This window comes from Cryobacterium sinapicolor, assembly GCF_004403465.1.
Lineage (GTDB): Bacteria > Actinomycetota > Actinomycetes > Actinomycetales > Microbacteriaceae > Cryobacterium > Cryobacterium sinapicolor.
The window spans coordinates 1-55,324 of the sequence record NZ_SOGQ01000054.1 but is presented as its reverse complement, the minus strand read 5'-3'; the positions used below and the strand labels follow the sequence as shown (position 1 = coordinate 55,324).

Below are 55,324 nucleotides of genomic sequence, written 5' to 3'. Positions count from 1 at the left end.
CACGATGCCAGGTCCACGTCCCGGTTCAGTGTTTCGTCGTGGATCCATTCGCGCACGATAGGTGCCGGGTCCGTGGGGGCAACACTGTACGAGGGCTGCCAGTCAGCCGCGTTGGCGTGGGAAGCGTCGAACAGGCTCAGCAGCTCGTCCGTCGTATTGGGAACCACGTATCTGCCGCACATGCAGGTGAAGCTAGCTCTCCCGCAGCCTCGTCAGCAATGGTCCGTCACCTTGTGAGCAGCATCACTGATGGGGACGTCAAGCCAGCCGAACGATACGGCACTCGGAGCAGCACCAGAACGGGCCTTCATCGGTACCCTCGATCGCCAGGGCACCAAGCAGCGTTCGCAGTTCGGCACACCCAGGTCGTCGTCCATGTCCGACACACTACGCGCGCACAGGTGGTTGGCCTCGAGATCCGCCAGCAGGACACTGCACGCGGCCGCCACCGCGTCCGCGCCCAGCGTGACGGGACTCCAATTTCGTTATCTACTTTACGTATATCGTTTACGTATTGCGTTATTAGCGATACGTTATTGGGTATGAGCACCCCTGAAGTCACCGATGTGCGCACCTGTCGTTTCCCAGGCTGCGGCGAGCCCGTGGATGCCGCGCCTGGCGTTGGTCGGCCCCCCGGCTATTGCACCGATCCAGCTCATAACCGGGCCGCCGCATGGCGGGCACGCCGCACCGAGGCCGGCCAAGGCCAGAGCGCGGCTGAAGACGAGAAGTTCCCCGTCGATGCCGCCCGTCAGCGCGCCAGCATGCTGAATGCACAGGTCGCCGGCATGGCCGAGCTCTTTCAGCAGCAGTTCGCAAGCCTCGTCGCGGAGTTGCGCACTGTCGCGGATCCCGACGCGACCGAAGCACAGCTCGAGAATGTCACCGCTGAGGCGGCCGAGCAGGTCGCGTCCGCAGCCGCTCGCGCCAACAGGGCCGAGACCGCCATGCGTGAGGCCGAAGTCGATCGCGCCGAGGCCGACGCGGCCGCTGAGGAATCCGCCGCCCAGGTCGACGACCTCCGCGCCGCCCTCGAGGCACTCGAACAACGCGCTGCCAGCTTGGAGAAGGGTCTGGTCATCGCGAGTGAGGACGCAGCGCGGGCCTCCGCAGAGATCGCCGATCTGACCGAGCGGGTAGCCGCGCTGGGCGCCGAAAACACAGCCACGACGGCACAGCTCGTCGAGGTCAAGGAGACCGTCAGAACGACCACAGCGGCCAAGGACGAGGCCCTGGCGGCCGCGCGGGACGCTGCCGTGCGTGCGGACGCCGCCACGGCGCGCGCCGAGCGTGCCGAGGCAGAGACTGTGACCACCCGCGGCCAGCTTGACCAGGTCCGGGTCGAGCGCGAGAGCGCACGGGCGGAAGCGCTCGTGCTCACTGGACAGCTGGCCACGGCAGTAAGCGAACGTGAAAGCGCCACGGCCGAGACCGCGAGGGAGCGTACCTACGCGGAGCAGCGCGTCACCGACCTCCGGGCCGCTTACGAGCAGCAAATCGCACTGCTGCGCGCCGAACTGGAGGAGTCGCGGACGAACGGGCGCGAATAGCGGCTCAGTGCGGTAGAACAGGCGTCGCCGCGAGGACCGCGAACGCGATCCCGCTTCTCCGGGCGTTTGGTGCATCGTTACTGCCCGAATTTGTCGCCCTCTCCGCTTGGAGAACGAGAAGCATGGCTCATCTTGGGCACCTGACATACGGCTAAATTTGCAGGTGTGAGTGGAAAAAAATCGAAGGAAGCACGACGCGCAGAGCGGCAACGTCCCGCATATCTCGTGAATGCGAGGTTCGCGAACGAATCGGCGGACCGGGTGCTTGCCGTCGACCCTTCCGGAGTGCCACTCAGCCGAACCAACCAGTTCATAGTCGGGTGGCTACGTGCGTCCTTCGAGCAGAGCAGAGTCATCGCCACGCTGACAGCAGCGAACATGGCTCCGGCAGCCGCTCCCAACCGACGAATGTTTGCGGAGATAGCGCTCCGATTGCATTGGCTTCACGACCTAGCACCGGAGGACCGCGCGGGGGCAGTGGACGCAATGCTCGAACACGAACGCGAGCAGACCGTGAAAACTCTCGAACATATGCGGGTCATGGGCTGGGACAGCGCTGTTGACCTGACTGACATGAACGCGTTTGTTTTGGATGAGACCAAGAACGGTCGCATCAAAGACCAGGCACGGAAAATTGCCGCGGCAGCCCACTCCACAGACGTGAAGAACGCAGGCCTCTTTCGAGCATGGCGCGAGGAGTCCTCGTATGCGCACGCCTCAGGGTATCTAGCCGGTGCATACGCACCGGCTAGTAACAACACGCTAGGAGAGGGAGCTCCCCCGGTCAGTGATTCTGACTTGGAGGCCCACCGCCTGGTGACTCTTTTCGTAGTAACACTCGCGCACCGACTTCTCATCGAGAATCAGACAGCCGAATCAGTCGCGATGTCGTTCGTCAATGCCTTTTTTGGGGTGTCCTCAACTGAAGCTCGTCTGCCTAGCTCGACCTCGTAGGTAGCTCATCCAGCCAGACTGCTGGAATCGAACCAAGTGAGGGCGCGATGTCCGGCCAAATGGGGAAATCGCGCTCCTCGTCAGCAATCGCACTCGCCCAGGTGTCGCCATACCCGTGCCCGTATAGGAAGAGGTTGCAGCCCTCGATGGTGGTCGCGGTCATGAATATGTCGCCAAAGTTCGGAAGCGAGTACATCCCGAAGGGCTGCCCAGTGAAGTGTTCGGCGCTTCCGTGTGTCATCCCGGAGATGAGGCCCTCGCGCTCGAGTACGTAGGCAGCGTCGAGCAGGCGGCGTATGCCGACCTGACCGAAGCCGAACTCCAGGCCGGGCAGAAGGTCGTAGTAGTTCAGCACGAGGTATTTCTGAATCCATTGCGACATCACCTCAACGTCTTTTCCAAGGACTTTGGCACGCAAAGCGGAGTAGATCGCATAGTGAAGCCGAAGGGAGTCTGACGACAATCTCCCCACTAGCGACGTCCAGACAATTCCGCGATCGTCGCGTCCGTCCTCAGACCGCGACGAAGCGAGCACGCCGCTGAGGTACTCCGCGACAAACTCATCGTCTGCCCATTGGGCCTTGTCGAACACATCGGCAGCAACGCGGGGCGGGACGGCGCCCGGCCCGTGAGTGTTCGTTTTGGCGTCAGCACGTTCGGCAACCCTATGTATGTTGCTGCGGCGATTCAGGAGTCCCCTCTTGATCCCGTCACCCATCAAGTCGAGGCTCGGACCCAAAAGGCGCTTGTATGCGTCGAGCACCACAGGCGCGGATGCGATGGCTCCAGCAATCACCAATGGTTCGGTCATGAGCATATTTTAGGGGTATCGAACGAATAGCTCAGCAACTGCTCCGTTGCCTCCGTCATGACGACGTCAGACGTCTCCGGCTGCCGAGTCGCACGCTGCCGAGTAGCGCGTGCCCGTTGGGGATCGTCCGGGGATGCAGCGTTATCGCTCGGGGTTGGCGCCAGCACCACGAGAACTGAGCGCCACAGGCACGAGAGACACACCGCCTACCGCAAGGTGAGGGAACGGGCACCGTAGCCTTCCCGCAACTCAAATCTAGAGCGGAGTTTAGAGCGGAGTCGGTCAGCTTCCGGGCAAAAGGAAGGGCCCTGAGACCGATAGAATTCCTGGTCAAAGGGCCTTTATGTGTAGCGGGAGCGGGAATTGAACCCGCGACACCACGATTATGAGCCGTGTGCTCTAACCAACTGAGCTACCCCGCCACGACCTGTCGGCTGCAAGAGCTTCCAAGCCAGAGCCCCCTGTGGGAATCGGACCCACTACCTCTTCCTTACCAAGGAAGTGCTCTACCAATGAGCTAAGGGGGCGAAGCATTCGTGTGAACGAAAACTAAGCCGCATTTCGGCAACCGGTAAATATTATCACCAACTTGGCCTGCCCGATGACCGCGGGCCCCGATCGGGCACCGCCACCCCCGGCAGCGACCACGCGGTGAAGCTCGGCCCGTTCGTTTGCAGACGGATGCGCCCGCCCACCATGCCGACGGCGGCGTCGCCCAAGAGCCGGGTCGGTGCTCCCGCCACCGCCGCGGGCGGCAGGGTCACCGTGCACGCTGCGCGGGCGGCAACCAGCAGCACCGTCTCCTCCGCACACTCACGCACGTAGGCGACCACATCCGCGCCCACGTGCACCCAGCGCATTCCACCGCCGTTCAGGGCCGGGTGGGCGGTACGCAGGTGGATCAGCGCCGCATACAGGTCGATCGTGGCTGCCACCTCCGGGTCGTCCGCCGTATCCCAGGGCATGGGCGTGCGCGAGGCCTCGCCGTCGTCTCCGACCAGGCCGAACTCGTCGCCGGCGAAGACCACCGGGATGCCCGGCATGGTGACGCTCAGCCCGAAGGCCACGGCCACTCCACCGTCGATCGCGTGGGTGCGGAACCTCGGCGTGTCGTGCGTGTCGAGCGCGTTCATGGTGGCCAGCCGGGTGCGCCAGGGGTAGCCGGCCGTGAACCGGAGGTGGGCGTCCACGAAGGCACGGCCATCGGTCAGCGGGATGGTGCCGTAGGGCAGCCCGAAGAACGACGACGGGCTCTCCGGCTTCGAGAGCCAGCTCCAGACCGGGCGGGTGAAGGTCGTGTACGTCATCGCGCCGTGCCAGCCGTCGCCCTGGAAGTCGCCCGCGGCGTCATTGGTCGACTCGCCGAGCAGGATCGTGTCCGGGTTCTCCGCGATCATGGTGCGCCGAATGGTCTGCCGCACCAGGGCGTTCAGGTCCTCCCCCTGCAGACGGCCGGTCATGTTCGCGACATCGATGCGCCAGCCGTCGAGGTGGAACGGGGCCCGCAGCCACTTCGCGACCACCGAGTCCGGTCCCTCGATGAACCGGCGCCGCAGCTCGGTCGAGGACCAGTTGAACTTCGGCAGTTCGGGCACGCCCAGCCAGGACGCATACTGCTCGTGCCGCTCGTCGAGCCAGTAGTAGAAGTCGCTCTCGGGGGCGTCCGGGCTCTGCTGCGCGGCCCGGAACCACTCGTGCCGATTGCCGGAGTGGTTCGAGGTGAGGTCGCCGATCACCTTGAAGCCACGCTCGTGGGCGGCCTCGACCAGCCGCACGAGGGCGGCGTCGCCGCCGAGGGACGGGTCGACCAGGTCGAAGCTCTGCGCGTCGTAGCGGTGGCTCGAGCCGGCCGGGAACATGGGGGTCAGGTAGAGCAGCGTGACGCCGAGCCGGTCGAGGTGGTCCAGGTGCGCCGCGATGCCGTCGAGGTCCCCGCCGTAGAACTGGTGCGAGCGGGCCGGCTGGCCCTTCGCCACTGGATCGTCCCACTCCGCGGGCACGCCCCAGGCCGGCTTCTCGCGCAGCGCGGCGGCCGGGGAGCGCCCGAACCGGTCCGTGAAAATCTGGTACATCACGGTCGATGCGGCCCACGCCGGTGGGGCAGGATGGCCGAGGAGCTTGAAGTCCTCGGCGTCGACAGTCTCGAAGGGCTGCGCCCCGGCGGCGTTCAGCCACCAGTGGCCGCCGTCCGCCCGGTTGATCAGGAACCGGTAGCCGTTGACCGGGTTCAGAATTTCGACCTCGGCCTGCCACCACCGCCAGCCATCGGCCGCGCCGAGCAGCCGGGCCTCGTGGAAGCGCGGTTCCCGGTCGGGCGTCGAGCGCACGTGCACGGATGCGACGGCGCCCCACGCCTCGGGCACCCGCACCCGCACGCCGACCGTGTCACCCGGACGGGGAGCCTGTTCGGAGACATACAGGTCCGACCCGTCGTGGTGCGGAAGCATGCGCCCCTTACTTCACCGATCCGGCGGTCAGGCCGCCGACGATGTACTTCTGCAGCCAGAGGAACAGGGCCATCACGGGCAGTGCGGCGAGCACGGCGCCGGCCGCGAAGACCGAGTAGTTAGTAGAGAATTTCTGAGATACGAACTGGTAGAGGCCCACCGCGAGGGTCTGATTCTCCGGGCTGATCAGCACGATGCTCGCGATGACGAACTCGTTCGTCGTGCCGATGAAGGAGAGAAGGCCGACGACCGCCAAAATGGGTGCGACCAGTCGCAGGATGATCGTGAAGAAGATGCGCGCGTGCCCGGCACCGTCCAACTTGGCGGCCTCATCGATCGATGCGGGAATCGTGTTGAAAAATCCGTACATCAAGTAGGTGTTCACCCCAAGAGCCCCGCCGAGGTAGACCATGATCAGGCCGACCTGCGAGTCCAGCCCGATCGCGGGGAAGATATCGGAGATGCCGTTGAGCAGGAGGAATATCGCAACGACAGCCAACAGTTGGGGAAACATCTGCAACAGTACGAGCGTGAGCAGTCCCCCCCGGCGACCGAAAAAACGCATCCGGGAGAAGGAATACGCCGCAAGGGCGCCCAAAAATACCGTGCCGATCGAAGTGATCACTCCGATGATCAGGGTATTCCCGTACCAGGCGGCGTATGGCTGTTGGGGCAGGTTGAAGAGCGTCACAAAGCTGCCGAGGCTCACCTCGCTGAAGAGCCCATTTGCCGTGATCAGAGTGCCGCCGGGTTGCAGCGCTGCCGAGAGCACGTAGACAAGGGGGAACGCCGAGAACACGGCCATGAACACGCCGATCAGGTGGCGCCATCCCGTTGCTTTGAACCAGCGCTTGAACTGGAATGACGACTTTCGCGCGACGATGCGGTCGCTTGTCTCCCGATTGTTGACCTGCATGTCAGTTCAGCTCCTCTAGTGCCTTGGTCTGCCTAAAGCTGATGATCGAAACGATCGCGACCAGCAGGAAAATGATGATGGAGAACGCACTCGCCAATCCGTAGTCGCGGTTCGCACCGACGAAGGCGACCTTGTAAACCATCGAGATGAGGATGTCGGTCGCACCCACATTCACTCCCGCGGTAACGTCTCTCGGCCCGCCATTGGTGAGCATGTAGATGAGGTTGAAATTGTTGAAGTTGAACGCGAACGACGAGATGAGCAGCGGGGCCACCGACACGAGCAGCAGCGGTAGCTTGATCAGCCGGAACACCTGCCAGGGCCGCGCCCCGTCGACCGTTGCCGCCTCCTGCAACTCGCCGGGAATCGACTGAAGAGCACCCGTGCAGACCAGGAACATGTAGGGGAAGCCGAGCCACAGGTTCACGAAGATGATGCTGAATTTTGCCAGCCATTCGTTTGTGAGCCAGGGTATTTCCGCCCCGCCGAACAGCACCTGGTTGACGAAGCCGAACTGCGGGTTGAGCAGCCCCGCCCAGACCAGCGCGGACAGGAATGCCGGGAACGCGTAGGGAAGAATCAAGACGACGCGGTAGACGTTGCGTCCGCGCATCCGCAGGTCATTGAAGACCAGCGCCAGGAAGAGCCCGAGCGCGAACGTGGTGGCGACAGAAAGGAAAGCGAAGGCGAAGGTCCACAGGGTCACGTTGATCAGCGGCCCCCGAATGGAATCCGTGCCGAACGCACGGGCAAAGTTATCGAATCCGACCTCAACCTTCCAGCCGGGGCGCAGTTCGGTACCGTCCTCCGCGGCGAACGCCCCGACTGTACGGTCCTCGGCGTAGACGACGTTCGTCGTGGTGTTCGTCATCGTTCTCGCGGCCTCGTCGTAGACCAGATCGGATAGGTAGAGATAGGCCTTTGAGCCGTCCGGGGTGCGGAGCACCCCCTCGTTCGGGTCGTCGGTGAGGGGCACCGAGAGGGCCGCGATGACCTCTTGATTGGCAGCGATGTCGCTGAACTTGAGCGAGGTGTAGCCGGGAAGTGCGGTGGCGACGCCGTCGGCATCCGTCTCGGCATCGGTGACTTCACGCAGGGGCGCGTCGGCACTGCCGACGCTGATCCGACCGTCAGGGTCGGTGACGAGGAGACTATAGGCACCCAGTTGCTCGATCACGGTGATGTCATACGCGACCGAGTCCGGCACTCGCTGCTGCGCGGAGGCGATGAGTGATGAAACCGCGTCCTCCCTGGTGCTGTTGTGCCCGGTGCCGTAGTTCGTGAAAGCGATGTAGCCGGAATAGCCCACAACAAAGATTTGAAAGATCACAAGGAAGATCAGGCCGGGGGTGAGGTACTTGGCCGGCAGGGCGTTTTTGCTGAAGTAGATCCAGTTGACGATCAGAGTAACTGCCAGAACGAGTCCGAAAACGACCCAGTCCTGCTTCAGGAAGAGCACGAAGAGGGCGTAGACGCTGATCGCGTCAACAATACCGAGGAGCAGAATTTTCACCAGGAGAGTCTTGATCCCGACGGACGCCGCCTCGGCAATTCGTCCCGCCCGCTTGGATTGCCTCAACTGGGTGACCAGCGAGTTGTCGCGCGCGGTGCGATCGCGACCTGTTCGTGGGGTGGGCATCTTCGTCCGATCTCTGGCGCCTGCCGGCAACCTTGCCTGATGTGTGGTGGTGGAGCACGCGGTGCCCGGCTCCCTGATGGAGCCGGGCACACGGTGTTACTTCGCGATGGCGCCCTGGATTTCGCCAGTCATCTTCTGCCACAGCGCAGCCGGGTCGCCCTCGCCCGCGATGATCGCGGCCTCGGTGACACCCCAGAACTGCCAGACCTTGCCCATTTGCGGGATGTTGGGCATCGGAACGGCGGTTGCGCCGACCGTACCGAAACCGGCGGTGATCGGGTCGGCGGCAGCTGCCTCGAAGGCGCTGGTCAGCGCCGGCGGGCGCCCGCCGACCTCGTAGAGTGCCGTCTGCACCTCTTCGGAGCCGATGTAGTTCACCAGGAACTCATTGGCAGCGAGAGCGTTCTTGGTCTTCGCACTCACGAAGAAGCCCTGCACGCCAACAAACGGCTGGGCAGGGTTGGCGCTGGCAGTCGGGATCGGGTCGATCGCAACGTCGATGCCGGCCTTCTGGGCATCCGGGACATTCCACGGACCGGAGAGGAAGAACGGCGATGCGCCGGCGTTGAACTTCTCTTTGGCGATGTCGTTGGTGATGTTCACGCTGAGGTGCCCTGCGGCGCCTTCGGATGCGAGCCACGCCGCGTAGGCCTCTCCACCGGCGTTGCCGATCGAGAGGTCTTCGGCGTTATAGCTGCCGTCGGAGTTGGTGCCGAACACGGGGGCACCGAACGAGGTCTGGAACGGGTACAGGTGATAGGGGTCCGATTCCGGTCCCACGGGTACGAGGAACGGGAACTCAGTGCCGGCGGCGGTGCCGGCGGCGACCATGTCCGCGTACGTCGCCGGCGCGGTCGGCGCCAGGGCCGTGTTGCGGAGGAGGGCGATGTTCTCGATCGAGTAGGGGACACCGTAGGTCTTGCCCTCGAAGGTCATCGCGGTGACGGCGACCGGCTGGAAGTCAGCGGTCGTATCACCGAGTTCGACGGGCTTGAGCACGCCGTTCGAGACGAGGTTCCCGATCCAGTCGTGGGCGCCGATCGTGATGTCGGGGCCCTTGCCGGTCGGAACCTGTGCAATGAACTCTTCCTGGATCTTGGGGAAGTCCTTCTGGATGAGCTTTACCTTGACGCCGGATTCCTTCGTGAATGCCGCCGCCGCGTCTTTGAGGACCGTGCCGCGGTCGGCATCGACCCAAACCGTTAAAGTGTTGGCGGCGGCTTTATCGCCGTCGCCATCCTGCGGGGAGGCCCCGCCGGAGCATCCGGACAATGCGAGGGACGCTGCGACCACTACGGCGCCGGCAGCGACGAGACCTTTCATGTTCACCATCATTGGTGTGCCTTTCTCAGGACATTGAATTTTATGCAAGCGTTTACATGTATAGCAACTTTCGGAACCATTGACAACTGAAATAGTCGGATCTATATCTCGGGCAGGTGATACGCGCAGCCCACAGGCCTGCAAGCGCTTCCATCATCATGAAAATGCCGTAGGGTTTCTTTTCATGACAGGCTCAGAGTGGTGGCGAACCGCAGTTATCTATCAGATCTATCCTCGGTCCTTTGCGGACGCCAACGGTGACGGGATGGGCGATCTGACCGGCATCACCAATCGTCTCCCTGCTCTCCGGGCTCTCGGGATCGACGCCATCTGGCTCTCGCCGTTCTACACGTCACCGCAGAACGACGCTGGTTACGACGTGGCCGATTATTGCGATGTCGACCCGCTCTTCGGCACGCTCGCTGACTTCGACACCCTGCAGCACACGGCACACGAGCTGGGCATCCGCGTGATCGTGGATCTCGTGCCGAACCACTCCTCAAGTGACCATCCGTGGTTCGAAGCTGCCCTCGCCGCCGCCAAGGGCAGTGAGGAGCGCGCGCATTACATCTTCCGTGACGGCCAGGGCGAAAACGGCGACCTTCCCCCGAACAACTGGGATTCCGTCTTCGGCGGCAATGCCTGGACCCGCGTCACGAACCCGGACGGCACTCCCGGCCAGTGGTACCTGCACCTCTTCGACACCACCCAACCCGACTTCGACTGGGACAACGAATGGGTGAAGACGCAATTCCGTGATGTGCTCCGGTTCTGGCTCGACCGCGGGGCAGACGGTTTTCGGGTGGACGTCGCGCACGGCATGATCAAAGCGGCCGGTCTTCCCGACTACACGCCTCCGGTCGCGGGCGGCAGCATGGGCGGCGCCTCGACGGAGGGACCAGGCATCATCACCGAGTGGCCCGAAACCGCGCCCTATTGGGCCCAGGACGGTGTGCACGAAATCTACCGCGACTGGCGGCTGATCCTCGACGAGTACCCGGGCGACCGCATCCTCGCCGCCGAGGCCTGGGTCGACCCGCTCAGCCACGTCGCCGACTGGGTGCGCCCCGACGAGATGCATCAGGCCTTCAATTTCGCCTACCTCGAGACCGCCTGGGCCGGGCCGGCCCTCCGCCGCGTCATTGACGACTCCCTGGCCGCATTCGGCGCGGTGGGCGCCCCGAGCACCTGGGTACTCTCGAACCACGACGTCGTGCGCCACGCCTCCCGCCTCGCGCTCAACCACGAAAACCTGCAGGGCCACGGCATCGGGCCGAAGACGCCCGACCTCCCCGACACCGTGATCGGCCTGCACCGCGCCCGGGCCGCCTCGGCGCTCATGCTCGCACTGCCGGGATCCAGCTACCTCTACCAGGGCGAGGAACTGGGCCTGCCCGAGGTCATCGACCTGCCCGACTCCGCCCGCGAGGACCCCACCTGGTTTCGTACCAACGGGGAACGATACGGCCGTGACGGATGCCGCGTGCCGCTTCCCTGGGAAGCCGCCGCACCCTCCTACGGCTTTGGCCCGACCTCGGCGAGCTGGCTGCCGCAGCCGGCCGAGTGGGCAGGACTCGCCCGCGACGCGCAGGCCGGCGTCACCGGCTCCACCCTCGAGCTGTACACGCTGGCCCTGCGCCTGCGCCGGGAGCACACCCTCGGACTGGGTTCGGTGGAGTGGCTGGACGCCCACGCTGACGAGATCGTGGCGTTCACGAACGGCGCGGTGACGGTCGTCGCGAACACGGGTGCGGCATCCGTGCCTTTGCCTGCCGGCGAGCTCCTGCTCGCCAGCGGCCCGCTGCCCGGAAACACCCTGCCCGGCGACACCACCGTCTGGCTGCGCGCCTAGCCAGCCTCCGCCTGAACCAATTCGACGGAGATATTGCCCGAAACGGCCGGTTTGAAGCCCAAAACCCGTTTCCAGAGCAAAATCTCCGTCGAATTCGTTCGGGACACAGGGCAGAGTGATACTCGTGGGCGACCGACGCCGCGCACCCCGGCACCGCCATCAGCGGCCCGGCAGCCCCGCCATGGGACAATCGAAGGGCGTCGCCCGATCTGTGCGCGCAGCGCACAGAAGGAGCAGCAGTGACCGGCACGGGGATGGACCACGGCACCGAACACGGATCCGGCACCGGCACCGGCACCGGCACCGGAACCGGATCCGCCACAGCAGCCGCAGCCGCAGCCGCTCAGACAACACCTTCGCACCGGGACCTCGCCGAACTGCGCGAGCTCAAGACAGAGCTGACCCGGTTCATGCTGGCGTACAAGTTCGCGACCGACGAGATGATGACGAAGATCAACATCTTGAAGGAGGAGTTCGCCTCCATCCACGACTACAGTCCGATCGAGCACGTCGCCTCGCGGTTGAAGTCGCCCGAGGGCATCCTGAAGAAGGCCGTCCGCAAGGGTTGCCCCCTGGTCCTCGACGACATCCGCGCCCAGATCCAGGACATCGCCGGCATCCGGATCACCTGCAGCTTCATCTCCGACACCTACCGCATCCTCGACATGCTCACCAGCCAGCTCGACGTCACGGTGCTCGAGGTCAAGGACTACATAGCCGCCCCCAAGCCGAACGGCTACAAGAGCCTGCACCTGATCGTCGACATCCCCGTCTTCATGTCCGACCGGGTCGACGAGGTCACGGTCGAGATCCAAATCCGCACCGTCGCGATGGACTTCTGGGCAAGCCTCGAGCACAAGATCTATTACAAGTACCGCGGGGCGGTTCCGATCGATCTGGTAGCCGACCTCAAACAGGCGGCGGATGTCGCCAACCGCCTCGACCTGAAAATGGAGGGTTTGCACGATCAGGTCCTAGCCATGGATCCCGATGGCCGCAGCGAGACCGACCTGCTCGAGATCGCGGGGCTGTCGCAGCTCGCGTTGCCCGAGGGGCTCCTCGCTGCAATCAGCCGCACCCGGGCCGCCGCGCCCTCCGGCGCGGACAGGCCGGAGGCCGAGCAAGACGACGAGGACGAGGCCGCCGGCTAGTTCCGATCGGCCCGGTTCCGATTGACCTAGTTCGTGTTGGCGTACAGCCAGACGAGCGGGTTGACCTTCGTGCCTTCCTTGCCGCCGACACGGATCTCGAAGTGCAGGTGTGGGCCGGTGGACATTCCGGTGTTGCCGACCTTGCCGATGACCTGGCCGACCGTGATGACGTCGCCGGCCTCGAAGAGCATCGAGTCGTGGATCATGTGCGCATAGACGCTGGAGACGAGTTCGCCGTCGATCATGTGGTCGATGATCATGTGCACGCCGAGGCTGCCTTCGCCGTCTTCGGCGTAGCGCACGACGCCGTCGGCGATCGACTGGATCGGTGCACCGAGGCCCGGGTTGAAGTCCTGGCCGCCGTGGTTGGAGGAGCAGCCCGCACAGTCGCGGAAGCCGAACTCGTCACCGATGTGCACGCCCACCGAGAAGGGCCACTGCACGGTGCCGTTCGGGTTGTTCGTGAAGGTCGCTTCCATCCGGATGCCGCTGGCCGCTGCGACCTCGGCGATGGTCTTCGACTCGTAACCGTCACGCTCGACCGAGATGGTGTCCGCTCCGCCGGTCATGGACAGCGTCTGGGCAGGTTCGCCCATCGCATCCAGCTGTGCGTTGTACGCGGCGGCCTGCACGTCGGCGGAGGACAGCAGTGCCTCGGCCGGTAGGGAGGTGGCCACGGCCATCAGGGCGACAAAGGCCATGGCGACCATCGTGACGCCCGTCGTGGCGAACTTGCGCACACGGTTCGCGGGGGCAGACGTGCCGGGCCGGGACGATGGCGCCGTGGCGGCTGTCGGCCGAACGGCGGGCGCCAGGCGCTCCCGGGCCGAGGCGCGGCGCGGGCGGGAGGAGCGGGCGGGGGGCTGTTCCGCACGGCGCTGGGCCCGGGTGGGGAACGGGATCTCCGTGGACGTCGTGACGGCCGAGATGGAGGTCTGCAGCCGATCTACATCGGAAACCGGCGCGTCAACGGCGGCCGGTGCGGCGATGAGGCGGTCCGAGTCCGCGATCGTCACGGTCTCGATTTCGGGAGCATCGAGGCTTGAGACGACCAAGAGCGTGGCGTCCGGCGTCAGCGTCGCGGCGTCTGCGTCTGCGTCTGCGTCTGCGTCTGCGTAAGGGTACACGGGAGCCGTCTGCTCGGCCGTGGCTGCCAGCGCAGAGGCGGCGAGGTCCAGCGGCGAGACATCCAGCGCCGACACGGACATCCGCTCGCGCTCGCGCAGCTCACGGCGTGTGAGGGGCCTCCCGGCGGGGTCACTCACACCCGGCAGCGAGGCAGCCGGGCTGGACGAGGGAGGGAGCAAAGGAGAGGTACTTTCGGCGCGTCGGAAGTGAAAAGGGTAGTCTCTTCGACCTAAGCCAAAGTAACGAATCACTACAGACTACCGTCTGCGGCCCCGGAATTGCACAGCCGGACACAGAATGACACCCGAAAGCGGGGCACCTGCCTCCGCTTCCGACACGGCCGGTGGGCCTCCCGAAACACCTCGGTTGCCCGTGTTTCCGCGGTATCCGTCTCGGTCGATGCGGTTCAGGCGCCTAGGCTTTCCCGTCGGTCATGAATTCTTCGAATAGATCGGCCAAGAGAGGCTCGAAGACCCGGTAGAGTCCGGGAGCTCCGGCAATGAGCAGGTCGCCGCTCTCCCGTTCGGCCCCGAAGCCGCCGACGCGGGCGCCGGCTTCGCGCGCCACCAGAGCCCCCGCCGCGTGGTCCCAGGGGTTCAGCCCGCGCTCGTAGTAGAGGTTCAACCGCCCGGCGGCGACTGAACACAGGTCGAGTGCGGCCGACCCGATGCGACGGATGTCCCGAACCTGGCCGATCAGGCCCCGCACCACGTCCGCCTGGCGCTCCCGCTCGGCCGCGCGATAGGAGAAACCGGTGCCCAGTAACGACAGCGACAGCGGCACGGCCGTGGGCACGTGTAGCCGGCGGCCGCCCAGCCACGCCCCCTCACCGGCGGCCGCGGTGAACAGTTCGTCGCCGGTCGGGTTGTAGACCGCGCCGGCCAGGGTGGTCCAGGTGGCCGGGTCCGGGTCTCCCTCGACGACGGCGATGCTGACCGCCCAGGCCGGGAACCCGTAGAGGTAGTTGACGGTGCCGTCGATCGGGTCGACGACCCAGGTCAGACCGGACGTGCCGCGCGTGGCCGCCGATTCTTCACCGAAGAAACCGTCATCGGGCCGGGCCTCGGCCAGCAGAGCCCGAATCAGCGATTCGGTCTCCTGGTCGGCCAGGGTCACGATGTCTTCCGGGGAGGACTTCGACGCGGCGACCTGCACCCCTCCGGCGCGCCGCCTGGCGGCCAGTTCCCCCGCGGCGAGCGCGGTGTCCTGGGCGAGGCGAAGCAAACCGGCTGAGGCAGGAGTTGTCATGCCTCAACGCTAGGTGATGCAGAAGTGTGAGTGGCAAGTGAGGGATTCGAACCCCCGAAGTCTAAGACGGCTGATTTACAGTCAGATCCCTTTGGCCACTTGGGTAACTTGCCAATACGCACCCGACCATATGCAAAACACGTGACCGGAGGCGCTCAGACAGAATACAAGGTTTTGGTGCCCAGGGAGAAATCGGCACGTCCGGTACCTATCGGACGGTGGATATGATCGGAGATGACTCAACTTCATTCCCGATAGGAACCTCATGGTAGGCATCGATGACGTCGCCCGCCACGCGGGCGTCTCTACCGCCACTGTTTCGCGCGCACTCAGCGGCAACGGCCATGTATCCCCTGCCACCCGGTTAAAGGTCGAAGCATCCGCCGGGGAACTCGGCTACGTCGTCTCCTCCACGGCATCGAGTCTCGCCTCCGGACGGATGAAGAACATCGGTGTCGTCGTTCCCTTCCTTGACCGCTGGTTCTTCTCCAGCGTTGTCGAGGGTGCTCAGAAATCCCTCTTGAAAAACGGCTATGACCTCACCCTGTTCAGCCTGACCGGCGGCGGCGGCGAGCGCCGAATCGTGTTCAACCATTTCCTGCTGCGTCAGAGAGTGGATGCTGTCATCGCGATTTCGCTCGAACTGACCACGACCGAAGTTGCCACCCTGCACGCACTCGACAAGCCGCTGGTCGGCGTCGGCGGCCCGATCGAGGGTGTTCGCACTCTCACGATCGATGATGTTGCCGTGGCCAGGCTCGCCACGGAACATCTCCTCTCCCTGGGCCACACACGGATCGCACACATCGGTGGAAATGAGGACGTCGACCGGGACTTCCATCTTCCTACCAACCGTCGGGTCGGCTATGAGTTAGCCCTGACGGCAGCTGGAATCACTCCGGCTGCCGAATTGTTCAGGCCTGCGGACTTCACGATGAAGAGCGGCTACCAAGCGGCCATACAACTTCTTGGCAACCCGCGCGGTCGGCCGAGCGCCGTATTCGCCGGCTCAGACGAGATGGCGATCGGAGTCATCCTTGCGGCACGGGACCTCGGCCTCGTCGTGCCACGGGACGTATCCGTGATCGGAATCGATGACCACGAACTCGCGGATTTCTTCGGCCTCACCACGATCGCCCAGTTCCCGCAGGGGCAGGGCGAGAAAGCCGTCGAGATCCTGCTGGACCGGCTGCGCCCCGGCCAGAACCAGCTCTCCTCTCTGAACACCCCGATGCCCTTCGAGCTCCTCGTGCGCTCCAGCACCGCCCGGCCCGGCGAATAGCCACCCACTGGGTACTATTGCAGGCATGGCAGACTCAACGTTCGACATCGTCAGCAAGGTTGACCCGATGGAGGTCGACAACGCCCTCAACCAGGCCCACAAAGAGGTCGCCCAGCGCTACGACTTCAAGAATGTCGGCGCCTCGATCGAGATGAGCGGCGAAAAGGTGCTCATGAAGGCGAACTCCGAGGAGCGCGTCAAGGCGATCCTCGAAGTCTTCGAATCGAAGCTGATCAAGCGCGGCATCTCCCTGCGCAGCCTGGATGCGGGCGATCCCTTCGCCTCGGGCAAGGAATTCCGGATCGAGGCCTCGATGAAGGCCGGAATCGACCAGGAAAACGCGAAGAAGATCAACAAGATCATTCGGGACGAGGGGCCCAAGGGCGTCAAGAGCCAGATCCAGGGCGACGAGCTGCGGGTCAGCTCGAAGAGCCGCGACGACCTGCAGGCCACCATGTCCCTGCTCAAGGGCAAGGACCTCGACGTCGCCCTGCAGTTCGTCAACTTCCGTTAGTCCCGCCCCGGCGGCCGATGCGTCGCGCCGACGGCCGGGCCGGCACGCCCCAAGTCCTCACCAATGCGACGGAGATTTTGCCGATTCGGCCGGCATTCCGGCCGAAAAGCGGGTTGTCCGGCAAAATCTCCGTCGAATTCGTCAGCAGCAGGTCAGCGCTCGGCCCGGGAGATCTCGACCATCTCGTCGCGAGGCACGACCTTGACCCGAATGCGGCCCACGTCGGAGCCGAGCGCCAGCTCGTGCTGGTCGAGCCGGTGCCAGCCGTCCAGGTTCGTGTAGTGCACCCCGCGTGCGTCGAGCAGGTCCAGGATGCTCTGCTCCGACGGGGACTCCGGGCGCCACCAGTTGCCGAGGTCGTTGATCAGGTGCCGCACGGTCTCCATGGCGTCCGACTTCGTGTGCCCGATCAGCCCGACCGGCCCACGCTTGATCCACCCTGTCGCGTAGACGCCGTACATCTGCGTGTTGGCGCCCTTCGACCCGAACGAGGGGTCACCCTTCCAGAGCACCTGTCCCTCCCGGTTGGGGATCACGCCACGCTTTTTGTCGAACGGAACGCCCGGCAGCGGTGAGCCGAAATAGCCGACCGCGCGGTAGACGGCCTGAATCGGCAGCTCGCGGATCTCACCGGTGCCGACGACGCCGCCCTGCCCGTCCGGGGTGGTGCGTTCGTAACGGATGCCGCCGACCCGGCCGGTGCCGTCGTCGACGATTTCGAGGGGCTTGGCGAAGAAGTGCAGGTGCAGGCGGCGACTGGCCGTCCCGGCCGGGCGCTCCCGCCACTTGTTCAGAACCTTGTCGATCACGAAGACCTGCTTGTTGCTGGACACCGCGTCCCGCGCGGCGGCGTCGTACTCGAAGTCCTCGTCGTAGAGGACGATGTCCACGTCGGGCAGGTCGCCGAGTTCCCGCAGCTCGAGCGGGGTGAACTTCACGGAGGTCGGCCCGCGGCGGCCGAACACGTGCACATCCGTCACCGGCGACGCCTTGAGCCCCTCGTAGACGTTCACTGGGATCTCCGTGCTCAGCAGGTCATCGGCGTGCTTGGCCAGCATCCGGGCGACATCCAACGCCACGTTGCCGTTTCCGATGACGGCCACCTTCCGCGCGTCCAGCGGCCAGGTGCGCGGCACGTCTGGGTGGCCGTCGAACCAGCTCACGAAGCGGGCCGCCCCGTAGGAGCCGTCCAGATCGATGCCCGGGATGTCTAGGTCGGCGTCGTGCACTGCTCCAGTCGCGAAGATGACGGCGTTGTAGTGCTTCTTGAGGTCGTCGAGGGTGATGTCGATGCCGAACCGCACATTGCCGAAGACGCGGATGTCGCCGCGGTCGAGCACATCACGCAGGGCCGTGATGATGCCCTTGATCCGTGGGTGGTCTGGCGCGACGCCGTAGCGCACGAGACCGTATGGTGCCGGCAGGTGGTCGAACAGGTCGATCGAAACCTCGAAATTCCGTTCCGCCTTGAGCAGGATGTCGGCGGCATAGATTCCCGCAGGTCCCGCGCCGACAATGGCCAATCGCAACTTGGTCATGGAAGCCTTTCTAGCTTGATCGTTCAACGATCGTGTCGGCGAAGCGGGTGAGGGCCTTCTTGACCGAGCCGTCCGGCAGCGGGGCGAGAGCCTCGACCGCGTCGTGCGCCCAGCCGTGCGCCTCGGCGAGGGTCTGCCCGGTCACGTCGTGCTCGCGCAGCTCGGTGATCGCCGAGTCGGCTTCCGCGGTCGCGACGCCGTTGCTGGCCATCACGTCGCGTTCGAGGCGTTCGAGCAGGGCGGAAGCGGTGGGGTCGTGCGGGGCACGCTCGCGCAGACGCAGCAGCGGCAGGGTGGCCACCCCGGCGCGCAGGTCGGTGCCGGGCACCTTGCCGGTCTCCTCCGGTTGCGGGGAGAGGTCGAGCACATCGTCGATGAGCTGGAAGGCGACGCCAATCTTCTCACCGAACGCGATCACGGGCTTCTCGAACTCGGAGGGGGCGTCGGAGAAGATGATGCCGGCCTGGGCGGCCGCGGCGATCAGCGACCCGGTCTTGTCAGCGAGCACCTGGATGTAGTGCTCCACCGGGTCCTGGCCGGGCTGAGCGCCGACCGTCTCGTGCAGCTGTCCGAGCACGAGGCGCTCGAAGGTATCGGCCTGCAAACGGATGGCCCGCTCACCCAGCCGTGCCATCAGCTGGTTGGCGCGGGCGAAGAGCAGATCCCCGGTCAGAATCGCCACCGAGTTTCCCCACACGGTCTGGGCGCTCGGCACCCCGCGACGCTTGTCCGAGTCATCCATCACATCGTCGTGGTAGAGCGAGGCCAGGTGGGTGATCTCGATCGCCGTGGCCGCGGTGATCACGTCGGACAGGTTACCGCGGCCGAGGTGGGCGGTCAGCAGCGCCAGCATGGGGCGCACGCGCTTGCCGCCGGCGTTGAGCAGGTACCTGCTGGTGACGTTCGCAATCTCATCGGCGAAAGTGACCTCGGCCAGCAGGCTGGCCTCGACCTGAACGATTCCCGCGTCGATCCCCGCGGCGAGGCCGCGGTCCTGGGCTGTGGAGAAAATGCGATCGCTGAGGCCGAGCTGGCTCGTCACGGAAGCACCGCGACGGAACAGGGGCATGCTCGGTTTCACTCTGTCAGCCTAACGATCGGATCTGGGAGGATTCAGGACGGCGCGTCGGACGCATCCGCCGGCTTGACGCCGCGATGCAGGGCCACGATGCCCAGAGTCAGGTTGCGGTAGGCGACGGCGTCGTAGCCGGCATTCCGCAGCCAGGCGCTGAGGGTCTGCTGGTTCGGCCAGGCCACGATCGACTCGCCCAGGTAGTCGTACGCCTCCGCGTTCGACGACGCCAGCTTCACGATCATCGGCATCACCCGAGTGAGGTAGGCGAAGTAGCCCAACCGGATCGGGGCGAACGGGGGCGTCGAGAACTCGCAGATCACAACGCGCCCGCCCGGCTTGGTCACCCGGTAGAACTCGGCCAGGGCCTTCTTGGGCTGGACCACGTTGCGCAGGCCGAACGAGATGGTCACGGCGTCGAACTCGTTGTCGGCGAAGGGCAGTGCGGTGGCGTCGGCCTGCACGAACTCGACCTGCGGGTTGTCCGCGTGGCGTGCACGGCCCACGTTGATCATGCCCTCGGAGAAGTCTGCGGCCACGACGTGCGCGCCCGTCTTCGTCAGCGCGACACTGGAGGTGCCCGTTCCGGCGGCGATGTCGAGGATGCGTTCTCCGCGCCGGGGGTTCACGGCGCGGGTCGCGGCCATCCGCCACAGGGCTGCGTTTCCAACCGAGAGCACGGCGTTCGTGCGGTCGTAATGGGTGGAGACCTGATCGAACATGGCTGCGACCTGCTCGGGCTGCTTATTGAGGTCTGCTCTACTCACTTACTCAGTCTAGATTGCCCACGGACACGCGGGGCTCTCCACAGCCGCTGGCATAGGCTGTGCAGGTGAATGCTCAGGCTCTAACGGTTGAAACCACCCCCATCGCCGACATCCGCCAACTGATTCTTCTGCTCGACACCCGCGAACCACTGCTGTGGATGCGCCGCAACCAGGGTCTGGCCGGCATCGGCACGGCGCTGAGGCTCGAATTCTCCGGCGCGACCCGGTTCACGGATGCCGCCACCGCCTGGCGGGAGATCGCGGCCGCCGCCACCGTGTCCGACCCGATCGCCCGCACCGGCACCGGCCTGCTCGCCTTCGGAGCCTTCGCGTTCGACGCCTCCTCGGCCCAGACCAGCGTGCTGATCGTGCCGCAGGTCATCATCGGGCGCGACAACGGCCGGTGCTGGGTGACCCGCATCTGGCCGACCGGCACCACACCGCCGGAGATCCCCCTGGCTCTGCGCCCCCTCGGCACGGAGTACCGCATCTCCCTGCTGCCGGGCGCGCTGCCTCCGGCCGGCTACCGCGATGCGGTCGGCGAGGCCGTGTCCCGCATCGCCTCCGGCGATCTCAACAAGATCGTCCTGGCCCGTGACCTGGTCGGCCGGCTGCCGGCCGAATCCGACCTGCGTCGCGCCGTCAGCGAGCTGGCGCTGGGCTACCCCGACTGCTGGACCTACGCTGTCGATGGCCTCGTCGGCTCCAGCCCGGAGACCCTTATCCGCGCCGACCGCGGCGAGGTCAACGCCCGCGTGCTGGCCGGCACCATGTCGCGGGGCGCGGACGCCGCCTCCGACCTGGAGGCCGCCCTCCAGCTGGCCACGTCCACCAAGGACGGCGACGAGCACGAGTTCGCCGTGCAGAGCGTCCTCGCCTCGCTCCGCCCGCACACCTCGCACCTCACGACCAGCGAGATCCCGTTCACCGTGAAACTGCCGAATCTCTGGCACCTGGCGACGGATGTCGAGGGCACCCTGAGCGACGGATCGAACTCCCTCGACCTGATCGCCGCGCTGCACCCGACGGCCGCGGTCGCCGGCACTCCCACCGAGACGGCTCTCGCCCTGATCCGCGAACTGGAGCCGTTCGACCGGGGCCGTTACGCGGGCCCGGTGGGCTGGGTCGGCGCCGACGGCGACGGCGAGTGGGCGATCGCCCTACGTTGCGCCCAAGTCAGCCCGGCCGGCGGCGTCACGGCCTATGCCGGCTGCGGCATCGTGCTGGACTCCGAGCCCGAGCGCGAGCTCGCCGAGACCCGCATGAAGTTCCGCCCCGTCGTCGAAGCCTTCGGCTGACCTCCGTCCCGCTTTGCCTGTCGACTGAACGGCCGTCGCACGGGTGCCCGTTCCGGTCGAGAGTGTCCGTTCCGCGGGTCACTCCCGACCGGAACGGGCACTCTCAAGTCGCGGCGAGGCGGGCCTTCTCGACCTCGACGTCGAAGGCCGCCGACGGCCAAGTCAGGTCCAGGCGCTGCAAGGCGTCGATCAGCAGGTGCTGGACGGCCAGGCGGGCGTACCACTTCTTCTCGGCCGGCACCACGAACCACGGCGCGTCGTCGGTCGAGGTGCGTTCGAGGGCGATCTGGTACGCCTCCTGGTAGGCGGGCCACAGCATCCGTTCGTCGATGTCCCCCGGGTGGTACTTCCAGTGCTTGTCCGGGCGCTCCAGCCGCTCGGCCAGGCGTTCCTTCTGGTCGTCGGAGCCGATGTGCAGCATGACCTTGACGATGGTGGTGCCCTGGTCGACGAGCCCCTGCTCGAAGTCGCGGATCACCCCGTAGCGCTCCTCGATCTCTGCAGCCGGGGCCAGCGCGCGCACCCGGCCGACCAGCACGTCCTCGTAGTGCGACCGGTCGAAGACCCCGATCAGGCCGGCGTCGGGCAGCCGCGTGCGCACCCGCCAGAGGAAGTCGTGGGCCCGTTCCTCGTCGGTGGGCGCCTTGAACGCGTGCAAACGGATGCCCTGCGGGTCGACAGCGCCGACGACGTGGCGCACGATACCGCCTTTGCCGGCCGTGTCCATGGCCTGCAGCACGAGGAGCACCCGGCGCGGGTCGCCGGACCGGCTGTTCGCGAAGAGCATCTCCTGCAGCTCCGACAGCACGCCGACACCGGCGGCGAGCGCCTCGTCCGCGTTGTCCTTCTCCACCCCGTCGAAGCCGGGCGTGGAGCCGGGATCCACGTCCGCGAGCCGGAACCCCGGCGTCACCCGCAGCAACGCCCTCGGTTCGCCGGCCCAGAATTCCTGCTCACTGTGTTCAGTCATGGTGCGCCTTTCGTTGCAGACCAGTGTCCCGCGGGTGTCCCGGCAAACCTAGCGAACCAGCGGAACCTCGAGGATGCTCGGCCCCGCGTGCGGTGCTGTCAGGCTCCGCTCGAGGTCGCTCCGCGTGGCCGCGAGACCGTAGGACCAGCCGTAGGCCGCGGCGAGATGGGCCAGGTCGGCCTGCTGCGGGGTGAAAAGAACCCGGTTGACGGCGTCGGCGCGGGCGGATGCCGCCACCTCGAGGCCATCGAAAATGGTGCCGCCGCCGTCGTTGCCGACGATGATCTGCAGCCGCGGGAGCGCCTCCCCCGGGGTGAGCAGGAGCGATCCGACATCGTGCAGCAGGGTGAGGTCGCCGACCACCAGCCGGGTGAGCCCGGTGGACTGCGGGGTCGGCCCGGTCTGGCTGGCCAGCGCGATGCCGACGCTCGTGGCGATCGTGCCGTCGATACCGGCCAGGCCCCGGTTGGAGTGCACGGAGATCTTCTTGCCGGGAACGCGGCGGTCGGCCACCCGCACCAGCCGGGAGGCACCGAAAACCAGGCGGTCGTGCGGCCAGGAGGCGCGCCAGACGGCGTCCACGAGCATGGGTCGGGTGACCGGCGCGCGCATCGCGGCCAGTTCTTCGCGGGTGATCCCGCGGTCGCTCATCGGGATCGACTCCCGGGCGGCCCCCGCGGCCAGCAGGTGGCGGCTGGACATCACCCAGCGTCCCAGCCATTCCCGCCCCTCGGAGGTGCCGGCCGCTTCGATTGCCGCCGCATCCGGGGCGGCGGCACGGGCGAAGACGCGCACCCGGTGTCCGGGGTTGAACCATTCGATGCCGGAGGGAGCCACCACGATGGTCTCCACGCCCTCGCGCAGGATCATGGCCGGCACCTCGCGGCTGAGCGTCGGGTGACCGAACACGACCACGCGCTCGACCCGGCCGCCCAGATCGGAGGCCAGCAGCAGCTCGCGGTAGGCGGACACGAGGTTCGGGCCGAACCGTGCACCGCTGCACACCTCCGCCAGCAGCGGCCAGCCGCCGGCGCGCGCGAACTCCTCGGCCTCGGCGCCGGCGCCCGCACCGGCGATGACCACGGTGCGCGGGCCGCCCGTGACCAGGAAGACCGGTTCGGTGGCGGCGGACACGACGGACGCGTCGAGCAGCGCGGCCGACTCTGCCACGACGGCCGGGCCCGAGATGGCGTCGGCGGTGAGCGCCACCGGCGCCGACAACGGCTCCCGGAACGCCAGGTTGAGCTGCACCGGGCCCGGATCGAGCGAGGTGGCGCCGGTGGCGGCATCCGTCGCTCGGCGGGCCAGAGTGATGGCGTCGGCGTGCTCGGCGGCCGCGCCCTCCGGTGCGGGCACATCGACGCACAGCCGCGTCGCCACGCCGAACAGGCCGGGTTGCAGGGTGGTCTGGTTCGAACGGATGCCACGGAGCTCGCTCGGCCGGTCGGCCGTCAGCAGGATCATGGGCACCCCGGAGTGATGCGCTTCGAGCACCGCGGGGTGGAGGTTGGCCACGGCCGTGCCCGAGGTGCAGACGACCAGCGCCGGCCGGCCGGACTCGACCGCGAGGCCCAGAGCGAGGAACCCCGCACCGCGCTCATCCAGGCGCACGTGCAGCCGGATCAGACCGATCCGCTCCAGTTCGGCCGAGGCCAGGGCGAGGGCCTGCGACCGCGCGCCCGGGCTGAGCACCACGTCGCGCACGCCGAGACGCACGAATTCACCCAGGAGAGAGACGCTGAAGTCTGTGGCCGGGCTACCGCTGGGCGTGATGTCAGGCATCCCGCCGGCCAGGCAGATCGCCTTCGCCCGGCTCGGCTTTCTTCGGCTCGACCCCGGCCGGGTCGTCCTGGCCGGACTGGTTGCCCTGGCCGGTCAGGCCGGTCGTACCGGTCGTGCCGGAGGCGCCTGTGGTACCGAGGTCCCGGGGATCCGGAGCGTCGAGGTCGGCAAGCTCCTGCTCGAGGGCACGAAGCCGTTCCTGGTCGGACTTGGCCCGGTCCAGACCCTTGAGGAAGTCGATGTCGTCGTCGGGGGCCAATGAACGCACGATCTTTCCCGTGCTGGCGCGGCCGCGACCGATCACCAGCCACAGCACCGGCCCGATCACGGGGATGAGCACGATCACGAACATCCACACCCACCGCGGAAGCCCGCGCACCCGGGGTCGTTGCAGAAGCGCGCAATCCACCAGCGTATAGACGGTGAGGACGACGACGACGACTCCAAGAGCGAACCACAGGCGGACCATCCCCATAGTGTATGGCTCCCACCCGTGAGATCGGTGAGTGATCGCACAGCCCGGCAATCTAAACTGGGCCCATGAAAGCTGTTCCCGCCTGGGTGTCCTATTCGGTCTTCCGCGTGCTCCTGTTCGCCGTTCCGCTCGCCGTGATGCTCGCTCTCCGGATCGAGTGGTGGATCGCCGCGATCGCCAGCGCGTTGATCGGCGCCTCGCTCTCCTTCATCTTCCTGCGGAAGCCTCGCGAGAAGGTCGCTCTGGGTCTGTACCAGGCACGGCACCCCGACAAGGAACCGGTGCACCCGGACGCCGAATCCGAGGACGCGGCCCTTGACCGCGCCGCCGCGCGGGCGGTCGAAACCGACCTACAGCGCGAAGGCAAGGGCGAGTAGCAGCCCGTAGGCCAGACCCGCGAAGCTGGTCAGCTTGAGGGCCAGCACCAGTTCCGCGGCGGTCTTCGCCGTCACCGTGATCAACCCGGCCGGCACCGCGAGCAGCAGCACGAAAAACGTCAGCCAGGCCAGCGGGTAGTAGATCGCGAAGAAGGCGACGATCACGAACGCCAGCAGCAGGAACAGGCAGAAGACGACCCGCGACGCCGTGTTCCCGATCAGCACCGCGAGGGTGCGCTTGCCGGAGGCGCGGTCCGGCTCCAGGTCTCGCAGGTTGTTGACCATGAGCACGGCCATGGCGATCAGGCCGATGCCGACGCCGCTCAGCCAGCTTTCGGTGTTCACGGTGCCGACCTGTACGTAGGTCGTGCCGGTGGTGGCCACGAGGCCGAAGAACACGAAGACGAAGACCTCGCCGAGCCCGAAGTAGCCGTACGGCTTGCGGCCGCCGGTGTAGAACCAGGCCGCGACGATGGCGGCGGCTCCCACCAGCAACAGCCACCACTGGCCGGTCAGCACGACCAGGGTCAGGCCGGCCAGCGCGGCGAGCGCGAAGAACGCGGCGGCGACCGTGAGCACGGCTCGGGGCCGGGCGGCCCCGCTGCCGGTCAGCCGGGCTGGGCCGATCCGGTTGGCGTCGGTGCCGCGGATACCGTCGGAGTAGTCGTTGGCGTAGTTCACGCCGATCTGCAGGCACAGGGCCACGATCAGGGCGAGTACCGCGCGCACCGGATGAAAGATGCCGGGGCCGCTCGCGACGATCGCCGCTCCGGTGCCGAGGGCCACCGGGGCGATCGCCAGCGGGAGGGTCCGCAGGCGCGCTCCGGAGATCCAGTCGCCCGCGGTGGCGGGGGCAGCCTGAGACGGGCCGCGTCCGGCGGGGCCGTTGCGCCGCGCCGGGTTGCCCGACTTTCCGTTCCGGGCCGCCGACTTCGTCGCTGCCGTGGGGTTCAATCGCTGTTGTGAGGGCCTGACCGGCCGCGCTCCGTGTGCCACGACTTCATAGTACGTGCCGGTGGCTCGGTGTCCCGGCGTCCCTGTGGCTCGGTCTCTCGGTCTCTCGGTCTCTCGGTCTCTCGGTCTCTCGGTCTCTCGGTGGCACGGTCTCTCGGTGGCACGGTCTCTCGGCGGCTCAAAGATCGGCGAGCATCCGGCTCAGCTGCCGGCGGTCGGGTTTGCCGGTGGGAAGCTGCGGAATCGACGCGACCCGCACAAGGCGCGCGGGCCTCGCCGCCTTGCCCAGCACGGATGCCACGGCTTCCCCGATCCGCTCCAGGGAGTCTTCGGGGAGGACGGCCTCTCCGGGTGCCTTTCCGGCGCCATCCGGCACAACCAGCACCGGAACCTGGCCCCACGTGGCGTCGGGCCGCCCCACCGCCACGGCCTCGCCGAGGCCCGGCAGCGACCGAACGACCCGCTCGACCGCGTCGAGCGATACCTTCTCGCCGCCGGAGATGATCACGTTGTCGACGCGGCCGAGCACGCGCACGATCCCGGTCGCGGCATCCACCTCGCCCAGGTCGCCGGTGCGGTACCAGCGTTGCCCGTGCACCTCGATGAAGCGGTCGCTGGTGCGACCGGGGTCATCCAGATACCCCTCGGCGAGCAGGGAGCCCCTGAGCTCCAGCTGCCCGTCGACGACGCGCACCGCGGTGCTGCCGATGGGCGTGCCGTTGTAGACACAGCCGCCGGAGGTTTCCGACGAGCCGTAGGTGGCGAACACGTGCAGGCCGAGGTCGAAGGCCCGTTCGGCGAGCTGCGGGGGCAGTGCCTGGCCGCCGACCAGGATGCCGTCGAAGCGGCGCAGCACGGCCAGCAGGTGACGGTCGTCCGCGGCCGCAGCGACCAGCCGGGCCAGCTGCACCGGCACTAGGGCGGTGAATCGCAGCGGCTCGGTGAGGAGCTCGGCCGAGGCGGCGAACACGCCCGGGTCGAAGTGGCCGGGCGGCAGCACGACGGGGACGGTGTCGGCCGCGATCGAACGCACGAGAACCTGCACCCCGGCGATGTAGTGCACGGGCAGCGCCAGCAGCCACTGACCGGTGCCACCGAGGCGCACGCTGGACGCGGCGGCGCTGCTCAGCAGGGCGTCGGTGCTGAGCATCACGCGCTTGGGCGCATCCGTCGATCCGGACGTCTCGATCACCACGGCCACCTGCCGGGGCACCCGGCCCAGGCCGGGCCGAGCTGCGGCCTCCTGCCCCCGCGGCACCGGCAGCACGGCGTCGCCGGTGTTGGCCAGCGCCAGGCGCAACGGGCCCATCAGGTCGAGCGGGTGACCGACCGGCACCACCCTCAGCCGCCGGGTCATGATCGCCTAGAACTGCCAGTCGTAGGGACCCCAGTCGGGGTCGCGCTTCTCCAGGAACGCGTCGCGCCCCTCGACCGCCTCGTCGGTGCCGTAGGCGAGGCGGGTGGCCTCCCCGGCGAACACCTGCTGGCCGACCAGGCCGTCGTCCACGGCGTTGAAGGCGAATTTCAGCATCCGGATGGCGGTGGGCGACTTGGTCAGGATCGTCCGGGCCCAGTCCAGCGCCTCCACCTCGAGTTCGGAGTGCGGCACGACGGCGTTCACGGCCCCCATCTCGAAGGCGCGCTGGGCGGAATACTCGCGGGCCAGGAAGAACACCTCCCTGGCGGCCTTCTGCCCCACCTGGCGAGCGAAGTAGGCGCTGCCGTAGCCGGCGTCGAAGGAGCCGACGTCGGCATCCGTCTGCTTGAACTTGCCGTGCTCGGCGCTGGCGATACTGAGGTCGCAGACCACGTGCAGGGAGTGGCCGCCGCCGGCCGCCCAGCCGGGGATGACCGCGATGACGACCTTGGGCATGAACCGGATCAGCCGCTGCACCTCGAGGATGTGCAACCGGCCGCCCCTGGCCTTGTCGATCCCCGATGCGGTCTCGCCCTCGGCGTACTTGTAACCGTCTCGGCCACGGATGCGCTGGTCCCCACCGGAGCAGAACGCCCAGCCGCCGTCCTTCGGGCTCGGTCCGTTGCCGGTCAGGAGCACCACCCCGATGCGCGGGTTGACGCGTGCGTCTTCCAGGGCGGCGTGCAGCTCGTCGACGGTGTGCGGGCGGAACGCGTTCCGCACCTCGGGCCGGTTGAACGCCACCCGGGCGATCCGCCCGGTCACGTCGTGGTGGTAGGTGACGTCGGTGAGGCGGTCGAAGCCCGCGACCTCCTGCCACTGGCTCGGGTCGAAGATTTCGGAAACCTGTTCGATCATGCACCCCAGCCTACGCGGGCCCACGGCGGCGGATTGCGGCCGGCCACGAGCCGCTCCGGAGCAGGTATACACCCCCCTTCGAGTGGCAAAGTCAAGCCCCTTGAGGCCTCCGTGTTCACCCTGTGTACTGAACTATTGAGAAATACTCGGAGGTAGTGATGGCCGGCAATGGCACACGAAAAACGATCCGCGAAGACGGGCGACAGACCCAGTTCACACGGACTCAGCGCACTCGGACTCCTCTCACACAGAATTCGACCGCCCCCGCGAGAGACATCGGAATCAGCGAACTCTCCCCCACGGAATGGCGCATCAGTGACCGGATGATCGCCGACGGCGATCCGGCGGCTCTCGTCGGATTCATCCAGCGCGTGGACGACGCATTCGAGGTGACGGACTTCGGCCGCCCTCGGGAGCGGTCGTACTTCGCCTCCTTCGACCGGGCAACGGCCAGTCTCGCCGTCCGTCCGGCACCCACCGGGGCGGCAGTGCGATGAGCACGGTCACGCAACAGACCCAGCCCTCGCCCGCTCCCGCACCCTACAGCGCGTCGACGGATGCCTTCGGCGACTACCTGCGCCGCATCGGCAAGGGCCCCCTGCTCTCCGCCGTCGACGAGGTGACCCTCGCCCAGCGCATCGAAGTCGGGCTCTTCGCCGCGGAGAAGCTGTCCCACGGAGTCGACGACCCGTCACTGGCNTACTCCGGCCGAGGCATGCCCATCATGGACCTCGTCCAAGACGGCAACATCGGCCTCGTCCGCGCCGTCGAGAAATACGACTTCATGACCGGCTACAAATTCTCCACCTACGCCACCTGGTGGATCCGCCAAGCCATCCACCGCGGCATGGCCGACAAATCCCGCATGATCCGCATCCCCGTACACACCGCGGAGAAACTCAACAAGATCAAGCGCATCCGCCGCGACCTCACCAGCACCCTCGACCGCGAACCCACGCTGCGAGAACTCGCCGACGCCTCCCAGATCCCGGCCCGGGACGTGTCCCGGCTGCTGCAGTACGACAATGAGCCCATTTCCCTGCACTCCCCGGTCGGCGACGGCATCGGCGACATCTCCGAGCTGATCATCGACGACGACCTGCCCCAGCCCGACGAGTATGCGACGGTGACTCTGCGCGCAGCCGATATCAGCTTCTATCTCGATGCGCTTCCGCCACGGGAACGGTCCATTCTGACAGCCCGGTTCGGCCTGGACGGCAGCGCGCCGTGCACGCTGGACCAGATCGCGGTCGTACAGGGCGTGACCCGGGAACGGGTGCGCCAGATCGAGAAGCGCGCACTCGCCCTGCTGCACGTGCCCCGACTCGAGCGGTACCTGCGGGACTGATCCGGGCAATATCCCCCGAAATGAGCTTGGTGACGCGCGCCCGTTCGCGCTATGGTCAGCTCTAACTTTGTCATCGGGGGAGATATGGGCAAGCTCACGTACAACTCGTCCTTGACAGCAGATTTCGACGACCGGGTCCTCGCCCACATCCAGGTCGTCATCGGGGCGAAGTTACGCCGCGGTGAGTGCTTCTATTTTACCTGGCGAGACGACCCCCAGGGCGGCGACGGTCGCAGCACGATCTGGCTGCATCCCGCGATCCCCCTGGCCTACAAGTATTTCGGCGGGCGCTCCCCCAGCCTCAACCGCGAATGGATCGAAGCCCTCATGCTCTCCGCCAATTCCTCCGGCGGCCTGCAGCTCGTGCCGGAGCCACACCGACCTGCGACAGTACTGGTGAAGGACGAATCGTGAACCGAGTCGACATTGTCTACGGCGGGGCGCAGTACTCGCTCGGCGGCCGGTCGGTCGAGTCCATCCAAAACGAGGTCGAGGCCGCGCTCGGGTCGGGGAAGCCCTACTGGCTGCGGGTGAACAGCGGCGGTGGGCGCTTTGAAGACGCCTACCTGCTGATCGTGCCGGGTGTCCCCTTCGCGATTCTCAACTTCAAGCCGAACAACGGCACGGACATCGATCTCGAGGTGGACGGGGCGTTCAACCATGACGTGCTCTGATCCGTCGGAGATCACCGCGGTCGGACGCCCCAGACCTGCGGGCGTTCCCCGGGAAGGCCCTCGGCTGGCACACTGGACGTATGCTGCCAACACTGTCTGAGTTGCTCGGATCTGCCCGCGTCGTCGCCTTGCCGTTGGTCACGCGGTTCCGCGGACTGGACACCCGCGAGGCGCTGCTTCTGAAGGGACCGGAAGGCTGGGCGGAGTTCTCACCGTTCGCCGAATACGACGACGCGGAGGCGGTCACCTGGCTGCGGGCCGCCCTGGATTTCGGTTGGCAGGTCACGCCCCCTCTGCTACGGGAGCGCATCCCCGTCAACGCCACGGTGCCGGCGGTCACCGCCGAGGAGGTACCCGGCGTGCTCGCCCGGTTCCCCGGCTGCCGAACCGCCAAGGTGAAGGTCGCCGACCCCGGCCAGACGCTGGCGGACGACGTGGCCCGCGTCCGTATGGTGCGCCGCGTCCTCGGGCCGGAGGGGCGCATCCGTGTGGACGCGAACGGCCTCTGGAACGTCGATGAGGCGGAGCACGCCATCCACGCCCTCAACGAGTTCGATCTCGAGTACGTGGAGCAGCCGTGCGCCACCATCGAGGAACTCGCCGAGATCCGCCGCCGGACCGGCTACCTCGACGTCGGCGTCGCCGCCGACGAGAGCGTGCGCCGCGCGGAGGACCCGCTGCTGGTTGCCCGCACGGGCTCCGCGGACATCCTCGTGATCAAGGCGGCGCCGCTCGGCGGAATCCACGCCGCACTGGCGCTGATCAACCAGACCGGGCTGCCCGCCGTGGTATCCAGCGCCCTCGACACCTCGGTCGGCATCTCGATGGGTGCCCACCTGGCCGGCGCGATCCCGGAACTGAACTTCGACTGCGGGCTCGGCACGGCCTCGCTCCTCGGCGCCGACATCACCGCCGACCCGCTGCTGCCGATCGACGGCGGCATCCCGGTTCGCCGGGTCACCCCTGACCCCGAGCTGCTCGACCGCTACGCGGCAGCAGACGACCGACGTGACTGGTGGCTGGCCCGACTGACCCGCTGCTACGCGCTGCTGACCGACTAGCGCCGTCCACCGGCTACTACCTCACCCGTGCCACGGCCGCCCCACGGCCGGGACCGCCGTCACGCCCCGAACGAATTCGACGGAGATTGTGGGCTCACGGCAGCTCTTCGGCCCCTTTTGGCCCGGTTTGGGGAAAATCTCCGTCGAATTCGTCAGGCGGCAGAGCGTTCGGCTAGAGGCCGGAATAGGCGTGCAAGCCCTTGAAGAAGACATTGACGATGCCGAAGTTGAACATGACGGCGCCGAAGCCGATGATCGACAGCCAGGCCGACCGTGAGCCGCGCCAGCCGCGGGTCGCGCGGGCGTGGATGTAGCCCGCGTAGAGGGTCCAGATGATGAACGTCCAGACCTCCTTCGTGTCCCAGCCCCAGTACCGGCCCCAGGCCTGCTCGGCCCAGATCGAACCGGCCATGAGGGTGAAGGTCCAGAGGATGAAGCCGATGATAGTGACCCGGTAGGCGAGGTTCTCCAGCGTGGCCGCCGACGGCAGGGTGGCCAGGAACCGCAGCCGCCCGCTCTTCGCGGACGCGAGGAGCGACTCCCGCCGGAACTGGAGGAGCTGCACGGTAGAGAGGGCGAACCCGAGCGCGAAGAAGCCCGTGCCCAGCGAGGCCACGAAAACGTGGATGACCAGCCAAGCCGACTGCAGCGCCGGCGGCAGGGGCGCGACCTCGACGTAGAAGCGTAGTGCCGCGATGCCGAGCAGCACGAGCACCATTCCGGTGACGAAGGTTCCGAGGAAGCGCAGGTCGGCTCGGGTCAGCACGATCAAGAACACCGACACGATCAGCAGGGTTCCCGTCATCGCGAACTCGTACATGTTCGCCCAGGGCACCCGCTCAGCCGCCACTCCGCGGAGCACGGCCGACATCAGGTGGATCAGCCAGGCCAGCACGGTGAGCGAGACGCCGACCCGCAGGCTGGCCGAGCGGCCGTAGGGGGTGACCGCGTCGTTAGCGATGCGTGCACTGATGCGGGTCAGGGTGGTGGTTCCGCCCGAGGTTTCGGCCGCTTCCCGGTGCGCGGAACCGGCTAGGCGCTCCCGGTCGTCCGCCGCCGTGGCTGAGGTGACCGCCGCGGAGCGCTTCGCCAGGTCGAAGGAGAAGGCGATGAACGCGAGGGCGTAGACCGCCATGGCCGAGTAAAGGCTCAGAATGGAGAGCTCGTTGAGATTCACGGTGTCAGCCTATTTCTGTTCGAATGCCGGGGTGGCCGATTGGGAGGAGAACAGCAGGTCCGTATGCCGACCGGCGAGGTCGGAGACGGCGGATTCCAGGGCCGGGTCCTCGCCGCGGGCCAGACCCGCGTACTCGAGGCGCAGCGAGCCGTCCTGCGCCGTCACGGCCTTCACCCAGACCCGCCGGCGCGGCACGAACAGCGACGTCAGCAGACCGAGCAGTGCAAGCACGGCGAAGGACAGCACCCAGAGCTGGGTGGGGTCGTGATGGATGTCGAACGAGGCGAACCGGAGCACCGAACCGGAGAAGTCCCCGTTCTGCGCCCCCGGGGCGGCGTCGTCGAAGCTGACGGTGCCGAGGCCGTTCGGAAGGTCCCTCGTATCCCCCGGCGTGAGCTCGATCGATTCCACGTCGGTCTTGCCGCCGGTGAGCTGGGTCATCTTGTCGATGTCGAGCGAGTAGACCGAGGTCGGCACGCCCGCGTCCAGGCCCAGGTCGCCCGAGTAGACGTTGAGGGTCAGCAGTGGGTACTGCAAATCCGGGAAGGAGGAGAAGAACGCCCCGGATTCTGCCTCTGCCTGGGTCGGGTAGAAGAAACCGATCATGCCGAGCTGCTCGGCCAGCCCGTCGGGAATCTTGATCACTCCGAGGGAGGTGAGGTTGGCATCCTGCGGCAGGAACGGCACGGAGTCGGTGAAGACGACCACCCCGTTCGGGTCCTTCACGGTGATGGTCGGTGCGTAGCCGTTGCCGAGCAGGTAGACGTCGGTGCCGCCGGTGCGGGCCGGCCCGTTCACCTTGACCTGGCTGGACTCTGCATCCTCACCTCGCGGGGTGATGGTGACGTCGGCCGTGAAGTCGATCGGCTGACCATAGGCTTTGAGGTTCTTCTCCTCGTAGACGACGTCGAAGTCATCGAGGGTGAGCTTGTACGGCTTCAAACTGGCGTCATTGAAGAACCGGCCGGGGTTGAACGAGTCGTAGGCCAGCAGCGTGTTCACGAAGGTCTGCCCCTCGACCAGCACACGCTGGCCGCTGAAGCCGAAGCCGCCGCCGAACCCGACCGTGATCAGGATTCCGACCAGGGCGAAGTGGAAGACCAGGTTGCCGGTTTCGCGCAGGTAGCCGCGCTCGGCCGAGACCGAGGTCTCCCCGCGATTCTCGAAGACGGCCGCCCGGTAGCCGCTGGTCTTCAGAAGCCGGCGGGCGGACTCGACCGCTGCCTGGGCATCCGTGCCGGCCGGAGCGGTGCGCGTCGTGAAGCCGGCCAGCCGGGACAGCCGGGCGGGAGTGCGCGGCGGCTTGGCCCGCAGCGCCAGGTAGTGGTGCTTGGTGCGCGGGATGACGCACCCGATCAGCGAGATGAACAGCAGCAGGTAGATGGCCGAGAACCACGCCGACGAGTAGACGTCGAAAGCCTGGACTTTGTCCAGCAGCGGCGCCAGGTCGGGGTTGTCGGTGAAGTACTGGGTGACCCCGTTCGGGTCGGAACTGCGCTGGGGAACCAGGGAGCCCGGCACGGCGGCAATCGCGAGCAGCAGCAGCAGGAACAGCGCGGTGCGCATGTTCGTCAGCTGGCGCCAGAACCAGCGCAGCCAGCCGACGAAGCCGAGGCGCGGCTGTACGATTCCCGCGGAGGCAGGGGCGTCGTAGTGGTCAGATGGCCGGGACATAACTTCCGATCGTTCCTTGCAGGTCGAGGAGCCAGGCGTTCCACACGCCGCTCACCATGAGCACGCCGATGAGCACGAGGAGGAGTCCGCCGAACAGATTGATGGCCCGGACGTGCCGTTTCAGGAAGGAAACGGCACCGGTCGCCCAGCTTAGGCCGAGTGCGATCAGGAGGAAGGGGATGCCCAGCCCGAGCGCGTAGAACAGGGCCAGCAGGCCGCCCTGCCAGGGAGAGCCCGTGGTCAGGCTGAGGGAGTTGATGGCGGTGAGCGTCGGGCCGGTGCAGGGGGTCCAGCCCACGGCGAAGACTGCGCCGAGCAGAGGGGCGCCGGCCAGGCCCATCCGCGGTTTCCAGGATGCCTTCATGCTGCGCTGCGCGAAACCGAACTGGCCGACGAACACCAGGCCGAGCAGGATCACGACGACACCGGCGATGCGGGTGATCGCATCGCGATACTGGTTCAGCCAGAACCCGGCAACGCCGAAAATGAATCCGGTGAGCACGAAGACGAGGGTGAAACCGAGGATGAACAGCGCGACCCCGAGCAGCAGACGATTGCGGCCCCGGCGGTCGCCGCGCGCGGCGGTCGTGCTGCCGTCGGTGAAGCCGCCGATATAGGCCAGGTAGCCGGGCACGAGCGGGAGGATGCAGGGAGAGGCGAACGAGACGAGCCCGGCCAGCACGGCGATGGGAATGGCCAGGACAAGCTGTCCGCTGAAGACGATCTCGCCGAAGGGGTTGTCCACGCCTACGAATCCTCGGCGATCGCGTCGCGCACGAGGGTCTCGAGGATCGAGGGCTCCGAGATCGCACCGAGGATCCGGGCCGCGACCCGGCCTGACCGGTCGAGCACCAGCGTGGTGGGAACGGCGTTGGGCGGGATGCTGCCGCTGAATGCGAGCTGCATGCTCCCGTTGTCGACGTCCATCACTGACGGATAGGTGATGCCGAAGCTCTCGTTGAACGCGGTCGCGTTCGCGGCCTGGTCCCGCACGTTGACGCCGACCCAGTGGGCGTCCGTGCCACCGAATTCCTCGTTGAGCTTCTGCAGGGCCGGGGCTTCCGCCCGGCAGGGCGCGCAGCTGGCGTACCAGAAGTTGACCACGACGACCTTGCCGGCATAGTCCTCGCTGGCGAGCGGTGCACCGTTCTCGTCGGCGCCGCTCCAGACGATGGGATCGCCGCGCTCCGCGGCCGGGATCTCGGTCCAGCTGCCGTCGCCGGCTATGAAGCCCTTGCTGCTGCCCTCACGGTACTGCTCTGCGAGCGGGTCGGTGGAGCACCCGGTCAGCAGCAGGGCCACGGCGACCAAGGCTGTGACGGCGGCGCGGGGACGAAGGTTCATACGGCTCCTACGTCCGAGGCGCCGGCCTGCAGCGACAGGGCAGGGTTGGAGTAGCCGGTCTCGGCGAGGAGGCCGCCGGGCCAGGACAGGGTGGTCACACTCGACAGGTCGCAGCGACGCTTGCGCGGATCGTGGGCCAGGCGCTGACGGGCCAGGGCGCGGTGCACCATCCAGATCGGAAGCTGGTGGCTCACGAGCACGACGTCGCCCTCGTCGACCGAGTTGCGGGCATCCTCGATCGCGGTGAGCATGCGCTTCCTGATCGAGTCGAACGGTTCGCCCCAGCTGGGGCGCAGCGGGTTGATCAGCGCGGGCCAGCTGCGGGGATCGTGCAGGGCCCCACCCGTGCCCCGCATCCGTTTGCCCTCGAAGAAATTGGTCGGCTCGATGATGCGCGGGTCGATGTCGACCGGAAGGGTGAAGGCCGCAGCGACCGGCGCGGCCGACTCCTGTGCGCGCTGCAGCGGAGAGGAGATGACACGAACGACGGGGCACCCGCGATCCACCAGATCGGCGGCCGCGACAGCGGCCATTTGCGCGCCCAGGTCGGAGAGGCGGAATCCGGGCAGGCGCCCGTACAGGACGCGTTCGGGGTTGAAAACCTCACCGTGCCGCACGAGATGTACCTGACTGGCTACCACCCTTCCAGTCTACGGAGGGGGCACCCGCGAATACGCCGAGAGCCGTGCGGCTAAACTTGACCGGTGACTGAGCGCATACTGATCAAGAACCTGGCCGCCCTCGACAATGGACCCGTGACGGTGTCCGGATGGGTCGACACCGTCCGGGACCAGAAGAAGGTGCAGTTCGTCGTGCTGCGCGACGAATCCGGCGCGGTGCAGCTCGTGAACCCGCGCACCACGGATGCCAACGGCACCGTCGTCGTAGACGAACCGGCCACCACCATCTCGACCCTCTCGCAGGGAAGCTTCGTCACCGTCACCGGCGAGCTCAAGCACGACGAGCGCGTCAAGCTCGGCGGCATTGAGATCAAGCTCGCGACTCTCGAGGTCGTCACGGTCGCCATCCCAGAGACCCCCATTGCGTCGGACTCCAGTCTGGACAAGCGCCTCGACTGGCGCTTCCTTGACCTGCGCCAGCCCAAGCAGAACCTGATCTTCCGTCTCCAGACCACATTCGAGCACGCGCTGCGAACGTACTGGATCGACAACGACTTCATCGAACTGCACACCCCGAAGCTGATGGCCAGCGCGAGCGAGTCCCGCGCCGAGCTGTTCGAGGTGGAGTACTTCGACACCAAGGCCTACCTCGCGCAGAGCCCGCAGTTCTTCAAGCAGATGGCCCAGGCCGCCGGCTTCGGCAAGATCTTCGAGGTCGGACCGGCGTTCCGCGCCGACCCGTCCTTCACCAGCCGCCACTCCACCGAATTCACCAGCGTCGACTCCGAGATCAGCTGGATCGACAGCCACGAAGACGTCATGAAGCTGCACGAGGAGCTGCTCGTCGCCGGATTCACCGCCGTCAAGGAGAAGCACGGCGACGAGGTCCTGGCCCTCTTCGGCGTCGAGGTCGCCGTGCCCAGCACGCCGTTCCCGCGCATCCCGCTGGCCGAGGCCAAGGAGATCGTCAAGAACCGCGGCTACGAGGTTCCGCGCGACGACGACGACATGGACCCGGAGGGCGAACGTCAGATCGCCGCTTACGTGCTCGAGACCTTCGGCCACGAGTTCGTCTTCCTCACCGACTACGCCTCGAGCATCCGGCCGTTCTACCACATGCGCCACGAGGGTGACGCGAGCATCACCAAGAGCTACGACCTGATCTTCAACGGCACCGAGATCTCCACCGGCGCACAGCGCGAGCACCGCATCGACATCCTGGTCGAGCAGGCGAAGGAGAAAGGCGTCGACCCGGAGGAGATCGAAGGCTACCTCGACTTCTTCCGCTACGGCGTTCCGGCGCACGGCGGGTTCGGCATGGGCCTCGCCCGGGTCCTGATGTTGATGCTGCACCAGGCCAGCATCCGCGAGGTCACCTACCTGTTCCGCGGCCCAACGCGCCTCGAGCCGTGACCGGGAGGGCTGACCCGCCGAGTTCGGCGGGACAGCCGGGGTAACGGTCCGCAGGTCAGACGACGATGTCGACGGCCATCCGGGACGACACCACGGAGCGGATGAAGGCTCCCGCGGCCTGGTGCGCCGGGTGCACCTGGTAGCGGTCGACCGCGTCCAGATCGTCGAAGTCGGCGATCAGCACGACGTCCCAGTTGGCGCCGCCGGCGACGTCGAAACCCACCCGCAGGGAGCGAATCTCATCGACGACGCCGACGAGCCCTTCCAGCCGCGCCTGGATTCCGGCCGCGGCAGTCGCCTTCTCGGCCGCGTCGGTCGCGGCCAGCTGCCAGGAGACGATGTGCCGGATCATCGCACGGCCAGAAGCGCCGTGCGCAGCCGCAACGGATCGATGCGCCAGTAGTTGTGCACCTTGCCGTTGAGCAGGAGTACGGGGATGTCCTCGACGTACAGGGCGTGCAGCGCGGCGTCGTCGAGGATCGACCGCTCCTCGAGCACGATCTCGGGGGCGGACGGGTCATCGGCGAGTTTCGTCATGACGCTGCCGACCAGATCCCGGGCGTCGTCGCAGAGGTGACAGCCGGGCTTGCCGATCAGGGTGAGGAGTGCGGTAGCCATCCCTCCAGCCTATGCTGGCCCGCCGGTGCGGCACGCAACTAGACTTGACCGCACACATGTCCGAAGACTCCCTCGCCCCAGCAATCGCGTTCTTCGACGTGGACAACACCCTTCTGCGCGGCGCCAGCCTGTACCACCTCGGAGTGGGCGCCTGGCGGCGGCGACTGGTCACCGGCCGGGACGTGCTCTCCTTCGCCTGGAAGCAGGCCCGATTCCTCTACGTCGGTGAGAACAGGGTGCACCTCGCGAGCATTCGGGAGCGCGCGCTGGAAGTGGTCGTCGGCTACAGCCGGGACGAACTCGTCGCGCTCAGCACGGAGATCGTCGACGCCCGCCTCCTGCAGCGTCTCTGGCCGGAAACGGTCGCCGTCGCCCGCGCTCACGTCAGGGCCGGGCGCGAGGTCTGGCTCGTCTCCGCGACCGCCCAGGAGGTGGCGGACGTCATCGCCGAACGACTGGGTCTCACGGGCGCGCTCGGCACCCGGCTCGAGGCCGTCGACGGCATCTTCACGGGCCGCCTCATCGACGGCGTCTGCCATGGCTCCAGCAAGGCCGTCGCCGCCAACGCGCAGGCCGAGCGCAGCGGCGCCGACCTGGCCGACTGCTGGGCCTACTCCGACTCGCACAACGACATTCCGCTGCTGGACCTCGTCGGCAATCCGGTGGTCGTGAACCCGGATGCGACGCTGCGCCGCTATGCCTCGGCGCGTCACTGGCCGGTGATGATCCTCAAGCGCCGCAGCATCAAGGCCGCCACCCGAGCAAGCAAAAAGCGTTAGACCCCAGGGGCCTAACGCTCACGCCGGTAAATATTTCGAGCAGTACAGCTCGGGAACGGTACGGCCCATTCAGCCGTACAGAACCGCCTACTTCTTGTTGCGACGCTGGTGACGAGTCTTACGAAGCAGCTTGCGGTGCTTCTTCTTCGCCATACGCTTGCGTCGCTTCTTGATTACAGAACCCACACGGACCTCACAAAAGAATTGGTTTTGCCGCGGGATTCGCGACAGACACGGTAAATGGCAGTCTACCGGAAAAAGAACACTCTCCTACGCGGTGGTCGCATTCGAGAGCGGGGGCCGCCTGCTATTCGATTTTCCGCCATTTTCGGGGCTTGGCATCTTTGACCGCATGCGCCATCTGGTATGACGTATCCGCGAAGGCCTTCCCAATGGCGGCAGCGAATGCCCGCTGCTCCACCTTCAGGCCCTCGGTCTCCTCGGCCAGCTCCTCGACGGTGGCGTCGAAGTCGACGCTAAGGAAGGGGATCAGCCAATCCTCAATCTCCTCGAGGGGTGCGTAGTCAAGGTGGTAATACCGGTGCTGACCGGCTTCTCTGACCCCCACGAGGCCGGCTTCGCGTAGTACCTTCAGATGCTTGGAGATGGTCGGCTGACTCAATCCGAGCTTGTCGACGATGTCAGACACGCTCAGCTCGCCACCGGCCGTGTTCGACTGGTTGTATCGCTCGAGGAGAATGCGTAGGATTTCGCGTCGGGTCGAATCCGCCACCACGCCGAAGATGTCTGCCATTCCATAAGGCTAGTCATTCCCGGTGAGGGATACCATGGCGACAGACGTTCGTCGCGGGCAAGTCGGAGGTTTCAGTGCACACACGGATGGCGGATTCCGCCTTCGCGCCGCGTCCCACCAGTTGGTACGCCTGGCTCCGCGACTCCGTCGACGGTCTGGTCCGGCGCTCGCCGTCCCGCTTCGCCATCCTCGTTTTCACGGCACTGGTCATGGTGTTCACGCTCCTGTTCTCCCTGCCGATCTCCACCGTGGACCGCACCGTGACCCCGCTGCATGACGCCCTCTTCACCGCCGTGTCGGTGATCTGCGTGACCGGCCTCGCGACCGTGGACATGGCGACGCACTGGTCGGCGTTCGGAAACGTCCTGGTGGTGGTCGGCGTCAATATCGGCGGGGTCGGAGTGTTGACCCTCGCGTCCCTGATGGGAATGGTCATCTCCCGGCGCCTGGGCCTGCGTGCCCGGCTGATGGCCGCCAGCGACACGAACCCCTCCCGAATCCATGCCGGACCCGTCAACGAGGGCCAGGCCATTCGCCTGGGCGAGGTCGGAAATCTGCTCGTGACGGTCGCGATCAGCGCCTTGGTGATCGAGTTGGTGGTGACCGCTCTGATCTTCCCGCGGATCCTGGCGGTCGGGACACCCACCGGGGAGGCGCTCTGGCAGAGCGTGTACTACGCCGCCATGGCGTTCACCAACAGTGGCTTCTCCCCCAACGTCGGAGGCCTCACCCCGTTCGCCGGCGACTACTGGTTCCTCAGCTCCCTGATGATGGGAGCGTTCCTCGGCAGCCTGGGATTCCCGGTGATCTACACCCTCGCCCGGGGGTGGCGCAGCCCCCGGCGCTGGTCGCTGCACGTGAAGCTGACCCTCTTCACGACGATGGCACTGCTCGTTGTCGGCGTCGCCTTGTACCTCGTGCTCGAGTTCGACAACCCGAAGACGTTCGGGTCCCTGAGCGCGGGCGACGCGATCTTCCAATCTCTCTTCCTGTCGGTGATGACCCGGTCCGGCGGCTTCGCAACCTTCAACATCAGCGACCTGAACGGTGCGAGCCTGCTCGCCACGGACATGCTGATGTTCATCGGCGGCGGCTCCGCCTCCACCGCGGGCGGCATCAAGGTGACGACCCTGGCCATCCTCTTCCTGGCGGCCTTCGCCGAGGCCGGCGGACGCACCCAGATGGAGGCGTTCGGCCGCCGGATCCCCGGCGACATCCTGCGGCTCGCGGTCAGTGTCGTGCTGTGGGGCGCGACGACCGTGGCCGTGTCCAGCATCCTGATCCTGCAGATCTCCCAGGCGCCGTTGGATCTCGTGCTCTTCGATGTGATCTCCGCGTTCGCCACCTGCGGTCTGTCGACCGGTCTGACCGGCGAGCTGCCTCCCGCCGGAGTCTACGTTCTGGCGGCGACCATGTTCATGGGCAGGATTGGTACAGTGACTCTCGCGGCCGCCCTCGCCGCGAGCCAGAGCAGGCAGCTGTTCTCCCGTCCGGAAGAGAGACCCATCGTTGGCTGACCGCTTCAAACACGACGCACCGGTGCTCGTGATCGGCCTCGGCCGCTTCGGCGCGGCCACCGCAGGGCAGCTCGACCGACTCGGCCGGGATGTGCTCGCCGTCGACGACAGCGCCGCCCTGGTGCAGAAATGGTCCGAACGCGTCACCCACGCGGTGCAGGCCGACGCCACCTCCATCGAAGCGCTCCGCCAGATCGGCGCCCAGGAATTCTCGATCGCCGTCTGCGCCGTCGGTTCGTCCGTCGAGGCCAGTGTGCTCATCGCGGCGAACCTCGTCGACCTGGGAATCCCCCAGATCTGGGCGAAGGCGATCTCCAAGTCGCACGGCACGATCCTCGAGCGGATCGGCGTGAACCACGTCGTCTACCCGGAGGCCGAGGCAGGCGAACGCCTCGCCCACCTCGTCTCGGGACGACTGCTCGACTTCATCGAGTTCGACGACGACTTCGCCCTGGTCAAGATGATCCCGCCGAAACCGATCCGGGGCCTGAACCTGACCGAATCCGGGCTGCGCCGCAAGTACAACGTCACCGTCGTCGGCGTGAAGAGCCCCGGCCGCCCCTTCACCTACGCCACGGAGAAGACTGTCGTCACCGACCAGGACCTCATCATCGTCTCCGGCACGGAGTCCGACATCGAACGGTTCGCGTCGCTCGAGTTCTAGGACGGACTGAACGCGGGCTAGTTCCCGGCGAGTTCGCGGGCCCGGGCGAGTGCGGCATCCGTCGCCCGGTCGAACAGTTCCTTGAGACCGCCCTTTTCGAGCTCCCAGACGGCGCGCTCGGTGGTTCCGCTGGGGCTCGTGACCTGGCGGCGCAGTTCTGTCGGGGACAGGTCGGATGCCGCCAGCAGGGTGGTCGCACCGAGGAAGGTGCCGTTCACCATGACGGCGGCCTCCTCCAGGGTGAAGCCCTTGGCGATGGCCGTGGCGGTGAGCTGCTCGATCAGGTAGAAGACGTAGGCGGGACCTGACCCCGAGATGGTGCTGAGGGCATCGAGCTTCTCCTCCGGCACCACCAGGACGTCTCCGACCGTGCCGAACAGGGACTGCGCGAGCGCGAGGTCGGTGCCGCTGGACCGCGTGCCGGCACTCAGCCCGGTGACGGCCTTGCCGACGAGGGCCGGCGTGTTCGGCATCGACCGGATGACCGACACGGATTCGGGCAGCAACCCCTCGAACGTGGCGATGGTGACGCCGGCGGCAACACTGATGACGAGCGTGCCGGGTTCCAGGCTGTCGGAGATCTCGGCCAGCAGGTCGGGCACCATGACCGGCTTCACGGCGACGATCACGATGCGAGCGCCGGCGATGGCCTTGAGGTTCGCAAACGGCTCGTCGGCGGTGGCCCAGGCGGTCACGCCCGGGATTCCCGCGAGTTCCCCGGCCTTCGCGGTGGAGCGGTTGGTCGCCCGGATGCCGCCCTCCACGGTCACGTTCGGGTTCAGCAGTCCGGTCAGAACGGCCCTGGCCATCGATCCGGCGCCGAGGAAGGCGATGGTGGGAAGTGTGGTGGTGGCAGTCGAAGTCATCCGTTGAGTCTACTTTCGGGCCCCTGCAGGGGGTCCGTTCGATGCGCGATCTAGGATTGCCCCATGAGCAATTCGGGCGGAAACAAGGCAATCGTGGCGGCACTTCTCGCCAATCTAGGGATCGCGATCACGAAATTCGTGGCCTGGGCCTTCTCCGGTTCCTCCTCGATGCTCGCCGAGGGCGTGCACTCCCTGGCCGACTCCGGCAACCAGGTGCTTCTGCTCGTCGGCGGACGCAAGGCCCGGCAGGCTGCCGACAAGGAGCATCCGTTCGGGTACGGCCGGGAACGCTACGTCTACGCATTCGTGGTGTCGATCATCCTGTTCTCCGTCGGCGGCGTGTTCTCCCTCTACGAGGGCGTGCGGAAGCTGCAGGACCCGCACCCGCTCGAGGTGCCGTGGCTACCCATCGTGGTGCTGCTGGTCGCCATGGGCCTCGAATCCTTCTCACTGCGCACCGCCATCAGGGAATCGAACCTCGTGCGCGGCCAACAGAGCTGGGTGCAGTTCGTGCGGCACGCGAAGGCGCCCGAACTGCCCGTGGTACTGCTCGAAGACGTCGCCGCACTCACCGGGCTGGTCTTCGCCTTCCTCGGCGTCGGCCTCACCATCATCACCGGCGACCCCATCTGGGACGCCGTCGGCACCCTCTTCATCGGCCTGCTGCTCGTGCTGGTCGCCGTCGTGCTCGGCGTTGAGACCAAGAGCTTGCTGGTCGGCGAAGGTGCCGGCAAGGTCGACGCCACAGCCATCGAGCGCGCAATCCTGGCCGGCCCGGAGACGCGCAAGATCATCCACCTCAAGACCCTCTACCTCGGACCGGACGAACTGCTCGTCGCCGCCAAGATCGCCTTCGAGGCCGACAGCCGCTTCTCCGATGTGGCGACGGGCATCGGCGCCGTCGAAGCCCGCATCCGTGAGGCCGTGCCCGCGGCCCGCGTCATCTACCTCGAACCGGACCTGTTCCTCGACCCGAACCGTCGCGCACCGCCCACCGACACCATCGTCATCAAGGGCAGCGAGTGACGCGCACCGCGGTCGTGCTGCGACACGATGACACGATCCACCTCGGCAACCTCGAACCGGTGCTGAGGGAGCACGGCTACTCGATTCGCTACGTCGACACGCTGCGGGAGGACGTGCGCGCCCTCGACCCGCGGGACGCCGACCTCTGGGTCGTGCTCGGCGGCGAGATGGGCGTCTACGAGGCCGACGAGTTCCCCGCGCTGCACGCCGAGATCGAGCAGCTCGAGCAGCGGCTCGGCGCGGCCCGGCCCGTCTTCGGCGTCTGCCTGGGTGCGCAGCTGATGGCCGCCGCCCTGGGCTCCCGCGTCTACCGCGGGCCGACGAACGAGATCGGCTACCGATCCGTGGAGCCCACCGAGGCGGGGGCGGCCTCCCCGCTGCGGCACATCAGCGGCATTCCCCTCTTTCAGTGGCACAGCGACACCTTCGACCTGCCCTCCGGGGTGACCCGGCTCGCCGGCTCGCCCCAGTACGGCAATGAGGCCTTCGGGATCGACAACTGGGCGCTGGCCGTGCAGTTCCACCCGGAGGTCACCACGGAGATGCACGAGGTCTGGCTGGCTGCCTCGGAGGCGGAGGTGGCCGCCGAAGGCTTCGACCCGGGCGACCTGCGTCGTGACCGCGACCGCTACTCCAAGGGCATGCAGAGCGCGTCCCGGGCGATGTTCAGCGAATGGCTCGACGGGCTGGATCCGCGAAGAACGCCGTGAGCAGTTCCCCGCACTCGTCGGCGTCGACCTCGGCGTAGACCTCGGCGCGGTGATTGAGCCGGCGGTCCCTCAGCACGTCGTAGACGGAGCCGGCGGCGCCGGCCTTCTCGTCCCATGCGCCGAAGACCACGACGGGCACCCGCGCGGCCAGGATCGCGCCCGCGCACATCACGCAGGGCTCCAGCGTGACCACAAGGGTGCAGCCGGTCAGATGCCAGTCCCCCAGGGACTCGGCAGCCTGACGGATGGCGACGATCTCGGCGTGGCCGGTGGGATCCTGCAGCGCTTCGCGCTCGTTGCGTCCACGGCCGATCACCTGCCCGGCGGGGTCCAGCACCACCGCACCAACGGGCACATCCCCCGTTGCAAGGGCGGCGCGCGCCTCGATGAGCGCGAACCGCATCCATTCGCTGTGCCGGCGATCGACCTCGCCCATCTCAGTTCCCTTCCCCGACTAGTAGATTGAGCCTATGCGAGTCCACGTAGCCGACCACCCCCTGATCACCCACAAACTCACGGTTCTCCGGGACAAGAACACCCCGTCCCCGATCTTCCGATCCCTCGTCGAAGAGCTGATGACCCTTCTTGCCTACGAGGGGACCCGCGGCGTGCGAGTCGAGGAAGTGACCGTGCAGACCCCGGTCTCCGAGGCCCGCGGCGTGCAGATCAGCAGCCCCAAGCCGCTCGTCGTGCCCATCCTCCGCGCCGGCCTCGGCATGCTCGAGGGCATGGTCAAGCTTCTGCCGACCGCAGAGGTTGGTTTCCTCGGCATGGCCCGCAACGAGGAGACCCTTAAACCCACCACCTACGCCGAGCGTCTGCCCGACGACCTCTCCGACCGCCAGTGCTTCGTGCTCGACCCGATGCTGGCCACGGGCGGATCGCTGATCGCCGCCATCCAGTTCCTCTTCGACCGCGGCGCCGTCGACGTCACGGCGATCTGCATCCTCGCCGCGCCCGAGGGTCTCGCCGCGGTCGAGAAGGCGCTCGAGGGCCGCGAAGTGACCATCGTTCTCGGCGCCGTCGACGACAGGCTCGACGAGCACGGCTACATCGTGCCCGGTCTCGGCGACGCCGGCGACCGCCTCTACGGTCTGGTCTAGCCCGGCCGAGCGCTCCCCGCCGGACGGTGAGGCCCGCAGGTCCTGCGACCCGCCGGGCGCCCGAGCCGAACAAATTCAAGAATCTTTGATCAAGTCAAGTTTCATCATGCAATCTTTCACGATTCCGTGATCTGCGGCGGATCCTCCGATCCGCCGCAGAGTCACCGAACGTGATGCGCGTCACACCGCGTCATCCGTGGTCACAGAATTGACACACGCCGTAACAGTGGGCTTTACTCGCAACTATGACAACGAGCGCACGCCCCCAGACCTCCTTCGAGGCCCCCGGGACTGCCGGCATGATGATGCCCGGCAGCTGCTCCGCGTGTTGCCGAATGTCCCGCTGACCTAGCGACCACATCGTCGAGATCCCGCCCCGCTGACGTCCCGCGGCCGGCCGGTCGAACTCCGTAAGTCACTCCGACTTCCTCCAGGCCTCTCACCGGCCGAACTTCTACGAACCTGGAACCGCCCGTCGGCGGCGGGTTCATCTGCAGCATCCCAGCCAAGGATCACTCCCATGTCGCTTGCCCACATTGACACCGCCCGCTCGATTCAGGCCGCACGCCTCGAACGCCAGGCCGCCCCGACCCCCGCAGCGCCCCGCATCCGCGCCGTGCCCGACGGCACCCAGGCCCGCGGCTTCGTACTCTACGTCGGCATCGACGAGGCCACTGCCGCCGCGGCCGGCACCAGCCTCAGCCGCATCGTCGAGGCGCTCAAGACCTTGACCGGCACCATCGCACCGACGGCGGAAACCCACGCCGCGGTCGCACTGGCCCCCGCCGGAGCCGGAGGCCGCGACGTCGACGTCGTTCGTCTCGCCCTGCAGGACCCGACCGCGCTGGCCCGGCACCGCACCGTGGCGGAGAACCCGGACCGCGCACCCGGCGGCGTTGTGGTGGACATCTCCCGCAAGCGCGTCATCCTCGATGGCGAGACCGCGGCGCTGACCTATAAGGAATTCGAACTGCTGCAGTACCTCGTGCTGCGGGAAGGCCGCACCATCGAGCGCGCGGAACTGATCGCCAAGCTGTGGAACGCCTCCGACGAAGAGGATGCCCCGAACGAGCGCACCATCGACGTCCACGTGCGCCGCCTGCGCGCCAAGCTCGGCCGCTACGAAGACATCGTGCGCACCGTGCGCGGCGTCGGCTATCGCTTCGACCGGCACGCCGACGTGTCGATCCGCCAGTCGAGCACACCCAGCCCGGACGTCTTCTAGACAGCGTCGCATCTCCGTCGAACCAATTCGACGGAGATTCTCTCTCCTCAGCGGGTTTTCGAGTGATTCTGGTGCATTTTCACCACAATCTCCGTCGAATTCGCTCGGGCCGGGGGCCCGGGCATGACAGAGGGCCGGTCGTAGTAGCTACGACCGGCCCTCCTCCCTTGCACCAAGAGTGTCCTGCAATCACATTTCGCGCCTTCCGCCACAGCAAACGGTTGACGCACTCCGAATATATAACGAACGCGTAACGAAGCGCTAGTTATCTGTTCGTTATTTTTCTGCCAATTCGCCACGAGTGAATGAGGCGGCACGGGGCGGAGTCCCTATTCTTGAAGATCAAGGATGTGTGGAGGAAGCGTGACCGATCGAGCCGTGGCAGTGGCCGCCTGGGAGTCGCTGTTTCGCGCGCAGGTCGCCATCATGCGTAGCCTCGCCGCCGATTTCCCGACTCATCAGATCTCGTTCAACGAGTACGACGTGATGTTCAACCTGTCCCGGGCCCCTGAGCGGCGCCTGCGGCTCCGGGACCTGAACCGACACGTGTTGCTCACCCAGCCGAGCGTGAGCCGCCTGGTCGATCGACTGGCCGTTCGGGGCTATGTGCAGAAGCACACCGACCCCACCGATGGCCGCGGCGCCCTGATCGAACTGACGGATGCCGGTTACGACCTGTTCCGACGGGTCGCACTGCAGCATATGGGCACCATCACCGACCGCATCGGCGACAAGCTCAGCACCGACGAGCTCACGGATCTCACCGCCCTCTGCGATCGCCTGCGCTGTGAGGACTGACGCGCGCCATCCTCATCCGCCCGCCCCTGCGTCCCCTGTGCAGGCCGAACGGTCGGGCGTACGGTGAGCGCGAGGAGGTGATTCCCATGCATGCAGCGCAGGGAGACCGGATCATCATTCGAGGGAAGACGGTGGAGGCACCGGACCGGCACGGCGAGATCATGGAGGTTCGCGGACCGAACGGCGAACCGCCCTATCTCGTGCGGTTCAGCGAGGGCCACGAAAGCGTCGTGTTCCCCGGTACCGACTTCATGGTCGAGCACATCGCGGCCAAGTAGGCACCAGGGAGCCGCGCAGGGAAGCACAGGCCCGTCCCCCAAGTCAAGGGGGTACTGCCCGGATGCGACCTGAGTTAACTTCGAGTAACGCGTTGCAGATCGTGGCGGGTACGAGAACAGGAGCCTCAGCCATGAGAATCACGTGTCCCTTTTGTCATTCCGCAGCTCGCCTCACGCCGAACCCGGCTCACGCCGAGCACCTCACCCTCCCGGTCTACGTGCTGACCTGTTCCGGCTGCGATCGCACCAACGTGCGCCGCGAGTCGGCACACCAGCCGCGAAAGATCCTGGCGGTCCGCTAGAGCCAGGTCCGTCAGAGACTCTGGCGACAGGCCCCCGGTCAGTACTTCCCGGTCAGCGTGGACCTATCACAAAACCCCCGCAATCGTGACGATTGCGGGGGTTTTTCACCTGTGCGCCCGAAGGGATTCGAACCCCCAACCTTCTGATCCGTAGTCAGATGCTCTATCCGTTGAGCTACGAGCGCAGGCTGCCACCGAACTAAGCGCTCTATGACAACTTGAAAACTATAACAGCTATTCGGGGGGCTCCGGTGCGGCAAGGCCGGCGGGGGTGCGGATTCCGAGCCAGGAGACGGCCCCGCCGGCGAACATCAGGACCGCCACGACCACCATCACGCGCTGGAATCCGGTCACGTCGAGCGTGCCGCCGATGATCGTTCCGGCCAGGGCCACCGCAATCAGCCCGGCCACCCGGGCTACGGCGTTGTTGACGGCCGACCCGATCCCGGCCTGCTCGGAAGGGATCGAGCCCAGCACGGCGGAGGTCAGCGGAGCCACGGTGATGGCCAGGCCGAGGCCGACCACCACGATGGCCGGTACGACCTGAGCCCAGAGGTCGATCGGCGGCACCGCCGCGAGCAACAGCAGGAAACCGAGCCCCGCGACGACCGGGCCGACGGCCATGAACATCCGTGGGCCGTAGCGGCCGGCCAGAGTGCCGAACAGGGTCGCGAAGAGCAGAAGCATGACGGTCGCCGGGATCCCCGCGAATCCGGCTGCGGTCGCCGAGAAGCCGCCGACCTGCTGCAGGTAGAGCGTGAAGACGAAGAAGCCGAGGTTGAGGGCCGCGTAGACGCCGACCGTGGCGAGGTTACCCACCCCGAAGTTGCGGTTCGTGAACAGGCCGAGGGGCATCATCGGATGCGGCGCGCGCGCCTCCCACCAGAGGAACCCCGCGAAGGCCAGCAGCCCCACGACGAAGGGCACGAACACGACCGGGCTTGCCCAGCCCAGCCGACCCTGCTCGATCAGGGCGAAAACCGGCCCGCCGAGCCCGATCGCGGCCAGGCCGGCGCCCCACACGTCAACGGGGGCCACCGGGCGGGTGCGCACGGGCTCGTCCAGGCCGGCCAGCAGCACCAGGGTGATCGCGATCGGGATCACGTTCATCCCGAAGAGGAGCCGCCAGCTCGCCGTGTCCACCAGGATGCCGCCGAGCACCGGGCCCATGATTCCTGCGATCCCCGTCCAGCCCGTCCAGGCACCGATCGCCCGGCCCTGTGCCGCCCCCGAGAAGGTGGAGGTGATCAACGCCAGGGAGCTCGGCACCAGCAGTGCCGCCGCCACGCCCTGCAGCACCCGGGCGAGCACGAGCGCGCTCCCCCAGGGTGCCACCATGCAGGCCAGCGACGTGATACCGAACCAGACCAGCCCGATCCGGAGCACCCGCACCCGGCCGAACGTGTCCGAGAGAGACCCGGCCACGAGGATCAGGGCACCCAGCGAGAGCAGATAGCCGTCGACCACCCACTGCTGCAGCACGAGACCGCCGCCGAGTTCCCGCGAGATCGCCGGCAGCGCCACCGTGACGATGGAGCCGTCCAGGAAGGCCACGAACGACGCCAGAATGGCCACGATCAGAACTCGGCGCTCTCGGGTGATCACTCTCCCAGTTAACCCGATCGAGGCCAGATCCGAGGCCCTAGCCGGCATCTGGGGCCGGTGCAAAACTGACGCCATGACCGCGACCCGCAACACCCAGGCATCCTTCGAATACGCCGGCCTTCGGGCCCTGTTCATCAATTGCACCCTTAAACGAAGCCCCGAAATCAGCCACACACAGGGCCTGATGAACCTCAGCATCAACCTGATGCACGAGCAGGGCGTCCACGTCGAGAACATCCGGGCCATCGACCACGACATCGCCTCGGGCGTCTACCCCGACATGACCGAACACGGCTGGGCGACGGATGCCTGGCCCGCGTTGTTCGACAAGGTGCGCACCTCCGACATCGTCGTGATCGGCGGTCCGATCTGGCTCGGCGACAACGGCTCTGTCACCAAGCGGGTGATCGAACGGCTCTATGCCATGTCGGGGGAGCTGAACGACAAGGGTCAGTACGTCTACTACGGCAAGGTGGGCGGGGCCGTGATCACCGGCAACGAAGACGGCGTGAAGCACTGCGCGTCGAACGTGCTCTACAGCCTGCAGCACATCGGCTTCACGATCCCCCCGGCGGCGGACGCCGGCTGGATCGGTGCCATCGGGCCAGGGCCGAGCTACCTGGACCCGGGCTCCGGCGGGCCGGAGAGCGAGTTCACCAACCGCAACCTCACCTTCATGACCTGGAACCTGATGCACCTGGCCGCGATCCTGAAGGCCAACGGCGGCATCCCTGCGTACGGGAACCTCCTCGGGGCGTGGGACCAGGGCGAGCGGTCCGGATTCCAGCCGAATCCGGAGTACCGGTAGCGGCGCCCACGCGCCGGAAGTGAGGACACCATGACCGTGACCCTGCCCGAGGTGGTGCCGACCTCTCCGCGGAGCCGGTTGGACGTGCGGGTCACAGGCGGGATCGTACGCGGGGTGGATGCCGAAGGGATCCTGGCCTGGCGCGGCATCCCCTACGCCGCGCCGCCCGTGGGCGACCTGCGGTTCCGGGCCCCGCAGCCGGTCGTGCCGTGGGAGGGCGTTCGGGAGCCTCCCGGTTCGGCCGGGTGGCCCCGCAGCCCTACAAAAGCCAGTTCAAGGGTGCCCGGCCGCGCGTGCCGGCCGGTGAGGACTGCCTGAGCGTCAACGTGCTACGGCCGGCGACGGCGACGCGCAAACGGCTGGGACGCCCGGTGATGGTTTTCATCCACGGCGGCGGCTACAGTGTGGGCTCCTCGCAGGATTTCACCGGCCGCGGAGAGAGCTTCGTGCGCACCGGCCGGGTGGTCTACGTCAGTTTCAACTACCGGCTGGGTGCCCTCGGCTACCTCGACTTCTCCCGGTATTCGACACCGGAGCGGCCCCTCGAGAGCAATCTTGGGCTGCGCGACCAGGTCGCAGCCCTCCGGTGGGTGCACGAGAACATCCGTGCCTTCGGGGGCAACCCCCACAACGTGACCGTCTTCGGGGAATCCGCCGGCGCCAACGCGGTGCTCCACCTGATGGCGACGCCTGCCGCCGAGGGGCTGTTCACCCGCGCCATCGCGCAGAGTCCCCCGACCAGCGCGTCGTTCTCGCACTTACTGACCGACGGCTGGGCCGCCGAATTCGTGGCGGAGCTGCGCTCCCAGCGGCCGGACGCCTCAGCCCTGTCGCCCAACGACCTGCTGACCAGCGGCGCGGTGGCCGACCTGACCCGGGCGTCCGTGGCGTTGCAGGCGCGCACGCCGGATGCCAACCCGGGCACCTTCTGTCTGATCCCGGTGATCGACGGAGATTTCCTGCCCGAGCGGCCGCTCGACGCCTTCCGGCACGGGACCGCGCACCGGGTGCCGCTGATCATCGGCACCAACGAGCGGGAGGGGTCGTTGTTCCGAGGACGGGTGGACATCCTGCCGAAGTCGCCGATGCGCATCGCGGCGATCTTCGACCACGCCCCGGTGAGCTCGCACGATGCGATGCGCACGGTCTACGCCACCCTCCCGGCGAAACGGTCGTCATCGGACTTCGGCGGGGATTTCGTGTTCTGGTATCCGAGCCTGCAGATCGGCGACTTCCATTCCCGGGCCGCACCGGTCTACGCGTACCGGTTCGACCTGGCGCCGCGGCTCATGCACATGCTGGGCATCGGCGCCACCCACGGCATCGAGCTGTTCGCCCTGTTCGACCACGTCGACGGCCCCACGGCCCGCGCAATGAGCCTGCTCGGTGGGCGCGAACTCTTCATCAACGCGGGCGAACGGATGCGGCTGCACTGGCTGCGCTTCGCCTGCACCGGCCGGCCCGACGACAGCTGGCCGACCTACACGGAGTCCGATCGGCTGACTCTGATCATCGACGAGACCGATCGCATCGAGTCTGATCCCCGCGGGGAGCGGCGCGCCGTCTGGCAGGAGTTCCTACCGAACTTCTAGTCGGGGGCGCCGGCCGGGGAGGGCGGTGCGGTGCGGCTACTCGTTCACGAGCACGGGAACGCCGAGGGCCACCGAGGCCGCCTGCCCGGCCAGCGCGGCCGGGACCTCGATCCGGAAGGTCACCCGTTCGTCCGGGGCTGCCGCATGGCCGGACGACGCGATGGTCGTCGCGAGGTGGTACACGAAACGATCGGAGCCGAGCAGCATCCCCTGCTGGTCGTAGAAGCCCGCGAGAACCTGCCGGTCGAGCACCTCGCTCACATCACTGGTGACCAGCACGCCCCCGGTGACGGCGGCGCCATCGAAGGCCAGGTCTTCGAGGGAGAACCGGTCATCGAACGGTCCGGCCGCCCGCACGATCTCACCGGGGCTCGGTTGGGCCTGGGCAATGCCAACGAGTTCCGGTTCGCCCGTCGCCGCGGTGAGCCCCGCGAAGGACGCCTGCGGCGTCACGGCGACCGGCGCCGCATCCGTGGCGGCCGGGTTGACGACGGCCAGGGCGACCGTGGCCAGTCCGGCGACCAGCCCCACGAGGAAGACCAGTGCGGCAAGCCGAGGTGATCTGAGTGTCATTCGATTCTCCCGTCGGGCGGTCGGTCTGGTGCGTGGTGCGGAATCGGCTAGCGGATGACGCGCGGGGCGTGTCCGACGATGCCGAACGGGGCGATGTTGTCAGTGGTGCCCTCCAATTGGTCGGAGCCGGGACCGGACGCGTAGATCGGGACATCCGCACCGGTGTGGTTGCGGGGGAGGTAACTCAACCACAGGCCGGCCTCCGGGGATCCGTCGGTGACACCGGCCGCGTCGGTGGGGATGCGGAAGGTGGCGGGGCCGAAGTTCTTGGCGTCGGCCGCGCCGGTGCCGTTGACGATGCCGGTGGATCGTGCCGAATCGCGCGCGTTGCTCGGCCGGGTCGGCGTCGAGTTGTTGGCGGTGTTGCCACCGTCGACATTGGCCGGGGGTGTCGCTGCCTCGGCGTTGGTGAAGGTGCCCTTTTCTCTGATGTTGAACCCGGCGCATTCGTGGTCAGGCGTGACGATGACCAGAGTGTTGCCGTCGCGCTGGGCGAATTCCTGTGCGATCGCGACGGCATCGTCGAAGGCCTTGATCTCGTCGAGGGTCTGCGCCGCGTCGTTGGCGTGGGAGCGCTTGTCGATCAGGGCGCCTTCGATCTGCAGGCAGAAGCCCTTGTCGCTCTTGTGAGTCTTCTCGGTCTTCTCGCCTCTGGTCTTCGTCTGGCTGAGCAGTTCGATGGCCTTGCTCGTCATCTCCGGCAGGCTCGGCTCCTGCGCCTGAACTGACGAAGGGTTGTCCCGTTTGGACTTCTCGACGGTGAGGATGCCACGGTTGAACAGCCCGAAGACCTTCTGGCCGGTGGCGGCGGCAAGGTCGGCCTTCGTGGCCGTCGTCTGGTTGGCGATCGAACCGAGCACCGAGCAGCCCTGTGCGGTCAGCGCGGCCTCATCGTCGGCATCGAAGCGGCCGAGGCCACCGCCGAGGATCACATCGGCCGTGCCGTTGCGGGCGATCTGGTCGGCGACGGGGGTCACCCGCACGTCGTTCGTGGGCAGGGCCGCACCGGTCACCGCGAGGTCCTGGCAGGCCGCATCCGAATAGACCGGCCCCTGGCAGCCCCTGGCGAGTACGTGACTCATCTGGCCGGCCGGGGTGGCGTCGGTGATCTCCGCGGTGGACACATTGCCCGTGCGGTAGCCGGCCTTCTTGGCGAGTTCCATCATCGTGGGCACGATGGCACCTTTGGCATCGACGCCGAGGGCCGCGTTGTAGGTCTTGACGCCGAAGGCCCCCGCGGTCGCGGCCGAGGCGGAGTCCGTGACGGGGTTGGGGCGGAAATCGGGCTGGCCGGAGAGTTTCTCCACCGCATAGGTGCTCACATAGCCCTGCGCCGCCAGAGTCTCCATCGACAGCTTCCCGTCCGACCCGTAGAAGCGCTCCCGGGCGGCGGTGACGTGAGTGCGCACCATGCCGTCCCCGAGCAAGTAGATGACGTTCTTCGCCCGGCCCTCGTCGTCGTCAGCGGAGGCCGAGAGGGAGGTCCCGACCAGGCCGGTGAGGGTGGCGGTGGCCGCGAGAGCCACCACCAGGGTGGTGGCGGCCAGCGCCGAGCGTGGACGTCGCATGCGGTTCTCCTGAAGTGGGGACAACGAGAGTGACAGCTTCTGTTGCCACCCTCGGACCTTCGGAGTCTCGAGTGTCCCCCTAATGGCCGCCGGGTGAACACCCCGTCTGGCGGCTCGGTTCGGTGGCCGCGCGTGCCGAACCCCGGCGCGCCGCCCGCCCCGCCACTGCCGCGCCCGCTCCCGGCCGAACGAATTCGACGGAGACTTTGCTCAAAATCGGCCCGAAACATCCGTTTCAGTTCCATATCGGTAAAATCTCCGTCGAATTCGTTAGGGGCTCGGGACTTTGTCTCGCACGGCGACGGATGGACCTGGTCGCCCCAGCCCACGGGCCCGCCGCGAACAAATCAGGTTCGATATATCTTTATAAGTCTTGACTCTAGATTAGAACACGTTTACTATAGTGGTATGGCAGGAGCCCCCACTCCGCACCACCCCACCACCTCACCGCAGGCGGTGGCTTCCAACGTGCAACTGCCCCTCGTGCAACAGCCCCTTGTGCAGCGACTGCAGCAGGCGCGTGATCTGGCCGCGGAGGTGCTTGATTCGGTCGCCTTCTCTCTTTTGAGTGAGGCGGAGGCGATGGCGGTGCTCGGCACGGTCGAAGACCTCGGCCGTAGGGTCGATGCGGCCAGGGTTGCATCCGCTGCCGACATTGCGGTGCGGTCTCGGCGCATCCTCGGGAATGAGTCCCTCGCGTATAAGAACGGGGCGACCAGTGGCACGGACCTGATCACCCGCCTGACCCGTGTTTCCTCGCGGGAGGCGAACCGGCGGGTGCGCCTGGGCGAGAATGTCACCCCGCGTCTGGCCGGCACCAGCATGCTGCCGCCGTATTACCCGGCCGTGGCGGCTGCCCTCACCGCCGGTTCGCTTGGTGTGGACGCGGCGGAGCACATCGTCA

General features: G+C 66.9%; 56 protein-coding genes, 4 tRNA genes and 1 pseudogene (1 of these 61 cut by a window edge). 26 read left to right on the top strand and 35 right to left on the bottom strand.

The genetic code is table 11. From position 1 onward, the window contains the following. A protein-coding gene (locus tag E3T28_RS10835) for an SOS response-associated peptidase (RefSeq protein WP_134430839.1) crosses the window boundary here: on the bottom strand, positions 1-182 show its beginning. 520 nt of this gene lie to the left of the window's left edge; only the first 182 of its 702 coding nucleotides appear in the window; its start codon is at positions 180-182; its stop codon lies beyond the left edge, outside the window. A gap of 360 nt (positions 183-542) precedes the next feature. Here E3T28_RS10835 and E3T28_RS10830 point away from each other — a divergent pair, with 360 nt between their 5' ends. Both E3T28_RS10830 and E3T28_RS10825 read left to right on the top strand, forming a co-directional pair. Beyond that, positions 543-1,550, top strand: coding sequence for a coiled-coil domain-containing protein (locus E3T28_RS10830; protein ID WP_134430836.1), 1,008 nt, complete (start codon positions 543-545; stop codon positions 1,548-1,550). A 165-nt stretch (positions 1,551-1,715) separates the two neighbouring features. After that, a complete protein-coding gene (locus E3T28_RS10825; protein ID WP_134430833.1) occupies positions 1,716-2,504 on the top strand; it encodes a hypothetical protein in 789 nt (262 codons plus the stop codon). Here E3T28_RS10825 and E3T28_RS10820 read toward each other — a convergent pair. The 7 genes from E3T28_RS10820 to E3T28_RS10790 form a co-directional block, all read right to left on the bottom strand. Beyond that, positions 2,488-3,315: a hypothetical protein gene (locus E3T28_RS10820; protein WP_134430830.1), complete on the bottom strand. Its 828-nt coding sequence runs from the start codon at positions 3,313-3,315 to the stop codon at positions 2,488-2,490. The two genes, E3T28_RS10825 and E3T28_RS10820, sit on opposite strands and share 17 nt — an antisense overlap. A gap of 348 nt (positions 3,316-3,663) precedes the next feature. Continuing rightward, positions 3,664-3,737 (bottom strand) — tRNA-Met (locus E3T28_RS10815). Positions 3,738-3,770: 33 nt separating this feature from the next. Beyond that, positions 3,771-3,842: transfer RNA gene (locus E3T28_RS10810), tRNA-Thr, on the bottom strand. Between the two features lie 54 nt (positions 3,843-3,896). After that, positions 3,897-5,762 carry a glycoside hydrolase family 13 protein gene (locus E3T28_RS10805; RefSeq protein WP_134430827.1) on the bottom strand — a complete coding sequence of 622 codons (1,866 nt, stop codon included), beginning with the start codon at positions 5,760-5,762 and terminating at the stop codon, positions 3,897-3,899. Positions 5,763-5,769: 7 nt separating this feature from the next. Beyond that, a complete protein-coding gene (locus E3T28_RS10800) occupies positions 5,770-6,678 on the bottom strand; it encodes a sugar ABC transporter permease (RefSeq protein ID WP_134430824.1) in 909 nt (302 codons plus the stop codon). Between the two features lies 1 nt (position 6,679). Next, a complete protein-coding gene (locus tag E3T28_RS10795) occupies positions 6,680-8,317 on the bottom strand; it encodes an ABC transporter permease subunit (protein WP_134430821.1) in 1,638 nt (545 codons plus the stop codon). A gap of 96 nt (positions 8,318-8,413) precedes the next feature. Next, positions 8,414-9,652: a sugar ABC transporter substrate-binding protein gene (locus E3T28_RS10790; protein ID WP_134397669.1), complete on the bottom strand. Its 1,239-nt coding sequence runs from the start codon at positions 9,650-9,652 to the stop codon at positions 8,414-8,416. Between the two features lie 172 nt (positions 9,653-9,824). Between E3T28_RS10790 and E3T28_RS10785 the strand changes: the two genes are divergently transcribed. Beyond that, a complete protein-coding gene (locus tag E3T28_RS10785) occupies positions 9,825-11,492 on the top strand; it encodes a glycoside hydrolase family 13 protein (RefSeq protein ID WP_134430819.1) in 1,668 nt (555 codons plus the stop codon). A gap of 239 nt (positions 11,493-11,731) precedes the next feature. Next, on the top strand, positions 11,732-12,643 hold the full coding sequence (locus tag E3T28_RS10780; protein ID WP_370260020.1) for a GTP pyrophosphokinase: 912 nt from the start codon (positions 11,732-11,734) through the stop codon (positions 12,641-12,643). A 26-nt stretch (positions 12,644-12,669) separates the two neighbouring features. Here the strand turns inward: E3T28_RS10780 and E3T28_RS10775 are convergent, their stop codons facing one another. From E3T28_RS10775 to E3T28_RS10765, 3 genes are all read right to left on the bottom strand, one after another. After that, entirely contained in the window at positions 12,670-13,908 is a 1,239-nt protein-coding gene (locus E3T28_RS10775; protein WP_134430817.1) for a peptidoglycan DD-metalloendopeptidase family protein, read from the bottom strand. A 277-nt stretch (positions 13,909-14,185) separates the two neighbouring features. After that, positions 14,186-15,019 (bottom strand): inositol monophosphatase family protein, encoded by an 834-nt coding sequence (locus E3T28_RS10770; RefSeq protein ID WP_134430814.1) that lies wholly within the window; start codon positions 15,017-15,019, stop codon positions 14,186-14,188. A 31-nt stretch (positions 15,020-15,050) separates the two neighbouring features. Then, positions 15,051-15,132, bottom strand: a tRNA-Tyr gene (locus E3T28_RS10765). A 152-nt stretch (positions 15,133-15,284) separates the two neighbouring features. On the opposite strand from E3T28_RS10765, the gene E3T28_RS10760 reads away from it, so the two are divergent. Beyond that, a complete protein-coding gene (locus E3T28_RS10760; RefSeq protein ID WP_134396048.1) occupies positions 15,285-16,301 on the top strand; it encodes a LacI family DNA-binding transcriptional regulator in 1,017 nt (338 codons plus the stop codon). A gap of 25 nt (positions 16,302-16,326) precedes the next feature. Beyond that, a complete protein-coding gene (locus tag E3T28_RS10755; RefSeq protein ID WP_134363544.1) occupies positions 16,327-16,815 on the top strand; it encodes a YajQ family cyclic di-GMP-binding protein in 489 nt (162 codons plus the stop codon). A 152-nt stretch (positions 16,816-16,967) separates the two neighbouring features. On the opposite strand, the gene E3T28_RS10750 is transcribed toward E3T28_RS10755, so the two are convergent. Genes E3T28_RS10750 through ubiE form a run of 3 tightly spaced genes read right to left on the bottom strand, consistent with a single transcriptional unit; the run spans position 16,968 to position 20,192 of the window. Continuing rightward, positions 16,968-18,353, bottom strand: a complete 1,386-nt coding sequence (locus E3T28_RS10750; protein ID WP_134430812.1) for an FAD-dependent oxidoreductase — start codon at positions 18,351-18,353, stop codon at positions 16,968-16,970. A gap of 10 nt (positions 18,354-18,363) precedes the next feature. Next, complete coding sequence (locus tag E3T28_RS10745) at positions 18,364-19,434, bottom strand: polyprenyl synthetase family protein (protein ID WP_370260024.1); 1,071 nt, start codon at positions 19,432-19,434, stop codon at positions 18,364-18,366. Positions 19,435-19,466: 32 nt separating this feature from the next. Next, on the bottom strand, positions 19,467-20,192 hold the full coding sequence (gene ubiE / locus E3T28_RS10740; protein ID WP_134430809.1) for a bifunctional demethylmenaquinone methyltransferase/2-methoxy-6-polyprenyl-1,4-benzoquinol methylase UbiE: 726 nt from the start codon (positions 20,190-20,192) through the stop codon (positions 19,467-19,469). Between the two features lie 65 nt (positions 20,193-20,257). On the opposite strand from ubiE, the gene E3T28_RS10735 reads away from it, so the two are divergent. Next, complete coding sequence (locus tag E3T28_RS10735; RefSeq protein WP_241979291.1) at positions 20,258-21,490, top strand: isochorismate synthase; 1,233 nt, start codon at positions 20,258-20,260, stop codon at positions 21,488-21,490. 103 nt (positions 21,491-21,593) lie between these two features. Here E3T28_RS10735 and E3T28_RS10730 read toward each other — a convergent pair whose 3' ends face one another. From E3T28_RS10730 to E3T28_RS10720, 3 genes are read right to left on the bottom strand one after another with little or no spacing between them, the layout of a single operon-like run. Continuing rightward, positions 21,594-22,460: a polyphosphate kinase 2 family protein gene (locus E3T28_RS10730; RefSeq protein WP_134430806.1), complete on the bottom strand. Its 867-nt coding sequence runs from the start codon at positions 22,458-22,460 to the stop codon at positions 21,594-21,596. Between the two features lie 48 nt (positions 22,461-22,508). Continuing rightward, positions 22,509-24,242, bottom strand: coding sequence for a 2-succinyl-5-enolpyruvyl-6-hydroxy-3-cyclohexene-1-carboxylic-acid synthase (gene menD, locus E3T28_RS10725; RefSeq protein ID WP_134430803.1), 1,734 nt, complete (start codon positions 24,240-24,242; stop codon positions 22,509-22,511). After that, positions 24,235-24,711, bottom strand: a complete 477-nt coding sequence (locus E3T28_RS10720; protein ID WP_134430801.1) for a PLD nuclease N-terminal domain-containing protein — start codon at positions 24,709-24,711, stop codon at positions 24,235-24,237. Before E3T28_RS10720 ends, menD begins: the two co-directional genes overlap by 8 nt. 71 nt (positions 24,712-24,782) lie before the next feature. Between E3T28_RS10720 and E3T28_RS10715 the strand changes: the two genes are divergently transcribed. Then, on the top strand, positions 24,783-25,094 hold the full coding sequence (locus E3T28_RS10715) for a DUF4229 domain-containing protein (RefSeq protein WP_134430798.1): 312 nt from the start codon (positions 24,783-24,785) through the stop codon (positions 25,092-25,094). On the opposite strand, the gene E3T28_RS10710 is transcribed toward E3T28_RS10715, so the two are convergent. The 3 genes from E3T28_RS10710 to E3T28_RS10700 all read right to left on the bottom strand — a co-directional run bounded on the left by E3T28_RS10710 (position 25,068) and on the right by E3T28_RS10700 (position 28,323). Beyond that, a complete protein-coding gene (locus tag E3T28_RS10710; RefSeq protein ID WP_134430795.1) occupies positions 25,068-26,048 on the bottom strand; it encodes a 1,4-dihydroxy-2-naphthoate polyprenyltransferase in 981 nt (326 codons plus the stop codon). The genes E3T28_RS10715 and E3T28_RS10710 overlap by 27 nt on opposite strands. Positions 26,049-26,226: 178 nt before the next feature. Continuing rightward, entirely contained in the window at positions 26,227-27,405 is a 1,179-nt protein-coding gene (locus tag E3T28_RS10705; protein ID WP_206750460.1) for an AMP-binding protein, read from the bottom strand. 6 nt (positions 27,406-27,411) lie between these two features. Then, complete coding sequence (locus tag E3T28_RS10700; RefSeq protein ID WP_134430792.1) at positions 27,412-28,323, bottom strand: 1,4-dihydroxy-2-naphthoyl-CoA synthase; 912 nt, start codon at positions 28,321-28,323, stop codon at positions 27,412-27,414. Between the two features lie 323 nt (positions 28,324-28,646). Here E3T28_RS10700 and E3T28_RS16885 point away from each other — a divergent pair, with 323 nt between their 5' ends. The 5 genes from E3T28_RS16885 (at position 28,647) to E3T28_RS10680 (ending at position 31,406) form a co-directional block, all read left to right on the top strand. Next, the gene (locus E3T28_RS16885) at positions 28,647-28,820 is read left to right on the top strand and encodes a hypothetical protein (RefSeq protein ID WP_166786998.1); all 174 of its coding nucleotides are present in this window, start codon (positions 28,647-28,649) and stop codon (positions 28,818-28,820) included. Further along, entirely contained in the window at positions 28,817-29,671 is an 855-nt protein-coding gene (locus E3T28_RS10695; protein WP_134430789.1) for a sigma-70 family RNA polymerase sigma factor, read from the top strand. Before E3T28_RS16885 ends, E3T28_RS10695 begins: the two co-directional genes overlap by 4 nt. A gap of 84 nt (positions 29,672-29,755) precedes the next feature. Then, a complete protein-coding gene (locus E3T28_RS10690; protein WP_134395424.1) occupies positions 29,756-30,085 on the top strand; it encodes a DUF7882 family protein in 330 nt (109 codons plus the stop codon). Then, positions 30,082-30,345 carry a hypothetical protein gene (locus tag E3T28_RS10685; protein ID WP_134430786.1) on the top strand — a complete coding sequence of 88 codons (264 nt, stop codon included), beginning with the start codon at positions 30,082-30,084 and terminating at the stop codon, positions 30,343-30,345. Before E3T28_RS10690 ends, E3T28_RS10685 begins: the two co-directional genes overlap by 4 nt. Before the next feature lie 80 nt (positions 30,346-30,425). Next, positions 30,426-31,406 carry an o-succinylbenzoate synthase gene (locus E3T28_RS10680; RefSeq protein ID WP_134430783.1) on the top strand — a complete coding sequence of 327 codons (981 nt, stop codon included), beginning with the start codon at positions 30,426-30,428 and terminating at the stop codon, positions 31,404-31,406. Between the two features lie 172 nt (positions 31,407-31,578). Here the strand turns inward: E3T28_RS10680 and ccsB are convergent, their stop codons facing one another. The 5 genes from ccsB to E3T28_RS10655 are packed head-to-tail and all read right to left on the bottom strand — an operon-like array spanning position 31,579 to position 36,242. Continuing rightward, a complete protein-coding gene (ccsB, locus tag E3T28_RS10675; RefSeq protein ID WP_134430868.1) occupies positions 31,579-32,541 on the bottom strand; it encodes a c-type cytochrome biogenesis protein CcsB in 963 nt (320 codons plus the stop codon). A gap of 51 nt (positions 32,542-32,592) precedes the next feature. Beyond that, complete coding sequence (gene resB, locus E3T28_RS10670) at positions 32,593-34,257, bottom strand: cytochrome c biogenesis protein ResB (RefSeq protein WP_134430780.1); 1,665 nt, start codon at positions 34,255-34,257, stop codon at positions 32,593-32,595. Beyond that, on the bottom strand, positions 34,241-35,002 hold the full coding sequence (locus tag E3T28_RS10665) for a cytochrome c biogenesis CcdA family protein (RefSeq protein ID WP_134430777.1): 762 nt from the start codon (positions 35,000-35,002) through the stop codon (positions 34,241-34,243). The genes resB and E3T28_RS10665 overlap by 17 nt, the downstream gene beginning before the upstream one ends. 2 nt (positions 35,003-35,004) lie before the next feature. Continuing rightward, positions 35,005-35,601 carry a TlpA family protein disulfide reductase gene (locus tag E3T28_RS10660; RefSeq protein WP_134430774.1) on the bottom strand — a complete coding sequence of 199 codons (597 nt, stop codon included), beginning with the start codon at positions 35,599-35,601 and terminating at the stop codon, positions 35,005-35,007. Further along, positions 35,598-36,242 (bottom strand): histidine phosphatase family protein, encoded by a 645-nt coding sequence (locus E3T28_RS10655; protein ID WP_134430771.1) that lies wholly within the window; start codon positions 36,240-36,242, stop codon positions 35,598-35,600. The genes E3T28_RS10660 and E3T28_RS10655 overlap by 4 nt, the downstream gene beginning before the upstream one ends. A gap of 63 nt (positions 36,243-36,305) precedes the next feature. Between E3T28_RS10655 and aspS the strand changes: the two genes are divergently transcribed. Then, entirely contained in the window at positions 36,306-37,634 is a 1,329-nt protein-coding gene (gene aspS / locus E3T28_RS10650; RefSeq protein ID WP_166786997.1) for an aspartate--tRNA(Asn) ligase, read from the top strand. A gap of 55 nt (positions 37,635-37,689) precedes the next feature. Here aspS and E3T28_RS10645 read toward each other — a convergent pair whose 3' ends face one another. Both E3T28_RS10645 and E3T28_RS10640 read right to left on the bottom strand, forming a co-directional pair. Beyond that, the gene (locus E3T28_RS10645) at positions 37,690-37,986 is read right to left on the bottom strand and encodes a Dabb family protein (protein WP_134430768.1); all 297 of its coding nucleotides are present in this window, start codon (positions 37,984-37,986) and stop codon (positions 37,690-37,692) included. Then, on the bottom strand, positions 37,983-38,252 hold the full coding sequence (locus tag E3T28_RS10640; protein WP_134430766.1) for a glutaredoxin family protein: 270 nt from the start codon (positions 38,250-38,252) through the stop codon (positions 37,983-37,985). Before E3T28_RS10640 ends, E3T28_RS10645 begins: the two co-directional genes overlap by 4 nt. A gap of 56 nt (positions 38,253-38,308) precedes the next feature. Here E3T28_RS10640 and E3T28_RS10635 point away from each other — a divergent pair, with 56 nt between their 5' ends. Then, positions 38,309-39,031 carry an HAD family hydrolase gene (locus E3T28_RS10635; protein WP_134430763.1) on the top strand — a complete coding sequence of 241 codons (723 nt, stop codon included), beginning with the start codon at positions 38,309-38,311 and terminating at the stop codon, positions 39,029-39,031. An 87-nt stretch (positions 39,032-39,118) separates the two neighbouring features. Here E3T28_RS10635 and E3T28_RS10630 read toward each other — a convergent pair whose 3' ends face one another. Next, positions 39,119-39,217, bottom strand: a complete 99-nt coding sequence (locus E3T28_RS10630; RefSeq protein WP_003792170.1) for a 30S ribosomal protein bS22 — start codon at positions 39,215-39,217, stop codon at positions 39,119-39,121. Between the two features lie 121 nt (positions 39,218-39,338). Continuing rightward, on the bottom strand, positions 39,339-39,785 hold the full coding sequence (locus tag E3T28_RS10625; RefSeq protein ID WP_134430760.1) for an ArsR/SmtB family transcription factor: 447 nt from the start codon (positions 39,783-39,785) through the stop codon (positions 39,339-39,341). An 86-nt stretch (positions 39,786-39,871) separates the two neighbouring features. Between E3T28_RS10625 and E3T28_RS10620 the strand changes: the two genes are divergently transcribed. Both E3T28_RS10620 and E3T28_RS10615 read left to right on the top strand, forming a co-directional pair. After that, on the top strand, positions 39,872-41,302 hold the full coding sequence (locus E3T28_RS10620) for a TrkH family potassium uptake protein (protein WP_134430757.1): 1,431 nt from the start codon (positions 39,872-39,874) through the stop codon (positions 41,300-41,302). Further along, entirely contained in the window at positions 41,295-41,966 is a 672-nt protein-coding gene (locus E3T28_RS10615; RefSeq protein WP_134430755.1) for a potassium channel family protein, read from the top strand. Before E3T28_RS10620 ends, E3T28_RS10615 begins: the two co-directional genes overlap by 8 nt. 17 nt (positions 41,967-41,983) lie before the next feature. Here E3T28_RS10615 and proC read toward each other — a convergent pair whose 3' ends face one another. Continuing rightward, the gene (gene proC, locus E3T28_RS10610; protein WP_134430752.1) at positions 41,984-42,832 is read right to left on the bottom strand and encodes a pyrroline-5-carboxylate reductase; all 849 of its coding nucleotides are present in this window, start codon (positions 42,830-42,832) and stop codon (positions 41,984-41,986) included. A 63-nt stretch (positions 42,833-42,895) separates the two neighbouring features. Between proC and E3T28_RS10605 the strand changes: the two genes are divergently transcribed. Continuing rightward, positions 42,896-43,858 carry a cation diffusion facilitator family transporter gene (locus tag E3T28_RS10605; protein WP_134430750.1) on the top strand — a complete coding sequence of 321 codons (963 nt, stop codon included), beginning with the start codon at positions 42,896-42,898 and terminating at the stop codon, positions 43,856-43,858. Then, a complete protein-coding gene (locus E3T28_RS10600; protein WP_134430747.1) occupies positions 43,855-44,568 on the top strand; it encodes a glutamine amidotransferase in 714 nt (237 codons plus the stop codon). Before E3T28_RS10605 ends, E3T28_RS10600 begins: the two co-directional genes overlap by 4 nt. Here E3T28_RS10600 and tadA read toward each other — a convergent pair. Further along, complete coding sequence (gene tadA / locus E3T28_RS10595) at positions 44,525-45,004, bottom strand: tRNA adenosine(34) deaminase TadA (RefSeq protein WP_198417194.1); 480 nt, start codon at positions 45,002-45,004, stop codon at positions 44,525-44,527. The two genes, E3T28_RS10600 and tadA, sit on opposite strands and share 44 nt — an antisense overlap. 34 nt (positions 45,005-45,038) lie before the next feature. On the opposite strand from tadA, the gene upp reads away from it, so the two are divergent. From upp to E3T28_RS10575, 4 genes are all read left to right on the top strand, one after another. Next, positions 45,039-45,671: a uracil phosphoribosyltransferase gene (upp, locus tag E3T28_RS10590; RefSeq protein ID WP_134430744.1), complete on the top strand. Its 633-nt coding sequence runs from the start codon at positions 45,039-45,041 to the stop codon at positions 45,669-45,671. Positions 45,672-46,191: 520 nt separating this feature from the next. Then, positions 46,192-46,896 (top strand): winged helix-turn-helix domain-containing protein, encoded by a 705-nt coding sequence (locus E3T28_RS10585; RefSeq protein WP_134430741.1) that lies wholly within the window; start codon positions 46,192-46,194, stop codon positions 46,894-46,896. Between the two features lie 348 nt (positions 46,897-47,244). Then, on the top strand, positions 47,245-47,694 hold the full coding sequence (locus tag E3T28_RS10580; RefSeq protein ID WP_134430738.1) for a MarR family winged helix-turn-helix transcriptional regulator: 450 nt from the start codon (positions 47,245-47,247) through the stop codon (positions 47,692-47,694). A gap of 86 nt (positions 47,695-47,780) precedes the next feature. After that, on the top strand, positions 47,781-47,972 hold the full coding sequence (locus E3T28_RS10575) for a DUF1918 domain-containing protein (protein WP_134430735.1): 192 nt from the start codon (positions 47,781-47,783) through the stop codon (positions 47,970-47,972). 414 nt (positions 47,973-48,386) lie between these two features. Here E3T28_RS10575 and E3T28_RS10570 read toward each other — a convergent pair. Together E3T28_RS10570 and E3T28_RS10565 are read right to left on the bottom strand one after the other, a co-directional pair. Then, positions 48,387-48,459 (bottom strand) — tRNA-Arg (locus tag E3T28_RS10570). A gap of 49 nt (positions 48,460-48,508) precedes the next feature. Then, positions 48,509-49,927, bottom strand: coding sequence for an MFS transporter (locus E3T28_RS10565; protein ID WP_134430860.1), 1,419 nt, complete (start codon positions 49,925-49,927; stop codon positions 48,509-48,511). 25 nt (positions 49,928-49,952) lie between these two features. On the opposite strand from E3T28_RS10565, the gene E3T28_RS10560 reads away from it, so the two are divergent. Together E3T28_RS10560 and E3T28_RS10555 are read left to right on the top strand one after the other, a co-directional pair. Continuing rightward, the gene (locus tag E3T28_RS10560) at positions 49,953-50,687 is read left to right on the top strand and encodes a flavodoxin family protein (RefSeq protein ID WP_134430732.1); all 735 of its coding nucleotides are present in this window, start codon (positions 49,953-49,955) and stop codon (positions 50,685-50,687) included. Positions 50,688-50,717: 30 nt separating this feature from the next. Next, positions 50,718-52,279 (top strand): annotated as a pseudogene (locus tag E3T28_RS10555) (carboxylesterase/lipase family protein). 36 nt (positions 52,280-52,315) lie between these two features. Here E3T28_RS10555 and E3T28_RS10550 read toward each other — a convergent pair. After that, the gene (locus E3T28_RS10550; protein WP_166786996.1) at positions 52,316-52,852 is read right to left on the bottom strand and encodes a hypothetical protein; all 537 of its coding nucleotides are present in this window, start codon (positions 52,850-52,852) and stop codon (positions 52,316-52,318) included. A 47-nt stretch (positions 52,853-52,899) separates the two neighbouring features. Continuing rightward, positions 52,900-54,420, bottom strand: a complete 1,521-nt coding sequence (locus tag E3T28_RS10540; RefSeq protein WP_134430724.1) for an alkaline phosphatase — start codon at positions 54,418-54,420, stop codon at positions 52,900-52,902. Positions 54,421-54,828: 408 nt separating this feature from the next. On the opposite strand from E3T28_RS10540, the gene E3T28_RS10535 reads away from it, so the two are divergent. Then, positions 54,829-55,324 (top strand): DUF222 domain-containing protein (locus E3T28_RS10535; RefSeq protein WP_134430721.1); only part of this gene is annotated, 496 nt, incomplete at its 3' end.

Excerpts from the sequence above, each read along its gene's own strand:
- E3T28_RS10830 (WP_134430836.1), top strand. The coding sequence starts at position 543 with ATGAGCACCCCTGAAGTCACCGATGTGCGCACCTGTCGTTTCCCAGGC.
- E3T28_RS10820 (WP_134430830.1), bottom strand. The coding sequence starts at position 3,315 with ATGACCGAACCATTGGTGATTGCTGGAGCCATCGCATCCGCGCCTGTG.
- E3T28_RS10805 (WP_134430827.1), bottom strand. The coding sequence starts at position 5,762 with ATGCTTCCGCACCACGACGGGTCGGACCTGTATGTCTCCGAACAGGCT.
- E3T28_RS10800 (WP_134430824.1), bottom strand. The coding sequence starts at position 6,678 with ATGCAGGTCAACAATCGGGAGACAAGCGACCGCATCGTCGCGCGAAAG.
- E3T28_RS10795 (WP_134430821.1), bottom strand. The coding sequence starts at position 8,317 with ATGCCCACCCCACGAACAGGTCGCGATCGCACCGCGCGCGACAACTCG.
- E3T28_RS10790 (WP_134397669.1), bottom strand. The coding sequence starts at position 9,652 with ATGATGGTGAACATGAAAGGTCTCGTCGCTGCCGGCGCCGTAGTGGTC.
- E3T28_RS10785 (WP_134430819.1), top strand. The coding sequence starts at position 9,825 with ATGACAGGCTCAGAGTGGTGGCGAACCGCAGTTATCTATCAGATCTAT.
- E3T28_RS10770 (WP_134430814.1), bottom strand. The coding sequence starts at position 15,019 with ATGACAACTCCTGCCTCAGCCGGTTTGCTTCGCCTCGCCCAGGACACC.
- E3T28_RS10760 (WP_134396048.1), top strand. The coding sequence starts at position 15,285 with ATGGTAGGCATCGATGACGTCGCCCGCCACGCGGGCGTCTCTACCGCC.
- E3T28_RS10755 (WP_134363544.1), top strand. The coding sequence starts at position 16,327 with ATGGCAGACTCAACGTTCGACATCGTCAGCAAGGTTGACCCGATGGAG.
- E3T28_RS10750 (WP_134430812.1), bottom strand. The coding sequence starts at position 18,353 with ATGACCAAGTTGCGATTGGCCATTGTCGGCGCGGGACCTGCGGGAATC.
- E3T28_RS10730 (WP_134430806.1), bottom strand. The coding sequence starts at position 22,460 with ATGACTGAACACAGTGAGCAGGAATTCTGGGCCGGCGAACCGAGGGCG.
- menD (WP_134430803.1), bottom strand. The coding sequence starts at position 24,242 with ATGCCTGACATCACGCCCAGCGGTAGCCCGGCCACAGACTTCAGCGTC.
- E3T28_RS10720 (WP_134430801.1), bottom strand. The coding sequence starts at position 24,711 with ATGGTCCGCCTGTGGTTCGCTCTTGGAGTCGTCGTCGTCGTCCTCACC.
- E3T28_RS10715 (WP_134430798.1), top strand. The coding sequence starts at position 24,783 with ATGAAAGCTGTTCCCGCCTGGGTGTCCTATTCGGTCTTCCGCGTGCTC.
- E3T28_RS10705 (WP_206750460.1), bottom strand. The coding sequence starts at position 27,405 with ATGACCCGGCGGCTGAGGGTGGTGCCGGTCGGTCACCCGCTCGACCTG.
- E3T28_RS10700 (WP_134430792.1), bottom strand. The coding sequence starts at position 28,323 with ATGATCGAACAGGTTTCCGAAATCTTCGACCCGAGCCAGTGGCAGGAG.
- E3T28_RS16885 (WP_166786998.1), top strand. The coding sequence starts at position 28,647 with ATGATCGCCGACGGCGATCCGGCGGCTCTCGTCGGATTCATCCAGCGC.
- E3T28_RS10690 (WP_134395424.1), top strand. The coding sequence starts at position 29,756 with ATGGGCAAGCTCACGTACAACTCGTCCTTGACAGCAGATTTCGACGAC.
- E3T28_RS10680 (WP_134430783.1), top strand. The coding sequence starts at position 30,426 with ATGCTGCCAACACTGTCTGAGTTGCTCGGATCTGCCCGCGTCGTCGCC.
- ccsB (WP_134430868.1), bottom strand. The coding sequence starts at position 32,541 with ATGGCGGTCTACGCCCTCGCGTTCATCGCCTTCTCCTTCGACCTGGCG.
- resB (WP_134430780.1), bottom strand. The coding sequence starts at position 34,257 with ATGTCCCGGCCATCTGACCACTACGACGCCCCTGCCTCCGCGGGAATC.
- E3T28_RS10660 (WP_134430774.1), bottom strand. The coding sequence starts at position 35,601 with ATGAACCTTCGTCCCCGCGCCGCCGTCACAGCCTTGGTCGCCGTGGCC.
- E3T28_RS10645 (WP_134430768.1), bottom strand. The coding sequence starts at position 37,986 with ATGATCCGGCACATCGTCTCCTGGCAGCTGGCCGCGACCGACGCGGCC.
- E3T28_RS10640 (WP_134430766.1), bottom strand. The coding sequence starts at position 38,252 with ATGGCTACCGCACTCCTCACCCTGATCGGCAAGCCCGGCTGTCACCTC.
- E3T28_RS10635 (WP_134430763.1), top strand. The coding sequence starts at position 38,309 with ATGTCCGAAGACTCCCTCGCCCCAGCAATCGCGTTCTTCGACGTGGAC.
- E3T28_RS10625 (WP_134430760.1), bottom strand. The coding sequence starts at position 39,785 with ATGGCAGACATCTTCGGCGTGGTGGCGGATTCGACCCGACGCGAAATC.
- E3T28_RS10620 (WP_134430757.1), top strand. The coding sequence starts at position 39,872 with ATGGCGGATTCCGCCTTCGCGCCGCGTCCCACCAGTTGGTACGCCTGG.
- proC (WP_134430752.1), bottom strand. The coding sequence starts at position 42,832 with ATGACTTCGACTGCCACCACCACACTTCCCACCATCGCCTTCCTCGGC.
- E3T28_RS10605 (WP_134430750.1), top strand. The coding sequence starts at position 42,896 with ATGAGCAATTCGGGCGGAAACAAGGCAATCGTGGCGGCACTTCTCGCC.
- tadA (WP_198417194.1), bottom strand. The coding sequence starts at position 45,004 with ATGGGCGAGGTCGATCGCCGGCACAGCGAATGGATGCGGTTCGCGCTC.
- upp (WP_134430744.1), top strand. The coding sequence starts at position 45,039 with ATGCGAGTCCACGTAGCCGACCACCCCCTGATCACCCACAAACTCACG.
- E3T28_RS10585 (WP_134430741.1), top strand. The coding sequence starts at position 46,192 with ATGTCGCTTGCCCACATTGACACCGCCCGCTCGATTCAGGCCGCACGC.
- E3T28_RS10580 (WP_134430738.1), top strand. The coding sequence starts at position 47,245 with ATGTGTGGAGGAAGCGTGACCGATCGAGCCGTGGCAGTGGCCGCCTGG.
- E3T28_RS10575 (WP_134430735.1), top strand. The coding sequence starts at position 47,781 with ATGCATGCAGCGCAGGGAGACCGGATCATCATTCGAGGGAAGACGGTG.
- E3T28_RS10565 (WP_134430860.1), bottom strand. The coding sequence starts at position 49,927 with ATGCCGGCTAGGGCCTCGGATCTGGCCTCGATCGGGTTAACTGGGAGA.
- E3T28_RS10560 (WP_134430732.1), top strand. The coding sequence starts at position 49,953 with ATGACCGCGACCCGCAACACCCAGGCATCCTTCGAATACGCCGGCCTT.
- E3T28_RS10550 (WP_166786996.1), bottom strand. The coding sequence starts at position 52,852 with ATGACACTCAGATCACCTCGGCTTGCCGCACTGGTCTTCCTCGTGGGG.
- E3T28_RS10540 (WP_134430724.1), bottom strand. The coding sequence starts at position 54,420 with ATGCGACGTCCACGCTCGGCGCTGGCCGCCACCACCCTGGTGGTGGCT.